We start from the raw sequence: 55,498 nt of genomic DNA on the forward strand, positions 1-55,498 counted from the left end.
CAGCTGCGCGCCATCCCGATCGTCAACGAGAACGACACGGTGGCCACCTCCGAGATGCGCTTCGGCGACAACGACCGACTCTCCGCGATCGTGGCCCACCTGACCAGCGCGGATGCCTTAGTGTTGCTGTCTGATGTGGACGGACTCTACGACCGGAACCCCTCCGAGCCCGACGCCCGCTTCGTGTCCGAGGTGCGCAGCGGCAAGGACCTCAAGGGCGTCATCGCCGGTGACGGTGGTCTGGTGGGCACCGGCGGCATGGCGTCGAAGGTGTCGGCCGCACGCCTGGCCTCCCGCGGTGGGGTGCCGGTGCTGTTGACGTCGGCTGACAACATTGGTCCCGCGCTTGACGACGCCTCCGTCGGCACCGTCTTCCATCCCCGTGAAGGTCGTCTGTCCGCCTGGAAGTTTTGGGCGCTGTATTCCGCGGATACCGGCGGCACCCTGCGTCTGGATGAAGGCGCCGTCAAGGCCGTCACCGCCGGCGGTACCTCGCTGCTCGCCGTGGGCATCACCGCGGTGGAAGGTGAATTCCACGCCGGTGAGATCGTCGACATCATCGGCCCCGATGGACAGGTCGTCGGCCGCGGTGAGGTCGCCTACGACTCCGAGCAGCTGGGCAGCATGCTGGGCAAGCACACGGACGAACTTCCGGAGGGCCAGCGACGTCCCGTGGTTCACGCCGATTACCTGTCGAATTTTGCGTCACGCCTGTAGCGTGGGCGCATGAAGTTCGCATTCCAACCGCAGGAATGGCCGGATGCCATCGCCGAGATCGAGGCCGCCGGTCACACGTTCGTCCAGGATGTCCACGATGCGGACTTCCTCGTGTTCAACGGGGGGCCCGATAAGTTCCCCTCGCCGTTGCCGCGCAACATCGGCTATGTGCAGTCCACGTTCGCCGGCATCGACGCTCTTCTCGAGGGCGGCCTCATCCGCCCCGGCGGAGTCCGGTGGGCATGTGCCTCGGGCCTGTACGACGACACCGTCGCGGAGTCCACGATTGCGATCCTGCTGGCGCAGATGCACATGCACAAGATGATCACTCTGGCTGGGGAGTGGTCGGTACGCCGCGAGGTGGATAAGCGCAAGCAGTGGTTGTTCGACAACAAGACGGTCGCGATCATCGGGGCGGGGCGCATCGCGGTGAAGCTCATCGAGATGCTGTCGGTGTTCGGGGTGCGCATCATCGCGGTCACCCGCTCGGGTCGCACGATCGCGGGGGCGGATGAGTCCTATTCCATTGCTGACGCCGAGAAGGTGTGGGGGCGGGCGGACATTTTCGTGGTGTTGGCCCCGCTGACCCCGGAGACCCGCCACCTGATCAACCGCGATGTGTTCGCACAGATGAAGTCGAGCGCGGTGGTGGTCAACGTGGCCCGCGGGCCTCTCGTGCATACCGATGATCTGGTGGAGGCGCTGCGTAGCGGCACCATCGCGGGTGCGGCCCTGGATGTCACGGACCCCGAGCCCCTTCCCGATGATCATCCGTTGTGGGATATCGAGACCTGCATGATCACTCCACACACCGCGAACACGTACACGATCATTCAGGAGCGTACGGGCCGCCTCGTGGTGGAGAACGCCGCCGCCTTCGAGGCGGGGGAGCGTATGCCGAATGAGGTGAACCTGGACACGGGTTACTGAGCCGCTGCGGTCTGGCGGGTCCGGATGCGGGCGCCGTTGGACCGCTGCTGTCCGTGGGTCTCGTTGAATTCGATGGGTTGACCGGGCCCGGCCCGGCGGCCGACCCGCCCGGTGGTGGGGCAGCGCACCATCCATCCACGTCCCCCGCGGCCGGTGCGGCTGTCATCGTTGTCGCCGTGGTGGGGTCGGCATATGCCGGTGAGGTTGATCATGTCGGTGGAGCCACCCTGGTCCCAGGGTCTGAGGTGGTGAATGTCGAGGTGGATGAACGCTGTCGTGCAGTCGGAGCAGGTGCACACCCCCTCGGCAGCGTAGAGGGCTATTCGCTGCCAGAAGGAGGCCAGCCGGTGCCCACGCCCCAGGGTGAGGGTCTGGCCGTTGCTGTCGTGGAGGGCCATGATGTCGTATTGGGCGGCGCCGAGGCGGAGCAGGTCGATCGGGGTGAGGGTGTCACCGGTGTTGGTGGCGAACTCCGAGGAGGCGGAGAGGGTGTCGATGTCTTCAGCGGTGAGGGACAGCAGAATAGAGCCGACTCCGTAGCGGGTGGCGCTCTGATCGATGGCGGCGGAGGCCTGCAGGGTCTTCACCAGCTGATCGAGGCGGCGCTGCGCCAGTGTGCGGGTCTCCGGGGTGTCGGGCGGCAGGTTGGCACCCGCCTGTTCACCCTTGGCCATGATGGCGGCGAAAAGGGCGGCGTCGGCGGCGGGTAGATAGCCGCTGAGACGGCGGCCGCCGTCAGAGTCGGGTTTTCCCAGGTGGATGTGGCGCTTGCGGTAGGCGGCGAGGGGGTCGCGCACCCCGGCCCGGTTCGCCTTGGTCACCTCATGGCGCAACCAATCCCGCAGGTCCTCCGGGGTGCGGGTCGCGGCCTCGGTGAGGGCGGCGCTGAAGAGTTCCTCACGGGAAGGGTCGGCTGTCTCGTTGAGGTTGGCCAGCTGCTGTTCGATGATGCGGAGGATCTCGGCGGAGCGTTCTGCGGCCTGGCGGCGGGCCTCCTCCTGAGCCCGGCGGCGCCTCTCCTGCTTCGCCTTCTCGCGGCGTTCCCGCTCGGCCGCTTCCTCCGGATCCTCCTTCGGTGGGGGAGGTGGGGGAGGGGCGGGTGGATCGAACAGGGAAGCCCCGGCGCGGAGCCGTGACAACGCCTCCTGCTTTGAGATGCCCAGCCGCTTGATCAGGTACTCGAAGGAGCGGGAGGAGCCCACCCGGCGACCGGCATCGGCTTTGTCGGCCACCCACGCGAAGGAGGCGTCGAGAGCGGCCTTGCCCGCCAGAACCGTTTCGAGTTCCTCGAAGGATTCCGCGACATCCTCAAAGAGCTCGCCGGAAGGAGACTCCATGATCTCCCGCAACGCGGCCATGCCCTCGCGGATCTGCGCGACGGCTGTGGCTGATTTTTCGCGTGTGGTCATTGGTGTTCACCCCCCTGCCCTGTTAGTAGCTTACATGTTCGAGATTAGTCCAACACATGCATGCTGTCAACCCCCGAAACGAACAAAGTTTCTAGATGTGAAGGGGGCGTCGATAAGCGAAGTTCGCTACACTCGGAACACATGACTGATACCCGCGCCATTGAACGTGAAGAAGTACTGACCAAGGCCCGGGCGGCCAAGGCTGTCGCCCCGGCTCTGGCGCAGTTGCCGACTGAGAAGAAAAACGAGATTCTCCTTGCGGCGGCAGATGCGCTGATCGCTAAGTCTGATGACATCATCGCCGCCAACCAGCAGGACATTGATTCTGGCCGCGCCGAAGGTCTGACCGAGGCTCTCATCGACCGGCTCTCCCTGGACGCCGCGCGCATTGAGGGCATCGCCGGCGGCCTGCGCCAGGTCGCGGGACTCAAGGACCCGGTGGGGGAGGTGCTCACCGGCGGTGTCATGCCGAACGGCATCCAGATGCGCCAGATCCGCGTCCCGCTGGGCGTGATGGGCATGGTCTACGAGGCCCGTCCGAACGTCACTGTCGATGCCTTCGGTCTGGCTCTGAAGTCCGGAAACGTGCCGCTGCTACGCGGTTCGCGTACGGCGAAGAACTCGAATGCCAAGCTCGTCGAGATCCTCCAGGATGTGCTCGCTGATTTCGATCTGCCCCGGGATGCTGTGCAGCTGTTGCCGTGTGCCACACACGACTCTGTCCAGGACCTCATCACCGCCCGCGGCCTGGTGGATGTGGTCATCCCCCGCGGCGGCGCCCGTCTCATCGAGACGGTGGTCACCAACGCCACTGTCCCCGCGATCGAGACCGGCACCGGCAACTGCCACTTCTACATCGACGCCGAGGGTGACCTTGAGCAGGGTATCGCCATGATGCTCAACGGCAAGATCCGTCGTTGTTCCGTGTGTAATGCCACCGAAACGGTGCTTATCGACGTCGCGCACGACGACGTCGCCAAACTCCGCATCGTCGAGGCCCTGCAGGAGGCGGGCGTCACCGTCCACGGTGACGTCTCCGAACTGGAGGCTTTTGGGGCGCAGGACATCGTCCAGGCCGACGATGCGGACTGGGGCGAGGAGTACCTCTCCATGGATATCGCCGCCAAGGTCGTCGATGGTGTCGAAGGCGCCATCGAGCACATCGCCCGCTGGACCACCGGCCACACCGAGGCCATTGCCACCTCCAACATCGCCACCGCCCAGAAGTTCGCCGACGAGGTCGACGCTGCGGCTGTCATGGTCAATGCCTCCACCGCATTCACCGATGGTGAGCAGTACGGCATGGGGGCGGAGATCGGTATCTCCACCCAGAAGCTTCACGCGCGCGGTCCCATGGCCCTGCCTGAGCTGACATCCACCAAGTGGATCCTGCAGGGAACGGGTCAGACGCGTCCCTGACCTGAGGTAAGCTCCCATGCCATGTGGAGTTTCAGGAGTTTGACAGCTGGTGCCCTGCTTGCCGGAAGCCTAGTGGCAGCCGTTCCAGCTCAGGCCGCACCCGGCGAGCAGGAGTGCCCGGCCGTGGCGGTCCTCGCAGCCCGGGGCAGTGGGCAGAGTGACTTCCTGGACTCTACTTCCTACTCGCCGGGATCGCGGTGGGTGTCCAACGGTTATGAGGAGGAGAACCTCCGCGCCTTCTTCCACTACGTTGAATCCCGCCACCCAGGCCTGTTCCACAACGTGCCTGTCGTCGCGCTCGATGATGCTGCTTACCCAGCTTCGAAACCGATTCCGGAGCTGGTCCCGCGCGGGGAGGAGGCAAGTGCTGCGCAGGTTGCGCAGCGGATGGGGGAGATCCTGTCCTCGACTCCGCCGCACGTCATTGCCGGGGATGCCGCTTTCGGTTTCTACAACGGCATGACCACGGGCATCCAGAAAGCTGTCCCCTTCCTCGACACCTGGGAGGAAGAGACCGGTTGTGCGCCCGGCTACCTGCTCGTGGGCTACTCGCAGGGAGCGGTGGTTCTTACTGCGCAGGAGCGGAAGCTGCAGGAGCGCGGGCAACTCGTGGGCTCGCTCTATCTGGGTAATCCGCTGGCCCAGGTGGGTGATAGTACGGTGGTCGGTGCACCAACCGGGGGCAATGGCATGCTGTCCGGTGTTCCGGTGTTGTCTTCGGAGTGGCGGGCGGCGTCGATAAGCAATCGCCTGAACTACTGCGCCAGCGGTGACTTCGCCTGCGACCTGTCCTGGCAATCGGTGACGACGTCGCTGAGTTCTGCCGGCGGTATCCACTCTGACTACTTCCTGGAGGCCAATCGGCACGACGCTGAGGTCGCAGACACCTTCGCAGAATGGGTCACCGGATATAATCCGAACCCATGACTGAGCGCATCGGTGTCATGGGTGGCACCTTCGATCCGATCCACCATGGGCACCTGGTCGCCGCGAGTGAGGTCGCGGACCGGTTCAGCCTGGACCGGGTGTTCTTCGTGCCCACCGGCCAGCCGTGGCAGAAGGCGGACAGGAAGGTCTCGCCGGCGGAGGATCGGTATCTCATGACGGTGATCGCCACGGCCGCGAATCCGCGTTTCCACGTTTCGCGGGTGGATATTGACCGCGGCGGGGATACCTACACCGTCGATACGCTCACTGACCTGCGGAAACAATATCCGGATGCGCACCTCTACTTCATCACGGGTGCGGATGCGCTGCAGTCGATCCTCACGTGGCGTGACTGGGACAAGATGTTTGATCTAGCGGAGTTCGTCGGCGTCACGCGCCCCGGGTACGAGCTCACAGAGGAGATGCTGCCTGAGGCGCATCAGGAGCGGGTGCATCTTATCGACGTCCCGGCCATGGCGATTTCCTCCACGGATTGCCGTCAGCGCGCGTCCGAGGGGCGTCCTGTCTGGTATCTGGTGCCGGATGGGGTGGTCCAGTACATCGCCAAGAATGACCTGTACTGACCTCGGTTGACTGCGGCTGCGCGTAAACTAGGAAAAGTGCCCACTTCGTGGGAAACTAATATTTGCTCTACGCCTATCTAATAAAGGATCTCTGTGACTGTTTCTGACGAATCCCGCCGCCTGGCCACCATTGCGGCTCTCGCCGCCGATGAGAAGCTGGCCAGCAACATCGCGGTCATCGACGTCTCCGATGTCATGGCCATCACCGATGTGTTTGTGGTGGCGTCGGCGGACAATGAGCGTCAGGTCGGCGCCATCGTCGAAGAAGTCGAGGATGAGCTCACGAAGGCGGGTGCGGAGCCGAAGCGCCGTGAGGGTAACCGTGAGAACCGCTGGGTGCTGCTCGATTACGGCGGGCTGGTGGTCCACGTCCAGCGAGATGCGGAGCGCGAGTTTTATGGCCTTGATCGCCTGTACCGTGACTGCCCGCTGATTGAGGTGGAGGGTCTGGAGCCGCCGGAGCGTCCGGGTTCCTGGACCGAGGATGACGTGGATACCCGCAATGTGGAGTCCATTGATGACATTCCGCTCGCCGCAGAAGCGCCGGGTGACATCGACGAGGAGTACTGACCTCATGACACGCCGCCTCATTCTGATCCGTCACGGTCAGACCGATTACAACGCGACCCGCCGTATGCAGGGTCAGCTGGACACGCACCTGTCCGATCTGGGCAGGGAGCAGGCGGCACGCGCCGGGCAGGCGCTTATCGACGAGCCCATCACCCGCATCATCTCCTCGGATCTGGCGCGGGCCTTCGACACGGCAACGATCATCGCGCAGAGTCTCGGCGTGGAGGTGGAGCGCGATGAGCGGCTGCGGGAGACACACCTGGGGCAGTGGCAGTCCCGCACCTCCGCTGAGGTGGATGAGGAGCTGCCGGGCGCGCGCGCCGCGTGGCGCCACGATGCGACGTGGGCGCCGCCGGGAGGTGAATCCCGCGTGGAGGTCGCCGGCCGTGCCCGCCCTGTCATTGATGAGCTGATGCAGGATTACGAGGACTGGGACGGCCACACCGTGCTCATCGTCGCCCACGGCGGCACCATTTCTGCTGTGACCTCCTCCTTGTTGGGCCTGGAGGTCGGTATGTACCCGATGCTCTCGGGCCTGAAGAACACGCGCCGTTCGCAGCTGACGGCACGCCCGCGTTTCCGCCCGGGGAGCCGCGATGCGCTGGACGATATCGCCCACGGTGCACCGACTTTCACCCCGGAGACCATCGCCGATGCCCAGTGGTACCTCGACGGATGGAACATGGGATAAATGCCGGTACGCATCGTCACTGACTCATCCGCGGGGCTGCCCGTCGATGTCGTCGAGGAACTCGGGATCACTGTCGTAGACCTGCATGTCATGTCCGATGGTGACGGTGCCTCCACGGCTGGCTTGTCCTCCCTGGAGCTGGTGGCTGCGTATGCCCGCCAGCTGGAGCGCGGTGGCGATGATGGTGTGCTGGCTCTGCATCTGGCGAAGGAGTTGTCGTCGACGTGGTCGGCGGCGGTGCAGGCCGCGGCGATTTTCCCGGATGAGCAGGTGCAGGTGATTGAGACCGGTTCCGTCGGTATGGCGGTCGGTGCGGCGGCGATGACGGCCGCGAAGCTCGCCTCCGAGGGAGCTGATCTGCAGACCTGCCACGACATTGCCGTGGACACTTTAGGGCGTTCGGCCACGTGGGTGTATCTGCACGGTATCGATGACATTCGCAAGTCCGGGCGCATTTCCACCGGTACGGCTTTGTCCGCGACGCTGTTGGCCACCAAGCCGATCATGTCGATCACCGACGGCAAGCTGGAGTTGGTTGGCAAGACCCGCACCCAAGAGAAGGCATTCACCCGTCTGGTGGAGTTGGTCATCGAGCGTGCCGAAGGTCGTCCCGTGTTTGTCGCTATTCAGCACAATGAAGCCGAGGAGTCCGCCGCACACCTGGAAAGCATGCTAGATGAGGTGCTTCCCGATGGCTCCAGCCTGATGACTTTGCCTATGGAGGCCACCCTTGCCGTGCACACGGGGCCGGGTGCCGTTGGGGTGTCGGCGGTGTTCATGGCACATCCGGAGCACCTTGTCCACAGATAGGTGACACGTCACCGCGGTTATCCACAGGTTTGCGGCGAGCGCCTGTCGTTTCTGAGCGCGGGACTTTAACGTCGGGGCCATGAGCCCGCTTGATCGTCTCAAGGATATGACTCGTCCCACCGGGGAGGAGTCGCTTCTCGACGTCGCCTACCCCTCCCCTCGATTCCAGGTCACCGTCCGGCATGCCGTTCTGGCGGCGCTCACCGTTGTTGTTCTGGTCGCTGCGGTGTTGTGGTTCCAGTCGCGTACTCCCGAGCCCGTCGCTTTCGACGTGCCCGCAGTGGAATCTGAGGCGGTGGTGGCGGAAGAGATCGTGGTCTCCATCGTCGGGGCGGTGGGGCAACCGGGGCTCAAGACCCTGGCGCCTGGTTCGCGCGTGCACGATGCGCTGCAGGTTGCGGAGCCACACCCTGATGCCGATCTCGTCGCCCTCAATCTCGCCCAAAAACTCACCGATGGCCAACAACTGGTGGTTCCCGTCATCGGTGAAAGTCCACCATCGGGGGATTCAAGTAGCGGAGTTTCCCTCAACTCGGCTTCAGCGGCAGAGCTCACCTCCCTGCCGGGGGTTGGTCCGGCTACCGCCGCCGCCATTGTCGCCCACCGGGACGCGAATGGTGCGTTCGGCGCGGTCGATGATCTTCTCCAGGTCAAAGGCATCGGGCCGGCCAAGCTCGAGGGGCTGCGTGATCAGGCCACGTTGTGAGCGAACTTCGCCTGGTTCCCGCTGCCCTCACCGTCTGGGCTGTCACCCTCGCCCTGCTTATTGACGCCCCCTTCCCCCTCCTTATCCTCATCCCCCTCCTGCTGGCGGTGCTGCGGCAGTACGGGCAGGCGCTGCTGACACTTACTCTGGGAGGCCTCGCGGGGATACTGACCGCCTGGCGACAACACCTCGCAGCCACCTGGCACCCACCGGAGCAGGCCGTAGGCACCGTAGTCACCGCCGGGCGGGCTCATATCCAGATCGCGCTGCCCGGGCACCTGACCCCGCTGACCGTCTTCAACGACTCGGACCCCAACCCGGGCGCCCACGTCCTCGTTCAGGCCGGCTGGGCAGAGTCGGACAGGCCTGGTGTGGGCACACTGGTCGGCACCGGGGAGGTCACGGTCGTGGCCGACCCCAGCGGCTTGCACCTGGTCGCGGCCTCAGTCCGTGATCATCTGCGCGCAGCCGTCGACGCCCACCTGGGGGAGTCCTCGCGCGGACTCGTACCGGGCATGGTGCTCGGCGATGTCGGCGCGCAATCGGAGCTGGAGCAGCAGCTCTACATCGACACCGGGCTGTCGCACCTTTCGGCGGTTTCCGGGGCGAATGTCGCGGTGATCACCACCGCGGCGGTTGTCGCCTGCCGCCTGCTCACCCTTGGGCCTCGCGTGCAGGTGGCCGCGGCGGTGCTGGCTCTGCTCGGTTTCGTCGGGCTGGTCGGCACCGAACCCTCCGTCCTGCGGGCATCGGTCACCGGGCTGGTTGGTCTGCTCGCCGTGCTGGGATCCACCCGGCTGGAACCCATCCATGGATTGTGTCTGGCGGTGATCGGGCTGATCTTGTGGGACTCGGGCATGGCCGTGTCTTATGGCTTCGCGCTTTCGGTCGCGGCGACCGCCGGGATTATCGCCCTTCACCCCCTGCTGGTACGGCCCCTGGCTCGCACCGGCTTACCGGAGATCGTCGTGCGCGCACTCGCCGTGGCGATCAGCGCGGACATCGTCACTTTGCCGATCATCGCGCTCATGGCCGGGGAGGTGTCTGTCGTTTCGGTTCTGGCGAACGTGCTCGTCGCCCCGGCGGTCGCCCCGGTCACCGTTCTCGGGCTTATCGCCGCGGGACTGTCACTGCTCCCTGGTCCGATAGCGTGGCTGCCGCTGAAGCTCCTCGAACCCTGCACGTGGTGGATCCACACCGTTGCCGAGTGGTGTGCCAGCCTGCCCGTATCCACCGTGCCCGCCGAGCCACTGTGGGTGCTCATCGCTTACGGATGGATCATCGCCGGCATCGTTGCAGGCCACCCCGCCAAGACTCTTATCCTCCTGTTGGTCTGGTGGATCTACGCCGCCGATTTCACGCGTACACCTCCAGAAATCCCCCTGGACACCCTGCAGGTTCACGTCGTCCGGGAGGTCGCGGACGTCGATACCGCCCCGCCGGGCACGCAGGTCATTATCGTCTCCGAATCCTCCGGCAGCCCGGCGGACCGACCCACCGTCACCCGTGATGGCATACCAGTGCTATTTCCGAACCGGGACGGCGAGGTCACCCTCCATGCCGATGGCACACAACACGCCCGCGACGGGAGGTTCTAGAGTGGTGGGCATGGAGAAATCACGGTGGTTCCAGGTGGCCATGCTCATCGCGGGTGCCATGGTGGCTGTCATCAGTGTCGGTTTTCTCTTCATCGGGGATGCGCCCTGGTGGGAGATCGCCCTGAGGGTCTACATGATCGCCTTAGGGATGTGGGCAGTAGTGCATTATGGCCGGAAGCTGAGGAGAACCGCATGACCGTCGCGCCCGTCCACCTCATCCTCGGGGAAGAGGATTTCCTCGGCGAACGCATCCGCCGCGCCATCCTCGATGAGTTGCGCGCCGAGGCCCCCGATCTGGAATTGACGATCATGCGGGCCAATGAAGTCACTGGTCCGGAGCTTATCGACGCCACCTCCCCTTCCCTTTTCGGCGAGGATCGGGCCGTGATCATCACCCACACTGAGGTGGCCGGCAAGGAACCCAATGAGTTGCTGTTGGCCACGTGCAAGGACGTGGCGCCGGGGATCACCATCATCATCCACCACACTGGTGGCGGCCGGCAGAAGGCGCTGGTGGCCAAGTATCGCAAGCTCGCCCAGGTCCACGAGGCGAATCCCTTGAGTCCCCGTGACCGTACGGGTTGGGTGAGCAATGAGTTTCGTTCCCACGGCGTACGTCCCACCCCGGATGTTATCCACGCCCTGCTGGAGGGGGTCGGCTCGGACTTGCGAGAGCTCGCCTCCGCGGTGTCGCAGTTGGTGGCGGACACGGACGGCGAGGTCACCGTGGAGACGGTCCGCGCCTACTACGAGGGGGTGGCTGAGGTCTCCGGCTTCGACATCGCCGACCTGGCCGTGACCGGACAGACGGCCCGCGCGGTGGCCAGTTGTCGCCGTGCTCTCCAGCTCGGAATGCATCCGGTGGCTCTGGCCACGGCATTGAGCATGAAGGTGGCGGGTATCGCCCGGTTGTATTCCACGCGCACATCCAACTACAAGCAGCTCGCCGGGCAGGTCGGCATGCCGCCGTGGTTGGCGGAGAAGACCGCGAAGGTGGCCCGGCGGTGGACCGGGGACAACGTGTCACGCGCGGTCATCCTCATGGCGGAACTGGATGCCGAAGTCAAGGGCCAGGGCGGTGACCCGGAGTTCGCCATTGAGGCAGCCGTGCGGCGTGTATCGGAGTTGGCGGGTTAGAGTCGGTACATGACCGAAATTCCTGACGACGTGCGCGACCTCGCCACGCGACTGTTCGACATGGCCCGCAACGGTGATGAGGCACTCATCGAGTATCTCGACAACGGTGTCAGCCCTGACCTGTCCAACCAGGACGGCAACTCCCTGCTCATGCTCGCCGCCTACGCCGGTCACGCCGCCATCGTGCGGGCGCTGCTGGAGCGGGGGGCGAGCGTCGATAAGCACAACAACCGCGGCCAGACCCCTTTGGCCGGGGCGGTGTTCAAGAAGTACGACGAGGTCGTCGACGTGCTTGTCGACGCCGGCGCAGACCCCCACGCCGGAGCACCCTCTGCGGTGGAGACCGCCCGGTTGTTCCAGATGCACGACGCACTGGCTCGCCTCGGCGCAGATAAGTGAGCCTCGCGCAGTGGGCTGCGCTGGTCGTCCTCAACATCGCCGGGGCCGCGTCCCCCGGGCCTGACATCCTGCTGATCACGCGCACGGCGATCCGCTCCCGGCGGCACGCGGTGGCCACCGTACTGGGCATCCAGGTTGGGGTGTTGTTCTGGTGCACCCTCACGGTGCTCGGCTTCGCGGCGCTGCTCAACGCCTTCCCCGCGATTCTCGGTTTCCTGCAGCTCATCGGCGGTGCCTGGCTCGTGTGGATGGGCTATGGCATGGTCTCGGGAGGTCTGCGGGAGCGTAAGAACCCACCCGCGGACCTGGAGGAGGCGGCCGCCCGACTCGGCAGGCTGCGTCACGCCTTCCTGCACGGGCTGACGACGAACCTGTCCAACCCCAAGATCGTCCTGTTCCTGTCCGCACTCATCGCTCCACTGCTGCCGCAGTCACCGTCGGCGGGGTTGGCGATCGGGGTGGTGGCGGCGCTCTCGATCTCCGCGATCATCCTGCAGCTGGGCATGGCGCTGCTGGTCTCCACCCCGGCGATGCGCCGCAAACTGCTGCGCGCCGGGCCGATGATCGATGTCGCCGCTGGCATCTTCTTCATCGTCGCAGGCCTAGTCCTGGTGTTCAACGGCGTGGAGGACCTGCAGGCATAGAAAAACCCGGCCTCCCACCAGGGGGAGACCGGGTTCATCTTTTAAGGAAGTGCCTTAGCCGAGCTTGTTGAAAGCCAGGGCCATGGAGGACTTCTTGTTGGCGGCGTTGTTGCGGTGGAACACGCCCTTGGTCACAGCCTTGTCCAGTGCTCGGGAAGCAACGCGCAGCTGGGTCTCGGCGGCAGCCTTGTCGCCGGACTCGATGGTCTCGCGGAACTTGCGGATCTCGGTGCGCACTGCGGAGCGGACAGCCTGGTTACGCAGGCGAGCCTTCTCGTTGGTCAGGTTGCGCTTCATCTGGGACTTGATGTTTGCCATGAAAATACCTCTTGGTCTGAAGAAGAAATGGTGTCGGAAACCCACCAGCGGACCTGTCCCGCAACCTGCAATGATTGCTCGGCGTCGGTGTTCGATGAACGGACCCAAGGTCCTGCCCGTCCCGACCAACGCGCCCGGAAGTGAATAACAGGCGGAATACTACCAGCCGGCCCGGCCAAAACCCAAAAGGCTATCCCCAGCGGTAGGTGCTGCGCAGACGGTTGGCGATGCGCTCGAAGCGGCGCTGCGGGAACAGTGCCCCCTGGCGCCGCACCCCTTGCTCGGAGACCTCGAGGACCCGGTCGAGGCGGATCCAGCACTGGCGGCCAGAGGCGTCCCATTCGCCGGCGCCGATGTCGAGCCACGCCTCCGCACCTTCGTGCTGCGGGTTGGGGGAGATGAGCAGGCCGAGGATGGTGTGGCGGTCGCGGCCGATGACCAGCATGGCGCGTTCGCGGGGAGGCATGTCAGGCCCGTCGGAGGGCGCCCAGATCCACACGACCTCGCCGGGTTCAGCTTGGCCGTCCATGTCTGGTGCGTAGTAGATGTTGCGGCTCATGCGCTCGGTGGCCTCGACGCGGATGGCGGAGGCGGCGGCGCGGACGGCTTCGGGGCGGAAGTCGGTGTGCAGGCCGAGGCGTTGGTTGATGCGGGTTAATCCGGTATCCAACGGGGAGGCGGTGGGGCCGATGAAAGCCTGGCGGAGCCGGTCAAGGAAGGAGAGTCGGGCAGCACCGGGCACCGCGGGGTGGTGTACTCCGTTGTTGGCCATCCGTTCTCCCATGCGCTTGTGTGTTGTCCCAGTGTAATGCCCTGCGCGGCCAGAAATCCAGGTTACTTAAGGTTTGGGGCCTGGTTCGGTAGAGTGGGGGAGTCATACCAGAAGGGAACCTCCAGCACACATGCCGAAGAACTTCGCGGAGCAGACTTTTACCGATCCCTCCCGGATCCGTAATTTCTGCATCATCGCGCACATCGACCACGGTAAGTCGACGCTTGCTGACCGTATTCTGCAGCTGTCCAACGTCGTCGAGGCCCGCGACATGCGTGACCAGTACCTCGACAACATGGACATTGAGCGCGAGCGTGGCATCACCATCAAGGCGCAGAACGTGCGTCTGCCGTGGGTTCCGCAGTCGGGTCCGCTGGCGGGGGAGGAGATCGTCATGCAGATGATCGACACCCCGGGCCACGTTGACTTCACGTATGAGGTTTCCCGCGCGCTGGAGGCGTGTGAGGGCGCGATTTTGCTTGTCGACGCCGCGCAGGGCATCGAGGCCCAGACCCTGGCCAACCTCTACATGGCGATGGAGAAGGACCTGGAGATCATCCCGGTCCTCAACAAGATCGACTTGCCGGCGGCGGACCCGGATAAGTACTCCCTCGAGGTGGCGAACATCATCGGTTGTGAGCCGGAGGATGTGCTGCGCGTGTCCGGTAAGACCGGGCAGGGTGTGCCGGAGCTGCTGGACAAGGTCGCTGAGCTCATCCCGGCGCCGACCTCCGCGCATGGTGCGGATGCCCCTGCCCGCGCCATGATCTTCGACTCCGTCTACGACACCTACCGTGGCGTGGTCACCTACATCCGCATGATGGACGGCAAGCTCACCCCACGGCAGCGCCTGAAGATGATGTCCACCGGCGCCAACCATGAGCTGCTGGAGATCGGCATCGTCTCACCCACGCCGAAGAAGTGCGCGGGCCTGGGCCCGGGCGAGGTCGGCTACCTCATCACCGGCGTGAAGGATGTGCGCCAGTCGAAGGTCGGTGACACGGTCACCTGGGCGGACAAGGGTGCGGAGGAGGCCCTTCAGGGCTACGCCGAGCCCAAGCCGATGGTCTACTCGGGCCTGTTCCCGATTTCCCAGGCCGATTTCCCCGCCCTGCGTGAGGCCCTGGAGAAGCTGCAGCTCAATGACGCTTCGCTGACCTGGGAGCCCGAGACCTCCGTGGCCCTGGGCTTCGGTTTCCGCTGTGGCTTCCTCGGTCTGCTGCACATGGAGATCACCCGCGACCGCCTGGAGCGCGAGTTCGACCTCGACCTCATCTCCACCTCCCCGTCGGTGGACTACCGCGTCATCGCCGAGGACGGCACCGAGCACCACGTGCACAACCCCTCCGACTGGCCGGGTGGAAAGCTGCAGGAGGTTTACGAGCCGATGGTCAATGTCACCATCATCGTGCCGAGCGAGTTCGTCGGTTCCACAATGGAGCTGTGCCAGTCCAAGCGCGGTGACATGAAGAACATGGACTACCTCTCCGAGGACCGCGTCGAGCTGCGCTACCGCATGCCGCTCGGTGAGATCATCTTCGACTTCTTCGACATGCTCAAGTCCCGCACCAAGGGTTACGCCTCCCTCAACTACGAGGAGGACGGTGAGCAGACCGCCGATCTGGTCAAGGTGGACATCCTCCTGCAGGGTGAGCCGGTCGACGCGTTCTCGGCGATCGTGCACCGGGACAACGCCCAGTGGTACGGCAACAAGATGACGGTCAAGCTCAAGGAGCTCATCCCTCGTCAGCAGTTCGAGGTGCCCGTTCAGGCCGCGATCGGTTCGAAGGTCATCGCGCGTGAGAACATCCGCGCCCTGCGCAAGGACGTCCTGGCCAAGTGTTACGGCGGCGACATCTCCCGTAAGCGCAAGCTTCTGGAGAAGCAGAAGGCCGGTAAGAAGCGCATGAAGAACATCGGTTCCGTCTCCGTGCCGCAGGAGGCTTTCGTCGCGGCCCTGTCCACGGACAGTGACTGAAAAGATGCTTATCGACGCCCCGCGGGGCGTCGATAAGCATCTTTTTCCTACTTGCCGTAGGCGTAGACGTCCGCTCCGGAGATCATGTCGGGGACGGTCCAGCCGTCGAGGTCGTACTCGGACATGAACTGCTCGGCGAAGCCGCGCATCTCGGCGGCCGAGCCGCGGTTGTTGGCCGCGAGCAGCAGCTCCCGCTTGACGTTCTCGTGGTTGCCGGAGTAGTTGCGTTCGTAGAGTTCGTGGCGGCCGCCGAACTCGGAGCCGATGGAGTCCCACAGGGCCTTCATCACCTTGACGCGATCGACGGCGGTGATGCCGTCGGAGCCGCAGACGTACTTGTCCAGGTAGGGGCGGATCTCGGGGGTCTGGAAGTCGACGGAGGAACTCGGCAGGTAGATGAGGCCGGAGGCGACGTCCTGCTCGATGATCTCCTTGATGCGCGGGTAGCCCTGGATCATGAACATGCGATAAGTCAGGCCGTACTCGAGCTTAGGCAGGAGGGTGCCGTTCTTCCACTCCTCGGGATCACGGGCCATGGATTCGGTCAGTGACCAGAAGAGGTTGCGCCAGCCTAAGACCTCACCGACGCGGGTCTCCACGCCGCGGAAGCCGCCGGAGCCGGTGGCGTCGAGGGCCTTCATGAGCAGGCCGGCGATGAAGTCGAGCTTGACGGCTAGGCGGGTGCAGCCCTGGAAGGTGAAGCGGGGGAGGAAGCCGGACTGGGGGAAGAAGGCGTTGATCTTCTCCACGTCGCCGTACATGAAGACGTTCTCCCAGGGGACGAGCACCTTGTCGAAGATGAAGATGGCGTCGTTCTCGTCCATGCGGCTCGACAGCGGGTAGTCGAAGGGCGTGCCGGTCACGGCGGCGTTCTGTGCGTAGGAGGCGCGGGAGATGAGCTTGATGCCGGGGGCGTCCATGGGGACGGTGCAGATGAGGGCGAACTGCTTCTTCTTGATGGGCAGCCCGTAGTGGGCGATGAAGTTGTAGTTCGTGATGGCGGAGCCGGTGGCTACCACCTTCGCGCCGGAGACGATGAGGCCGGCGTCGGTCTCTTTCTCCACCTTCATGTACACGTCGCCGACTTCGTCCGGCGGAAGCTGGCGGTCGACGGGTGGGTTGATGATGGCGTGGTTCCAGTAGAGGACCTTCTCCTGGGACTCGCGGTACCAGCGCTCGGCGTTGTCGCCGAAGGGCTCGTAGAGCTCGCGGTTGGCGTGCAGGGTGCCCAGGAAGGAGGCCTTGTAGTCGGGGCTGCGACCCATCCACCCGTAGGTGAGCTTCGCCCACGTGGCGATGGCGTCGCGCTCCTTGAGCATGTCATCCGCGCTGGTGGGGGCCTTGAAGAAGGGCATGGTGACACCGCCGTTGCCCGTGTCGGTGGGCACGGTGAGCTTGCCGACGTGCGGTCCGGTGTGCATCGCGTCGTAGAGACGGGCGACCATGCGGATGGAGTTGCGGAAGGCCGGGTGGGTGGTGACGTCCTTGACGCGGTCGCCGTGCAGCCACACCTCGCGGCCGTCGCGGAGGGACTCGATGTACTCGTCGCCTGTCATGGGGGCGGAGGCGTAGTTCTGCTTCTGGTTGGCGGGGTGGTCGGCGGCCGGGTTGGCGGTGCCGTCGAAGGTGCTCATGGTGTTGTCTCCTGATGCGTTAGTTGATGGGTCGCAGTTCGGCGTTGGCGCCGAACCAGCCGGTGAGGGGGTCGTCGCCGCTGTGGTTCCACAGGCCGTCATGGGACGTGGGACCGAGGGCGTGGAAGGTGGAGCGGAAGAAGAGCAGGGGATCGCGGGCCTCGTCGATCTCCGCGTCGACGATCTCGCCGAGGAAGATGATGTGGTCACCGCCGTCGAACTGGGCGAAGGGCCGACACCACAGGGTGGCGAGGTTGCCGCACAGCGAGGGGGCGATCTCGTGGTCACCCCACCTGATGGGCTCCTCGCGGGGGCGGCCCGCGAAGTGCAGGGCGATGTCGTCCTGGGTGGAGGCGAGGATGTTCACGGCGAAGGTGTTGTCCGAGAGGATGGCGCAGGCCTTGGAGGTGCGGGTGAGCGTTACCTGGCACAGGCGCGGCTCGAGGGAGATCGACGTGAAGGCGGTGACGGTGGCACCGTGCGGGGTGCCGTCGGCCGCGGTGGTGGTGACCACGGTGACGCCGCTGGCGAACTGGCCGAAAACATTGCGGAGTTTCCTGCCTTCGGAAACTGATTCGCTCATGGGGGTGTCCTTTCTGCGTTCACTGTGTTTATGATCGGGGTCACAAACCTGAGAGTAGGAAATCTCTCTCACAGTGGAAATCCACTGAGCGCACGATTGTCCGCTATACGAATCGATGCAGGTGAAAGAGGAGAAACTGATGGACTGCGACACGCGGCCGCGGTCGTTCCGGGAACTGTCCCGGGTGACAGAGGAGCACTATTTTCCACACACCGTGCGGATGGAATCCCAGGTGCTGCTGCGCGAATGCGGCCTCATCTGCCGCGATCTCGGCGAGGTGTCTTTGGTCAGGCTCAACTGGGGCGCGGCGGTGACTGTGGAGACCGAACATCCTGACGCCTTCGCAGTGAACATCCCGCTCCGCGGTCGGTTGGGTGTCCGCAGCACCCGCGGCCCGGGGCAGGCGGCGAGCGGCCAGGCGGTGGTGTGCCCGCCCGACACCCCGGTCTCCTTCCCCCAGTGGGGCGCGGAGGTCACCATGCTCGGTGTCCGGATGGGTGCCGACTACCTGCGCAATCAGCTGGAACTGGCGGGTGTGACTACCGCCAGCACGCCGACGGTCATCGACTTGAGCGGCGGGGCGGGGCGCGAGTGGCAGGACATCTGCCTAAGCGTCATCGCCGGGGAGGGCCATTTGGCGGGCAACCCCCTGTTCCGTCGCAACCTCGCCGCGGCGCTCGCCTCCGGGCTGGCGCTGGTCCTCGCCGAGCACGGTCCCACCGGGCCGCGCGCCACCCCCGCGCGGTTACGGCGGGCCGTCGACGCCCTCGAATCCGATCCCGCCCGCCCGTGGACGGTGGGGGAGATCGCGCAGGTGGCCGGCTGCGGTGTGCGCACGCTGCAGGGGGATTTCCGGGAGCAGTACGGCGTCGGGCCGGTCGAGTATCTGCGCGGTATCCGTCTGTCGGTCATCCACGATGAGCTGGTCGCCGCCGATGCCCGCTCCGGTGTCACCGTCACCGACATTGCCCTGACCTGGGGAGTCGCCCATCTCGGGCGTTTCTCCTCCGCTTATCGACGCCGCTTCGGGCAGGCCCCGAGCGAGACGCTCAAGGAGTCGCCGGAGTAGACCTAATCGAAGTGCCTCTCGTTGGGGATCCGCCCGATGGGTTCGACGCGCTCGCCGTCCCGCCAGAATGTGACGGGCACGTAGTGGTCGGCGCACGGATCGTAGTTGGATTCGCCGTGGTACTCCCAGATCTCACCCTCCATGGTGGGCGGTGGGATCCGGTGCAGTTGTCGGGCGTCGGTTCTGGCGTGGTGGACTGTGGGGCGGCTTGCGGGGCCCACCTGCAACAGAGGCAGTGCAATCGCGGGCACGATCCGTCGAGGCATCATGCTTCCAGGGGTGCGTTTCATCGCCGGGGAGGCGATGGGTCACCGTTCGATCCGGTCGTGATCGAGTGGTCGAGCCTGTGTCCGCCGCCGACGCTGCTCACGGGGATCTCGGCGCAACCGAGGGTCTCGAGAAAACCCGAGTGCTCCGGTGAGTCGGATCCGCGTTGGACCTGACCACGGCGCGTTCCAGAGCGCCGCCGCTCAGGCCCACCGCCAGGGTGGCGACGGTGATGCCGGTTATGAATCGGCGGACGTCAGCCCACAACGCTCAACGCCGGCTTGATGTGCTCCCAGGCGGGTGCCAGTTCCTGGTTGAACTGGATCCAGTTGTGGGCGCCGCCGTCTTTGTAGTTGACCTTGTGGTGGGTTATGCCGGCGCGCTTCATGGCGTCGTCGAGTTCCTGGGTGCAGGAGAGCACGCCGCGCTCGAGCAGGCCGCCGACGGCCATGCTGGTGATTTCGTAACTCTTGTAGAACTCCTGCTCTTCGGCGGTGACCCGGCCGTTGGCGGTGGAGAGGTACACGGCCTGGTGGCGCAGACCCTCGGGGTTGCGGGCGGTGTCATGGCGGATCCACTCGTCGGAGCCGTAGGGGCCCCACATGTTCTCCAGGGTGCCGCCGCGCGAGGTGACCACGAAGCTGGCCATCTGGCGGCCGACCGGGCTCATGGGGGAGTAGCAACCGGAGATGCCGAAGACGCCGTCGAAAAGTTCCGGGTTGTCGTTGGCCAGGTGGACGGCACCGTTGGCTCCCATGGAGAGGCCGCCGACGCCGCGTTTGCCGTTGAAGTTGAGGGATGCGTGGCTCTCGAGCAGCGGGTCGAGCTCCTTCGTGATGAAGGTCTCCCACTTATGCAGTCCGAGTGCCGGGTCCTCGTTGACCCAGTCGGAGTAGTTGGAGGCGATGGCCTGGGTGGGCATGACCAGGGTGACGTTCTCCTCGGCGAAAACTTCACGGGCGGTGCCGGAGCCCAGCCAGCCGCTGCTGCGTGGGGCATCGACGCCGTCGAGCATGTAGAGGAAAGGGGCGTCGACGCTGCGGTCGGCGGCGTGCCAGATCTGCACCTCGACGTTGCGCTTCATGGAGGGGGAGGCGACGATCCATCGTTCGAGACGCTGGCCTGCGTCCTGGATATCAACGAGGTCCACTTCGGTGATGGTCTCGTCGGTGGCTAGCGGGTAGCTGTCGTCGACATCGCGCCACATATCCGGCAGGTCCCACTCGGAGGAGCCGATAAGTGACAGGGAGCTCAGAGCCGCATCGAGGGAGGATCCGGAGGAGGCGGGGTTGTCGAAGGAGCTGACGACGGCGTCGCGCATGGAACCGTCCTGCGCGGGGGCGGCGGGGGCGAGCGTGACGGTGAGGGCGGTGGCGGCGCCGAGGGCGAGGAGTCGGCGACGGGCATTGCTAGTCATGACATAGAAACTAGCGGAGGCTTCCAGTTATGTCACCTGATTCTCACAGGGAACTTCTGTAACGAACTGGCCGGGTCAGTAGGGTTCGACGTTGACCTTCACCACGGAACCCACCGCATGGCGACGCTTCCACATTCGCCACAGCAGTGCTATCCCCGTGACCACCCACGTCAACACCGCCACCAGGTAGAGCGCGTTGATCTCGAACCACCGGTAGGCGATCGCCCCGGTGAAAGCGCCCGCGGTCAACCCCGCCCACATCTTCAGATGCCCCAGCCAGGCCGCGTGGGTGCCGCCGAAGAAGGCATCGACAAAGCGCTGACCCATCTTCACCAGCGTGCCGGTCATGTACGTCAGCGGAATAGACACCTCGCCCTCACGCTCGAAGATGGAGTTCATCGAGCCGATACCTAAGGAGGCGGCGATGATGGCGGCGCGGGGGGTGCCGATAAGCAATAAAAACGCGGCTACCGTGAACAACACGCATGTGTTGAGCATGACCACCTCACGCACCTGATCCGGGCGCACGCGGTGCTTTGCCAGGCGTCGAATGAGCGCGCCTTGCATGACGCCGAGCAGGAAGAACACCACGGCGGAGCCGGCGAGCCAGGCCAGATCGGGGTTGCCTTCGACAGCGGAGGTGGCGATGCGGGTGGTGTTGCCCGACATGAATGACATGAACACGCCGCCGAGAAAAATGAAGCCGATCGAATCGACGAATCCAGCGATGAACGCGAAGCTCACCGCCAGATTCTTCTCATTGGTGGTGTAACTGTGCACCACCACTCCTTACACTTTTATGTCTGTGCTCAACGACCTCCAGCATAGGCGGTGACGGGCATGGTGTCGCCACGCAGGAGGTCCTCGACCTGCTCCGCGGCACGCCACACGGCCGGCCAGCGGAACTCGTTCGGCATCGGCTCGCCCGCGGTGTAGCGGCGGAACCAGTCTGTCCGGCGGCTGCGCTGCGGCACCCACAGCCGCTCGAGTGCGATGTAGGCGGCGGCCTCGGACTCCGGCCCGCGTTGCGTGCCCGCCTGCTTATCGACGTACCCCAGCTGGATCTCCGCCACACACCGCGCAATCTCCACGATGACATCACGCCCGATGTCGGGGTTGATGCGGATGAGGTACCAGGCGTCGTGCTCCGTCATTTCCGGATGTGGGGATTCGCCCGGCAGCGGTTGCGCGCCGACGTGGCACCAGGACGTCTGGTCATCGCGTTCAGTTTCCCAGAGGGCGACCGCGCCGATCTTCCACAGGTTGCCGAGCATCTCCACCCGCCGCATCGGTACCTTCCGGTTGGCAATGGCGCTGGCAAAAGCCGCATACTCCAGCGAGGGAGGGGTCATGTATCCCAGCCGCTTGCGCCAGCCGCCGACACAGTCGCGGTAGTCCGGGAGGTGTACCCCTGGCGGGTGGGCGCGCCGGGTGTGCGTGGAAAGGTAGTGGTCCTCGAAGTGGATGCGCTGGTCGCGGCCCGGCTCGTGGGGGACTTCGAGGCGGATCGGCAGTGCGTCCTCGATCGGTTCGTAGCCGAAGAGTTCCCATTCGAAAGCGGGGCGCAGTTGCAGTCCGTTGACCAGGCCGACGAGCGCGCCGAAATCCTCGAAGCGGGGCAGTTCCATGGATTCCGAGAGTTGCATCGCGGCCGATACCGCCTGGCTCACCGTCAGATGGGGCATGGCGCGGACGAATTCGACGATGAACTGGTCGGTGCGTGCCCTTTGTTTGAGATCCATGACTGCACTCCTTCGCGGAATTGTTACATGGATCACATGTTAGGGCGTGTTTGCGAAGCTGTAAAGACTTGCGAAGCTGGTGTTACGACTTTGTGTCGGGGACTGCTCCCCGAAACCCGCCCGTCAAGCGACCGCCGCCTTAATCCGGGCTTATGGATACCGCTTATCGACGCCCTTTCGTCCCCGTTCTGCTCGCCTCCGCGGCGCTACTCACGGCATGCGGTGCCGAGGCTCCCGAAGGTGAACCGATGGTGGTGGTCACCGAGACGGTCACCACCGAATCGGAAGCTGCACCGGAACCCACCACTGTGGTGGAGACGACCGTGGCCGAACCTGAACCGGAGGGGGCCAGCTGCGAGCCCACCGCGTTCGCCGACGACATCCCCATCACGGTCATGTACTGCGACGGGGAGTGGGCGTACGTCGGGCGCAGCCAGTCAGATCATGTCTGGGTGACCCAGAGTGTTGGTGGCGAATGAGTGGGCTATAAGAGTCATGGATTGACCCTGGGCGTTTTCGCCTGCTACCTGCCGGACCGCATGGCGGCTGACGGGGTCCCGCAGGAACTCGCCGATCAACTCGTGCTCTGTGACTCAGATGCTGAAATCTACTGACATGGCGAGGTGAGCGTCCCCTAGTTGTCCTCGTTACTCCACCCGTCGGCCCATTCGCCGGTCTCGTAGTCGTAGTCGACGGGGTTTCCGTCTTCGTCGGTGCGCTGGTACCACTCGGTGACGTTCTCGGAGGTGGAGTCGAAATCTGATCCGGCGCCGCGTCCCTCAGGGGCGGGGTTGACGGCGAGTTCGAAGTCATCGCCGTGCTCCTCCAGTCCACGGACGACAGCGTTCTCGACGGCGGTGCGTGCGTAGGTGCGGCGAATAGCCAAGGGGTCGGTGCGCAGGTCCTTGACAAAGGAGACCATCATTGCCAGCAGTACCGCGGAGAACGGCAGGGCGATGAGGATGGTGAGGTTCTGGAGGGCGGTGAGGGTGGTCGCGCCACCGGCGAGCAGCATCACCACGGCGATGCCCATCATGCACAGGCCCCAGAACACGACGACGAGCTTGCTGGGGGAGGGGTTGCCGCGTGAGGACATAGTGCCCATGACGACGGAGGCGGAATCGGCGGAGGTGACGAAGAAAATCGCCAGCACAGCCATGAGGATGAACGGGGTGATCTGGGCCAGGGGCAGCTGCGCGAACATGTCGAAAAGCACCTGCTGGGGGCCCGAGGAACCATCGAAACCCGCGACTCCGTTCTGGCTCAGGCGCACGGCGGTGCCGCCGAAGATGGTGAAGGCCAAAATGAGGATGGCGGTGGGGGCGAGCATGGTGACTAACACGAACTCGCGCAGGGTACGCCCGCGGGAGATCTTGGCGATGAACATTCCGACGAACGGGGTCCAGGCAATCCACCACGCCCAGTAGAAGGCGGTCCACCAGCCCTGGAACTCCACGGTTTCCTCGCCCCAGGACAGCGACTTGGACACCATCGGCAGGAACTCATCGAGGTAGACGGCGATGCCGGAGGGGATGAGGTTGAAGAGGAAGAGGGTGGGGCCGAGCAGGAAAACGAAGGCGACGAGGCCGAGCGTCAGGGTGATGTTGATGTTCGACAGCCAGCGGATGCCTCGCGCCACACCCGACACGGCAGAAATGATGAAGCCGATCGACAGAATGCCGATGATGATGAGCAGCGCGTTATTGGTCAGAGGGCCCGCGCCGGAGACGATCTCCACGCCTTGGCCGATCTGCACGGCCGACAGTCCCAGGGTGGCGGCGGTACCGAAAAGGGTGGCGATGATCGCCATCATGTCGATGATCTTCCCCGCGATGCCGTCGGTGTTGCGGGATCCGAGCAGTGGCTTGAATACGGAGGAGATGAGGGGGACGCGGCCGCGTCGGTAAGAGGAGTAGGCGATCGCACCGCCGACCAGGGCGTACATCGCCCACGGTGACAACCCCCAATGGAAGTGGGCCTGCGCGACGGCCTGGTGGACCGCCTCAGAGGTGCCCGCCTCGACGGTGTGCGGCGGCGGGGACACGAAGTAGGCGAGTGGCTCGGAAGGGCCATAGAAGAAGATGCCCACGCCGATGCCGGCGCCGAACATCATGGCCACCCAGGAGAAACGCGAGAACTCGGGCTCGGAATCATCGGTGCCCAGCTTGATCCTCCCAAGCCGGGAGAACCCGATGTAGAGCATGACCACCAGACCCAGCGCCATGGTGACATTGAGGAGCCACCCGGCGTTGACGATAGCCCAGTCAAAAGCCGTGGCCGAGGCGTTTGACACCGATTCCGGGGCGATCACACCCCAGGCGATGAACGCCACCACGGCCACGGCGGTGACACTGAAGACGATGCGGTCGAGGCCGAAGCGGTTACGCTGCTCCTCGACATCAATGCCCCGGACCAGGCCGGGGTGCATGTCATGCGGGTACTGCGGGGACAGAGACGGGGTATGAGGTGGCACCGGCGTGCACCCTTCCGTGAGACATTAGGAACTATCAATTGTTCGCGGATCCCCGCCGGATCGCAACTTAAGTGTCTACAGGTTGAGTGTGTCCGAGCCGCCGGTGGGCTTCTCGCCGGTGACCTTCATCTTCGCGAACTCAACGAGCGCGCCGATCATGCCGCCCTGCTGGTTCCACAGCTGCGCGGTGTCGGTGGTGACGCGAATGACGCCGAGCTGCGGGTCGTTCTTGCCGGTGTAGAACGCCTCGGTGGCCTCGGACCAGTGCTCCTCGACCTTGCGGTTCTTCTCCTCGCCCTCCAGGAAGTCGACGGTGCCGGCGACCGAGAGCCAGGTGGAGTTGTCGGTGAAGGCGAGGTTGACCTGCGGATCGTGGCGGAGGTTGTCGGCATGGCCGGTGTCGAGCTTGATGAAGAAGTAGGCGTCGGCCGTGTCGGTGACCTCCAGCGGGGTCATGGGGTGGGAGTGCAGCTTGCCGGTGTCGGACTTGGAGGTCAGCATGACGAAGCGCTCATTGCGCATCTCCTTGACGATGTCTTCGCGGGTGACGGTGCTCATGATGCATTCCTTTCGGTTGATGTGTGCCCTCCACTGTACGTGCACCCCGTGCTTGAATGGGGGCCATGCGTATCGATATCTGGTCCGACTACATCTGTCCCTTCTGCACGGTGGGGGAGCGCCACCTGGCCCTCGCGCTGGCGGGCCGCGATGATGTCGAGATCGTGTGGCGCAGTTTCCAGCTCGACCCGGACGCGCCGCGGGAGTCAATCGGCAATGCGTTGGACTACCTCACCCGGGTCAAGGGTATGAGTGAGGAACAGGTCGTCGCCATGAATGACGGCCTGGCCGCCCGCGCGGCCGAGGTGGGCCTGGAGTTCAACTGGCGGGAAGCCCACATGGTCAACACCATGGACGCCCATCGGGTCGGGATCCTCGCCCGCCAGCAGGGCCAGGGCGTCGAGTGGGACAAGCTGGTCAAACGCGCCTACTTCACGGAAGGGCGCAACATCGCCGATCGTGATGAGCTCCGTGCGATTGCCGCCGAGATCGGTCTCGACGCGGATCCGGTGCTCGCCGACGACACCGTCAACGCTGAGGAGGTCGCCGCGGACATTGCACTGGCCCGCCAGATCGGGGTGCAGGGTGTGCCCTTCTTCGTCTTCGACGGAAAACTGGCGGTCTCCGGGGCGCAGCCGGTCGAGGTGTTCAAGAAAGCGTTGGAGCAGGTCTAATGAACATCTGGCTCACCTCCGACCTGCACTTAGGGCACCAGTTTGTGGCGCGGCTGCGGGGTTTCGACGACGTCGATAAGCATGACGACGCCGTCCTGGCAGGAATCCGCAACCTGCCGAAAGGGGACCGGCTGTGGATCCTGGGGGATCTCTCGCGCGGCTCCTCGGAGGAGGAGCGCCGCGCGCTGCAGCTGCTGAAGGTCCACGGCGCGCACCTGGAAATGCACCTCGTGCCTGGGAACCACGATTCGTGTCACCCCATCCACCGATCCTCGCACAAGACGCAGCGGATGTTCCTCGAGGTCTTCCACTCGGTGCAGGCGTACCAGAAGCTCAAGTGGGAGGGTCGTACCGTCTACCTCAACCACTTCCCGCGGCCGGGCATGGATCATCCGGGGATGCCGTCGCGGCACGATGAGGTGCGTTTGCGCGCCGAGTATCTCGTGCACGGCCATCTGCACTCCGCCGACCCGGACACCGGGCCCGGGCTGGTCGACGTCGGGCAGGACGCGTGGGGGATGCGCCCCGTCCGCCAGGGGGACGTACAGAAGGTCCTGTTCAGCTGATCCTCTCCGCCACGGCCCGGATGTCGCCGACGGGCACCGGTGTGTCGGGCGCGGCGTTGCAACGGTCGAGCAACGCGTAGCCCGTGGCCTGCAGCACCAGGTGTTCCTCCCAGCGGGCGGTTGCGATGTCCGGGTGGTTGCCGGCCAGTGACTGCGCGGCATGGCGTTCGCTCAGCAGCTCGTACTGCAGGTCACGCCGCTGCGCCAGGGCCTGGTCCGGGGTGGCGGCCAGCAGCGCGCCCAGCAGGGTGGTCACCGACTCGCGGCAGCGCTGCATGAGCAGCGCGTGGTGGGCGGGCTCGTTGCGTCCCTGCCACAGCAGGGCGAGGGCGAAGATGACGGAGAGCGACACCTCGGCGGTACGCGAGACGACCGTCTCCCCGAGCGGCAGCGCCAGGGAGTTACCCATCATGAGCGCGAGCGGAGTGGTGAAGATGACGCATAGCACGTAGTTGCGCACGACGAAGACCTCGGCGAAGAACTGGCACACGGCCAGGGCCAAGAGCAGTCCCCACAGGTTGAGGTCGAGCAGGTGGAGCGCCGCGAACAGCCCGATGCCCAGCAAGGAGCCCAGCAAGCGGTGCAGTCCACGGATGGTGCCGGGCAGGCGGTCGGGCCCCCACTGCAGGATGAGCAGGGCGGAGACGACGGCCCAGTCCGGACGGTCGAACCCGACTGCGATGCCGAGCACGCCCGCCGCCAGACAGGCGCCGAACACCTTGGCGGCGGTCATGGTCGCGTGGCTGTGGCGGTGCAGCGAGCGGTAGAGGCGGTAGCTTATCGACGGCCGCGTGTGCGGGATCGCCGTCCGGTTCAGATCGACGTAATTCGGCGTATCCGTGAGTTCCTCGGCGGCGTGACCCGGCGTGTTGAGGGCGGCCAGTCGTCGGTGCGCCTTGAGCGTGCGGGTGACCAGGTCGGCGCGGGAGGTGTCGACGACGCGTCCGGCGCGGATGACGCCGGCGTCGGCAAGCATGTTCCACGCATTCGACAGGGCGGTGCGGGCCTGGTGCAGTCTGGCTACGCTCGGGTCCCCGGCGGCGAAGTCCGCGACGGCCTTCTCCAGGGTGTCCACCGCCCCGCGCTCGGGGGCACGCCCCGGCAGCATGCCCAGGGCGAGGCCGCTGGCCGCGCCGACGCAGGCCCACGCACCCACCTCGAAAGGGTTGAGCCCCAGGCGCGCGACCATGGTGGCACCGCCGGTGACCATGACGATGAAGAAACTGCCCGGCGGCTGCAGACGCAGCGCGTTCTGCACGAAGGCACCGACGGTGGCCACGCTCGCCGTGAACAGCGCCGACAGCAGCAGCCACCAGTGCCCGCCCTGGTCCCACACCACCGAACCGACGAAGGCACCCGCCACCGAACCGGTGACCAGCAGCAGCGCGGCGATGCTCATGACTCGCCACCGGGTGCGGAGGGGATGGCCCTCGCCGTAGATGACGGTGAAGCCGCCGGCCGCTATGAGCAGCATCTCGACGTCGTAGCCCAGAAGCAGGGCGACAGAACCGGGCAACGCCAGCACGAAGGCGGCCCGCAACGCACCCGGCCAGCGGCGGCCGGGGGAGTGGACCGCGGTGAACAGGTCCCAGAACCCGGGGCGGGGCGGCAGTGGTTCACGCATGGTCGATCCGCTCCGCGACGGACTGGATGTCGCCGAACGGCAGGCGGGCGTCACCGTGGGCCTCGCAGTAGTCGAGAAGCGCGTAGCCGGTGCGTTGCAGGTGCAGGTGCTCCTCCCAGCGGGACTCCGCGATGTCGGGGTTGTTGCGGGCCAGGGACCGGGCCGCGCGGCGTTCGCTGAGCAGCTCGTACTGCAGGTCACGCCGCTGTTCCAGGGCGTCGTCGGGGGCGCTGGTGAGCAGGGCGCCGAGGAGGGACTCCATGGCGCGGCGGCAGCGGCGTTGCAGTCGCAGGTGATGGGCGGGTTCGGCATCCGCGCGGTAGAGCCACAACAGGGCGAGGGCGAAAACGACGGAGAAGGCGATCTCGATGACGCGCTCACTCATGGTCACGTCCAGCGGTTCGGTAAGTGCCCCACCGAGCATGAGCGCGACGGGGGTGGTGAAGATGACGGTCAGCGCGTAGTTGCGGGTGACGAAGAGTTCAGAAAAGAACAGGCACATCGACAGGGCGAGCATGAGGGTCCAGGCGTGGACGTCGAGAAGATGGAGTAGACCGAACAGTCCGACGCCGAGGACGGAGCCCAGGAAGCGGTGGGCGCCGCGGATCGTGCCGGGGATCTTGTCCGGCCCCCATTGCAGGATGAGCAGGGTGGACACGATCGCCCAGTCGGGCCGGTCGAATCCGAGAACGACGCTGGTCACGCCCGCGCCGAGGCAGGCGAGTAGGACGCGGGTGGCGGTCATCATGGCGTGACTGTCGCGGTGGAGGGAGCGGTAAAGGCGGTAGCTTATCGACGGCCGCCGGTGCGGCACCTTCACCCGGTCCACGTCCAGGTAGTTGCGGTTGTCGGAGATCTCGTCGACAGCCCGGCTGCCGGTGCCCACCAGTTTTGACTGGGCGTTAAGCGTGCGTGCGGCCAGCGGGGAGGTGCGGGCGCGGGCGTCGGCTAGCGTGAACCAGGCGTGGGTGACGGCGGTGTGGGCCTGATGGAGCTTCTCGACGCTGACCTCACCGTCAATGTCCGCCACCGTCTCCTCCAGGACCCGCACCGCATCTTCCTCCGGGCCGCGGGGGTTGAGCAGGGCGGGGGCCATTCCGACGAGCAGGGAACTGAGCACGCCGACACTCGCCCACGCCCCGACCTCCACCGGGTTGAGTCCGAGCCGGTAGGACATGGTGGAGGCGCCGGTGACCAGCAGGATGAACCACGGACCGGGTGGTGGCAGGCGCAACGCGTTGGCGATGAACACGCCGGTCCCGGCGATGGAGGAGGTGAAGGCGACGGTGAGCAGCAACCACCACCCGCCGCCTTGTCCCCACACCACGGTGCCCACGAAGGCGCCTGCGACTGAACCGGTGATAAACAGCGCCCCCGCGATGAGAAGCACCTTCCAGCGGGCGCGGTAGGCGTAACCCTCCCCGTGGATGACGGTGAAAGAGCCGGCCGCGATGAGCAAGAGCTCCGCTTCCAGTCCGAGGAGAATGGCGATCGTGCCTGGTAGGCCCATGGCCAGGCCGGCGCGCAGCGCGCCGGGCCAGCGGCGGCCGGGGGAGTGGAAGGCGGTGAACAGCTGCCAGGGGCTGGGGCGCGGCGGCAGGGTGTCGTGCATGCCGTTCACTCTAGCGCCTGAATGAAATATACCGGTTTGTCTATCTCTGTAGTACCTTTCTGTCTGCACCGATTAATATCACCTGAAAGGCGTCATCCATGATCCTCACCGGACTGGCCGTGGGAGCACTCCTCGGTATCGTCATGCAGCGCGGGCGTTTCTGCGTCACCGGCATGCTCCGTGACATCTTCCTGCAGAAGACGTGGCGCACCACCGTCGCCTTGTTCATCGTCATCGCCGTCCACGCCGTCGGCATCGCGGCGCTGACCAGCTTCGGCATCATCACCCCGCGGGAAACCGCGTTCGCCCCGATCGCCGTCATTGTCGGTGGCTTCGTCTTCGGTCTGGGCATCATCCTGGCCGGTGGTTGCGCCTCTGGCACGTGGTTCCGCTCCGCGGAAGGGCTCATCGGCTCGTGGTTCGCCCTCGTCTTCTACGGACTGTCCGCCGCCGCCATGAACACCGGCGCACTGAGCTGGCTGAACAACGGGCTGTCCAGCTACGAGACCTCCCTGACCACGCTGCCCACCAGCTTCGGGGTCTCTGCCTGGTTCTTCGCCATCCCGCTGGCCATCGGCACCGCCCTGGCCGCCCGCCATTACCTGGCCACCGAGAAGCAGCCCGCAAAGCTCAGCGTGCCGTTCTGGAAGCGCCCGCTGCACCTGTACACCGCAGGTGCCCTCGTCGGCCTCATCGGTGTCATCGCCTGGCCGCTGTCCGCCGCCGCCGGCCGTAACTCCGGCCTCGGCATCACCACCCCGTCCGCCAACCTCATGAACTTCTTCACCACCGGCGACGTCGAGCGCATCGACTGGGGAGTCATGCTGGTTCTCGGCCTGTTCATCGGCGCCTTCGCCGCGGCCAAGGCCACCGGCGAGTTCCGTCTCCGCGTCCCGGACGCCACCACCGCCACCCGCGCCGTCGTCGGCGGCACCATGATGGGTGTCGGCGCCGCCCTGGCCGGTGGCTGCACCGTCGGCAATGGCATGGTCCAGACCGCCCTGTTCAGCTATCAGGGATGGATCGCCCTGCTGTTCATCGCCCTCGGCGTCGGCGCTGGTGCCAAGATCTGGCTGAAGCCGGCTGCGGCACCCACCACGGAAGAGACCTACTCCACAGAGGAATCCATCGAGTCCCCCTCCTCCGCCGAGGACCACGTGCTGGCCACTAGCCCCTCGTTCCAGGTCGCCACCGGCGCCGTTGCCCTCAAGACCGCCCCGCGCGTGAAGAAGGCCCGCCCGATCGCCGAGGGCCGTTACGCCCTGGACCAGATGGGTGCCGTGTGCCCCTTCCCTCTGATCGAGACCAAGGATGTGCTCAACACGCTCGAATCCGGTGAGGAGCTGGTCATCGACTTCGACTGCACCCAGGGCACCGAGACCATCCCGCAGTGGGCCGCGAACAACGGCCATGACGTCACCGATTTCCACGCCACCGGCGACGCCTCCTGGCAGATCACGATCAAGAAGGGCTGACGCTCACCGTCATCGCCAACCGCAACTGCTCATCCGGAGCCAGCTCGACGCCCGCGCAATCCTCCCCGAGGAGCGCGGGCTCGACGCATAGAAACCGCGTCCAATCATCGACATCGGAGGGGGCGTCCTCGCCCGGGTTCCACACCACGATGGAATCCGCCTCCTCCGGGGTTACCGTAATCACCCGCTGCTTATCGACAATCCGCACCTCCCCGGCCTCCCGGAAAATCCGGTCCACGGGGGCGTCGATAAGCAGTGTTTCTGCGAGCCCCTCCACACGCACCTCGCGGACATCCTCCACCAGGAAATAGGGGTGGAAACCCATCTGCACGCGGCGGGTGTCGCGGGATTCATTGCGCATGTGCAGCTCCAGGCGGACCCCGTCGGTACGCTCCTTCACGCTGAGGGTGAGGTGGAGGCCGTCGTTGACCAGCTGCGCATCGAAACCCATGCCGTCGGTGGTCACCCGCCAGTCGGCGGTGCGGGCAAAGCCGTGGCGCGGTTGCCCGTCGAGAAGTTCCGCGACGGCGGGGGCGATGATAGGGATGCCGCCCCGGATCGGGAAACCACTTGTCGAGGAAAGGTAGAACAGTTCTCCAAGGTCGGTGTCGGTGCTGGTCACGTGGGCTCCGGCGGGGCTCATCCGCATCCGGCCGGCGGCTAGAAGATCATCCATACCCTCTAAAGTAGGTGCAATGATCGTCCGCGACCACACCCTGACCACCTCCTGGTACCCCGGTGAGGACATCGAGATCTTCTGCCGCGAGCTATCTACCGACGACTCCCTGCCCCCACTGCTCTACCTCCAGGGCGGTCCCGGCTACCCCGCCCGCGTGCCCCTGGACGGGTGGCTGGGCGAAGCGGTGAAATACCACCGCGTGTTCCTGCTCGATCAACGCGGCACCGGCCGCTCCACCCGCCTCGACCGCTTCGCGGACCCCGCGCTTCTAGACGCCACCCACCTCGCCCATCTCCGCGCCACCGACATTGTCGCCGACGCCGAAGCCTTCCGTGAGCACCTCGGGATCGAGCGCTGGGACGTACTCGGCCAGTCCTTCGGTGGCTTCTGCATCACCACCTACCTCTCGCAGTACCCTGATGCGATCCGCTATGCCTACCTCACCGGCGGGCTGCCCGGCATGGTGCCCGCGGAAGTCACCTACCGCGCCACATACGCCACACTCGACGCCCGCCAGCGTGCCTTCTTCGCGGACGTCAGCTTCGCCGAGGACCGCATCCGCGAGATCTGCCACCACCTCGAAAACTCCGACGAACGCCTGCCCACCGGCGAGCGTCTGTCGGCACGCCGTTTCTGCACCATCGGCATCGAACTCGGACGCGGTGCCGGCTTCGAGACTCTCGCCATGCTTCTCGACGCCCCCTTCCACCACATCCGCGGCGAGAAACGGTTGCGGGGCGACACCCTCGCCGAGCTGTCCAGCATGCTGTCATTTGAGGCGGCTCCGCTGTACGCGGTCATCCACGAGACCATCTACGCCGGGACGCCGAACTGGGCCGCCCACCGCATCTGCGAAGAGTTCGCGGGACCTCTCACCGGTGAACATATCTTTCCCTGGCAGTTCGAGGAGGACCCCGCCCTCCGCCCCTTCCGGGAGGTCGCCCGGGATCTAGCGCAACGCGAGTGGGACCCCGGCTACAACCCGGCCGCCTTGGGGGAGGCGACCGCCGTGTGTGCGGCAGCTGTCTACCGCGACGACATCTTCGTTCCCCGCGAACTCTCCCTCGACACCGCCGCCTGTTTCCGGGACCTCCGCGTCTGGGAAACCGCCGACTACCAACACAACGGCCTGCGCGTCGACGGCGCCCGCATTCTCCGCCACCTCATGGAAATGGTGCGCTCATAAGGGTTCTATAGTTATCTCACCGCGCATCTACCCCTCGGGCACGGGATCCACCAGCCGACGGCACGAGGTCGTCACCATCTCATTCCGGAGAACTCATGTCTGCCATCTTCTCTTCCCGGGAGGACCGCTCCGCCGCGATCGCGGTGACCGCTTTCCCCCTGTTTATCCTCGTCGGCACCGCCATCGCCTTCTTCTTCCCCGCGCCCTTCCAGCCCTGGTCGCAGTACATCACGTACTTCCTCATGATCATCATGTTCGGCATGGGCTTGACCCTGACCATCCCTGACTTCCAGGAGATCGCCCGCCGCCCCTGGGCCATCCTCCTCGGCGTCATCGCCCAGTTCGTCATCATGCCGCTGGCCGCCATTGCCGTGGCCCGCATGCTCGGGCTCAACGAAGCCCTGGCCGTCGGCCTGCTCATGCTGGGATCTGTGCCGGGTGGTACCTCGTCGAACGTGATTACCTTCTTGTCCAAGGGCGACGTCGCCCTGTCCGTCGCGATGACCTCTGTGTCCACGCTGCTCTCACCGATCGTCACGCCCATGCTCATGCTGGCCCTGGCCAACCAGCGCACCGAGGTGGATGGCGCGGGCATGGCACTCACCCTCGTCCAGACCGTCCTCCTGCCCGTCATCGGTGGACTCGTCCTGCGCTACTTCCTGGACAAGTGGATCGGCCTCATCGCCCCGGTCCTGCCCTGGATCTCCATCCTCGGCATCGGTGGCGTCGTCTTCCCGACCGTCGCCAACAACACCGAACGCCTCGCCGCCGTCGGCATGATCGTCTTCGCTGCCGTTCTGCTCCACAATGTCTTCGGCTACGCCCTCGGCTACCTCACCGGCAAGATCTTCCGCCTGCCCGAGTCCAATAACCGCACCATGGCCGTCGAGGTGGGCACCCAGTCCGCAGGCCTGGCCTCCGGCATGTCCGCCAAGTTCTTCAGCCCCGAAGCCGCCCTGCCGGGTGCCGTCGCCGCCGTCCTGCACAACATCACCGGCGCCATCTACGCCGCCATCGCCCGCCGCTTCCCCCTGGCTGAGGAACAAAAAACCGCCGTCACTGTTGAAGATAAGGTGGCCGCCTCCTAGACGGGCTACAGTATGGCGTATCAGGTCGACCGGAAGGTGGGTATGCACAACAACCGCGAGAACGTGGCACTGTCCACGACAGAGTCCTCCGAATTCGACCGCCTGGCCACCGAACTGGGCGTCTTCGAGGTCCCCGAGGAGCGGGTGCTCCACCCCGGGATCCTCACCCAGGTGTACGGGGGTTAACCGGTTCCTAGAACGGCACCCCGCTGTGGAGGATGACGTTCGCGTACGGGGTGGTCTCGCCGGTCCGGACGACGAACGCTGCCTCGGCCACCTGTTTCTTCAACTCCTCGTGGCTCACTTCGGTCTGCGGTACGTCGGGAAGCAGTGAGCGCACTGCATCCGGTGTCTCCGCTGCGAGCGTCACCTTTTCGACGACGACCTCGGCCAGGTAGGCGTCGAGCACGTCGGCGAAGCGGGGGATGCCGAACGCCAGCGCCAGATCCACCACCGGCACTCCGGTGGGCACGGGCAGTCCGCAGTCGGCGATGACTACCGTGTCGGTGTGCCCCAGGCGGTTGATGCGAGCGGCCAGCTCGGCGTGCAGTATCCCTGACCTACGCATCACCCACCTCCGACAGCCCGGGGTAGGAGGTTTGCGCGCCCTCGCTGAGGGTGGCGAACGCCCCGACCCGCGCGGCGTGCTCCGCGGCGGCGATAAGATCATCCCCCGCGACGAGCCGCGCGACCAGCGCCCCGGCGAAGGCGTCCCCGGCGCCGACGGTGTCCACGGGGGTCACGCGCGGCGTCGGGATCGGGGTGCACCCGTCTCCGATCCCCACTATCGCCCCACGGGCGCCGAGGGTGAGGACGACGGAGGGGAAGCCGGCGTCGATAAGCGCGGACACGAGATCCTCCGGCTCCGCGGAGCTTATCGACGCCCCCAGCATGTCGAGGATGAGCCCCGCCTCATGCTCGTTGGCCAGCAGTGGATCGGCGCGGAGGAGCTTATCGACGTCGACCTCGATCACCGGAGCCAGATTCACAACGACCCGCCCGCGGGCCAGGTTGATGGCGGCGGCGAAACCGTCTGCCGGGATCTCACCCTGCAGGAGGACGATCCGCGCGGATTCGATGAGCGGGGCGCGTTCGGTGACGAAGACGGGGTCGACAAGCGCGTTCGCGCCGGGCACGACGACGATGGTGTTCTCACCACCCTCGTCGACGGTGATGACGGCCAGCCCCGTGGTGCCGGGGACCGTGGCCACCGCCGAGAGGTCCACACCGGAGGAACGCAGGATCGCCGTGGCAGGAGCGGCATAAGGGTCACTGCCGACCGCGCCGACCATGGACACCGACGCGCCCTGCAGCGCGGCGGCGACCGCCTGGTTGGCGCCTTTGCCGCCGGGGCTCACCACCCCACCCGAGCCGAGGAGGGTTTCCCCGGGCAGTGGGTGGCGGGCGACACGAACGCTCAGGTCGGCGTTAATGGAACCGACGACGACCACATCGATGGGGTCACTCACTCGAAGTCACCGACGTTCTCGCGGGTGACGGTAACGACGTCGACCGGGACCTCCTCGTCGGGGGTCTGATCGTCGAGGATCTTCTTCGCCTGCTCAACGGCCTGGGCGCCGAGCTCACCCGGCTGCTGCGCGATGGTGGCGACCATGCGGCCGTCCTTCACCGCGGCCAGGCCGTCAGCGGTGCCGTCGAAACCGACAACCATGACATCCTCACCGGCGCGGGCACCGAGGGCCTCGAGGGCGCCGAGAGCCATCTCGTCGTTCTCCGCGAAAATGGCCTTGACGTTGGGGTGGGCCTGCAGCAGGTTGGAGGCGACGTCGAGGCCGCGGGTGCGGTCGAAACCGGCGGTCTGGGTAGCCACGATGTTGATGTTCGGGTACGCGGCGATGCCCTCGGTGAAGCCCTGCCCGCGGTCACGGGAGGCGGAGGAACCGGCGATACCCTGCAGGACGATGACCTCGCCCTCCTCACCGATGGCCTCCGCCAGGGCGTCCGCCGCCTGCCGGCCGCCGGCGACATTGTCCGAGGCGATGAAGGAGGCGATCTCACCACCGTTGGAGGAACGGTCGACGGCGACGACGGGGATGTCGGCGTTGTTGAGGGCCTCGACGGCGGGGACGACGGCGTCGGAATCCGTCGGGTTGACGATGACGACGTCCGCGCCCGAGCTGGCCGCATTATTGAGCTGGTTGATCTGGGTGGAGGCGTCGTCGGACGCATCCTGGATGTTGAGGTTGATGCCCAGCTCATCGGCCTTGGCCTGCGCGCCGTCGCGCAGCTGGACGAAGAACGGGTTGGTCTGGGTCGACAGTGCCAGGGTGACGGAGCCGTCACCGGCGGAGTCACGGTTACAGGCGGCCAGCCCCATGGCGAGGGAGACGGAGGCGACGATGGCGAGGGACTTGCGTGCGAGGGACATGAGGGGTCCTTTCAGGGGTGTGTTTAGGTGGTGGTCTTCTTGCGCAGCACGTCGAAGCCGACGGCCAGGGCGATGACGAGGCCGATGACAATCTGCTGCCAGAAGGAGGAGACGTTGAGAAGGTTGAGGCCGTTACGGATGACGGCCAGCAGGATGGCTCCGATAAGTGTGCCGGTCGCCTTGCCGGTACCACCCGCCAGGGAGGCACCGCCGATGACGACGGCCGCGATGGCGTCCAGCTCATAACCGACGCCGGCCTGCGGCTGCGCCGAGGAGAGGCGACCGGCCATGACCAGGCCGGCGAGCCCGGCGAACAGGCCCGACAGGGCGTAGACGGTGACCAGGATCTTCTTCACCGGCAGGCCGGAGAGGCGGGCGGCCTCCACGTTGCCGCCGATGGCGTACATCGACCGGCCCAGCACCGTGCGGGAGAGGATGAACCAGCACACGAAACCGGCGATGACCATCATGACGATGGGGATCGGGATGCCCGCGACCGTGCGGCCCAGCCAGTTGACGGTCGGGGCGGTGGCCATGGGGGAGCCCTGCGAGATGACTAGGGTGGCGCCGCGGGCGATGGACATCATCGCCAGGGTGGCGATGAACGCCGGCAGCTTGCCGTAGGCCGTGGCGATGCCGCTGATGGCACCGGCCAGCAGGCCCGTGAGCAGGCCGGCGATGAGGGTGAGCCAACCCGGCAACCCGGCGTCCACCCAGAACCAGGCGGACACCATCGCGCCGAGCGCGGCGACCGCGCCGACCGACAGGTCGATGCCGGCGGTGACGATGACGAAGGTCATGCCGAACGCCAGGATCGCCACGGTCGCGGCCTGGATGCCGATGTTGAGGACATTATTGACGGTGAGGAAGTGCGGGGTGGCGATGAACAGGGCGATGCACAGGACGACGAGGCCCACCAGGGCGCCGTTGTTCATCACCCAGTTGAGCACCTTCTGCCCGGAGGAAGTGGCGGTGGTCATCGGTTCTCCTTCTCAAGGTGGTCGAGTGCCTCGGAGGTGAGGGCGTCGTCGATCTGCGAGACCGCGAGCGCCATCACCTCGTCCTGGGTGGCGGTGTTGGGTAGTTCGCCGGCGAGACGTCCGCCGGACATGACGAGCACGCGGTCGGACATACCGAGTACCTCGGGAAGCTCGCTGGAGACCATGAGGACGGCTCCGCCGGCGGCGGTGAGCTCATTGATGATGTTGTAGATCTCCACCTTGGCGCCGACATCGACGCCGCGGGTGGGCTCGTCGAGAAGCAGCACCCGGGAGCCGGCCAGTACCCAGCGGCCGAAGACGGCCTTTTGCTGGTTGCCGCCGGAGAGGTTGCGGATCTCCTGGTCCAGGCCCGCCATCCGGATGCGCAGCTTCTCGGCCACCTCGGCGGAGCGACGCTTCTGGCCGCTGCGGTCCGCGAGGCCGAACTTCGCGGTGGAGCGGAGGGTGGCGAGGCCGAGGTTCTCCTCGACGCTGGCCCCGAGGACCAGGCCCTGGGCCTTGCGGTCCTCGGGCACGTGGCCGACGCCGCGGCGGATGGCCTCGGCGATGTCGTTGTGGCGCAGGTCCTTGCCCTCGATGCGGACGGTGCCGGAGTCGATGGGGTCGGCGCCCGCGATGGCACGGACCACCTCGGTGCGTCCGGCACCGACCAGCCCGGCGACACCGACGACCTCACCGGCGCGGACCTGGAAGGAGACATCCTGGAAGCGGCCGGCGGCGGTGAGGGAATCGACGTCGAGAAGCACGTCCCCGATATCGGGGACCACGCGGGGAAACTGATCGTCGATGTCGCGGCCGACCATGAGGCGGACGAGCTCTTCCTCGGGGGTATCGGCGGGGACCTCGGCGACGAACTCGCCGTCGCGCAAGACCGAGACGGTGTCGGCGATGCGCGCGATCTCGTCGAGGTGGTGGGAGATGAAGACCATGCCCACACCCTTGTCCTTGAGATCGTCGACGACGCTGAAGAGCTGATCGATCTCGTGTCCGGTCAGCGCCGCGGTGGGCTCGTCGAGGATGAGCATGCGGGCGTCCATGGACAGCGCCTTCGCGATCTCCACGAGCTGCTGCCGCGCGATGCCGAGCTCCCCGACGGGGGTGTCCAGGTCGACGTTGACGCCGATGATGTCGAGCGCGGCCTGTGCGCGACGTCGCAGCTCCCGGTAGTTGACCAGGCCGAACTTCTCGGGGGTGCGACCGAGCATGACGTTCTCGGCGACGGACATGGTGGGCACCAGGTTGAGTTCCTGGTGGATGGTGGCGATGCCGAGGGCCTCGGCGGCCTTAGTGGTGGGCAGGGTCGTGGGCTGGCCGTCGATGATGATCGTGCCGGAGTCTGGTTGGTAGACGCCCGACATCATCTTGATCAGCGTGGACTTGCCCGCGCCGTTCTCGCCGAGCAGGGCAGTGACCTGGCCCGGGCGTATGGAGATGCTGACCTGGTCGATGACGTTGACGGGGCCGAAGGACTTGGAGACCTTGTCCAGTGTCAGCAGTGCTTGAGTCACTTGTGTTGCCTCCTTCGGGTGAAATCGCTGGATGGGCGGATGATGAGGGTGGTGGGGGTGGCCGTGGTAGGTGGTGGTGAAGTCCCGGACATGAGGTCGATGAGCAGACGCAGTGCCCGGGTGCCCAGGTCGGCGACGTTCTGGTCGATGACCGTGACGGGGGAGGACTGCAGGCGCATGGTGGAGTTGTCGTCGAAACCGATGAGCGCTAGGTCGTCGCCGATGTCGATCTGCCGTGCGTGGCAGGCCTCCAGGGCGCCGACCGACATCATGGAATCGCCGGCGATGATCGCCTCGACTCCGCGGTCGAGGAGGTCGAGGGTGCCCTGGTGTCCTTCCGCCCGGTCGAATCCGCCGTGGTAGATCTCCCGCTTATCGACGCCCCGCCTCCCGCACGCCTCCTCGAAAGCAGCGAGTCGGCCCACGCCCGTGGATGTGGTCATGGGCCCGGAGAGGTAGCCGATGTAGTGGTGGCCGCGCTCCAGGAGGTGGGCGACGGCGGCGTCGATCCCCGGGCGGGGATCGGAGGCGACGGTGGGCAGGCCGGTGTCGGGAAGCTCGCGGTCGACGAGGACGACCGGCATGGTGAGGCGGGTGAAGGCCGCGTCGGATCCGGTGTAGGGGACCGCGAGAATGCCGTCGACCTGCTGTGCTGCCAGGGTGCCCAGGGAGGTGGCGAGCTGTGCGGGGTCCTCCGCAGTGGAGGAGATGATGGTGGACAGCCCGTGGCGGGAGGCCTCCTGCTGGATGACGTGGGCCATCGAGGCGAAGAAGGGGTTGACCAGGCTGGGGACGGTCAGGCCGATGATGTTGGTGCGGGAGCTGCGCAGGGCGCGGGCCTGGGCGTTCGGCTGATAGTTGAGGTCGGCGGCGCAAGTGCGGACGCGGTCCCGGGTGGCCTGGGTGATGGCGGGATTATCGGCCAGGGCGCGGGAGGCGGTGGACACGGAGACTCCCGCGGCAGCGGCGACATCCTTCAGCGTGACACGTGCCATCGGTGACTCCTTCCTGCGTGCAATCGTTTGCATTACCTTTTCCCATGACACTAATGCGCCATGGGTGGGGCCGTCAAGTGGTTCAGGTCACAGAGTGATTTCGGTTGTGTCGGGGTACACGCGGGTCGACATGCTGCTTGGGGCTCGCGCCGGTACCGTCGAGGGCATGCTCATCGCTGAATGGATCGCCGCGGAGATCGACGCTGGCCGCACCGCCCTGCAGCCCATGCTCGATTCCACGCCTTTCGACCGGGCCGCCGTCCGCACCGTCGCCGCTTCCGGGGATTTCCAGATCATCGACGGCCACGTCCGCCGCTCCTCCGTGCCCAGCCCAGGCACCTGGTTCCCCGACCGCGAACCCACCCTGGTCCGGTCCTGGTCCCTGCCCGTGGTGGTCACCGAAGACATGCTTGCCGACGCCGCCGTCCCCCTCCCCCTCGCCATCGGCTCACTCGTCCAGGTGTACCGACACGGGCACCGCTCCTTCGATTCCCGTCTCGGCCCGCAGGCCATCATGATGGATGACACGGAACTGCGTACTGGTTCCATTGCCCGCTTCCTCCGCGAGCTTGACGCCGCCCCCGGCGATACTGTCCACCTCCGCTTCGACACGAACGGGAGCTTCGACGTCTCCCTCTAAACAATGAAACGACTCTTCTCCGCACTGCTCATCTCGCCCGCGGCCCGCGAGCACCTGATCCGGGCCCTGCGCCCCATCCGGGAAGCTCATCCCCGCATCCGCTGGACCGACCCGGACAACTGGCACATCACGCTGTCCTTCTATGGGCAGATGCCTAACGACCACTCCGACCTACTCGATCATCTCGCTCAGGCGGCAGCAGCCTCTGGCCCGTTATCGCTGCGACTCCACGGCGCAGGGTCCTTTGGCCACCGCGTCCTCTGGATGGGTGTAGGCGGTGATGTCCGCCCATTGAAAGCTCTCATGGCAGATACGACAATCGAGGATGAGGTCCTCCCACAGAAACCGCACCTGACGATCGCGCGCTCGCAGGAACGTTGGATCATCGGGGACCTGGTGCATGCGCTGCTGGTGTATGACGGGCCAATGTTTGTGTGCGACGAGCTTGCCCTCATGGAATCAACCCTGGGTGAGGGACGTTCGGGAGGCCCCAGGTACGAGATCCTGGAGCGGGTGCGCCTGGGCTAGAAGGGTGGGGGTGGATCGTCTTCCGGTGGGGAGGCAATGTGGTCCACCCGATCCTCGAACTGCCGCCGCTCCTGAGACTTCTCCCTGGCGTGGGACTTGTGGTTGGTCATGCGCTGGCCCACTGTCTGCAACCACCGCCGCTGCTTGTGGGCAAGCGGGCCGCTTGGTTCGGAGAGAACCCAGTGGCCATCCTCGTAGAGGAGATACTTCTCCCTGGTAACCGGGTCGATGATGTAGATCATCCGACCATCTGACTTCACATTGTGATGTGTCTGGTCGAAGGCCGCGAGGTTTGCGGCCGTGGTCGGCCCACCCTGGTCGTGGGGGATGCGGTGCTCCATCTGAGTGCGGTGGCCGGGGGTGTCACACCCGGCTTCGCAGCAGGTGCCGTCCCATCCGATGACCACGGCGCGGATATCATCCGGCGTGGCGTAGCCGGCGTGCATCTTGTCGTAGAGCTCGTCCATGTCCTGGATCTTGCTGGCACGCCTCACAAGGTCATCGGTCATGGAGGGGTTGATGTAGCCCACGCCGGACATCCACCCCGGCGCATTCGGGATGTCGTACGCCCGGTAGATGTTCAAGGTGATGTTGGTGGCTCCCTCGCCGCGGATCAGCGCCTTCAATGCTTCCACCTGGCTCACGTTGTGGGCGGCGGCGTACTTGCGCACCCGCTCATCGATTTCCAGGCCAGAGACCCCGTCCACCTCCAGGTTGAGGTAAGCGCGGTCCCCGTCGAAGCCGACCTCCAGGTGATCCTTCGGGTCGGGGAGCGGATCATCTTCCGTTGAGACCGAGGTGTCGAAGGTCTGGATGATGGCGTTGAGGTGCTTGGAGATCTGGTGGGCGGTGGGCAGGTTCTGGTTGGCCTTGGTGGGGGTGAGGAAGGTGGTGATCTCCTCGTCGATGATCTCCATGTGCTCGACAACGGAATCATCGATCTTGTTCAGGACCCCATCGATAGCCTTAAGGCGGTTGAGATCGAGGTGGAAATGATGCTCCTGGACAGCCATCAACTTAGGCAGCTGCCGTAGGCGCCGATGCGCGAAGATCGCGGAGGTGATGGCGCCATCGCCGAGTCCGGTGGCCTTGCGCATGCGGGCGAGGACGAGGCGGAAGTCAGCGTCATCCTCCGGCAGCTCCTCCTGCCACATGGAGTAGTCCTCCCGCCGTGCACGGGTACCGCGCACAGCCACCGGATCCTGTCGGTTGGACACGGAGTAGTAGGCCTTGGGGTGTAACAGATTCTCCAGCTCGCCCTGCAGCGTCTTCTCCAGTGTTGATGGAACCGTTAGCGTGAACATGACCTACCCTCCCTTCGACTGTGTGTTCGACCCCAGAATAGAACACATAGTCGATCCCGTCAACCCCCAATAATTCTACAGCTGCGGAATAGCCCCCAACAGGGACTTTGTGTACTCGTGCTGAGGGTTGGCCCAGATCTCCTCCGTCGGGCCGTGCTCTACAATGCGCCCATCGCACATGACAGCGACCGTCGAACAAACTTCCCGCACCACTGAAAGATCGTGGGAGATGAACACCAGGGTGAGGCCATACTCGTCGACCAGCTCGTCGAGAAGCTCAAGAACCTGGGCGCGGACGGAGACGTCAAGGGCGGAGACGGGCTCGTCGGCAAGCAGGATCTCGGGCTTGCCGGCGACGGCGCGTGCGATGGAGATGCGCTGCCGCTGACCACCGGAGAACTGGTGCGGATACCGGTCGGCGGCGTCCGCGGGCAAGCCCACCTCGGACAGGACCTCCTGGACGCGCTCCGGGGAACCGCCGCCTTCGGCGATGGAACGGCCCACTCGGAGGCGGGGATTGAGGGAACTGCGGGGATCCTGGAAGACGACCTGGACGCCGGCGTCGATAAGCACGGAACCGGAATCGGGGACATCCAGTCCCGCGATCTGCCGCAATAGCGTCGTCTTTCCGGAACCGGAACCACCGACGACGCCGAGGCGCTCACCACGACGGACGAGCAGTGAGACGTCGTCAAGTGCAGTCGTCGTGCCGTACCGTCGCGTGACGTTGCGCAATGTGATCACGGGCTCGCCCAGTGGGCGGGCCTGAGCTGGCTCACCGGGCAGTGAGGCCGCGACGAGGCGCTGCGTGTACGGGTGCTCCGGCGCGCGCAGGATCTGCTCTGTCTCCCCAGTTTCGACGATCTCGCCCTGCGACATGACCAGCACGCGATTGCACATCCGGTTGATCACCCCAAGGTCGTGGGTGATAAACAATAGAGAAACCCCCAGCTCATCGACGAGATGATCGAGCAGGTCCAGCACCTGATCCTGCACGGTGACATCGAGGGCGGTGGTGGGCTCATCGCAAATGAGTAGGTCCGGGTCCTGGGAGATGGCCATCGCGATGAGCACTCGCTGCCGCTGGCCGCCGGAGAGCTCGTGCGGGTAGGCCTTCATGCGGGCGGGGTCGAGTGAGACGCGTTCGAAAAGGTCGGTGACATCGGAACGACCGGCCGCCTCTGCCACCTGCCTACCCACGGTCATCAGCGGGTCCAGCGCCGTCATCGGCTCCTGGAACACCATCGACACGACCTTCCCCCGTAGTGGCCGCATCCGCCGGTCAGACAGTCCGATGAGCTCACGGCCGTCCAGCGCGATAGAACCGGACGCGCTCAGCCCGCGCGGTAGAAGACCTATGATGGACAGGGCGGTCAGCGACTTGCCGGAGCCGGATTCGCCGATGAGTCCGACGCGTTCGCCGCGGCCGACGTTGAAGGAGATGCCGTCGAGAAGCTTGTCTCCGACGCGGAGATCAGTGACGTTCAGGATGCTCATCGTCGGCTCCTCGAGGGGTCGAGGACGTCGCGTAGTCCGTCGCCCAGCAGGTTAAAGCCCAGCACAGTCAGCGCGATCGCCAGCCCCGGCCACAGCGCCAGCTGCGGCGCGGACCCCAGCGAAGCCTGCGCCGACTGCAACATCCGCCCCCACGAGGGGTCCGGCGGGGAGGTGCCTAAGCCGAGGAAACTCAGCGCCGCCTCCGCGAGGATGGCCAACGCGAACGCCACCGAAGCCTGCACGATGATCATGCCCGCGATGTTCGGCAACACGTGCCTTCCTGCAATAACCACTTCCGGCACGCGGGAGACGCGGGCGGAGGCGATGAAGTCCTGCGTCATCACCTGCAGTGTCCCGGCACGGGCCACGCGGGAAAAACCGGGGATGCCCGCGATGCCGATCGCCACCATGGCTGTCAGCGTCGAGGCCCCGAAAGCAGCGCCCGCCACGATGGCCAGCAGCAGCGCCGGGAACGCCAGCATGAGGTCCATGCCACGCATGATCAACGCCTCCGCCCAACTGCGCCGCATGCCGGCGAGAATGCCCAATGGAACGCCCAGGAGTGCAGAAATTCCCACCGCCACCAGGCCGACGAATAACGTGATCTGGGCGCCGGCCATGATGCGGGAGAACACATCACGCCCATAACGGTCCGTGCCCATCAGATGGTCCGCAGAAGAACCCAGCAGGCGCTGGGCCGGCATGGCATGGACTGGGTCGTAAGGGGTCCACACCAGCGAGACCAGCGCAAGCAGCACCGTCACGGCCACGATGAACGCCCCGATCCACCCGGATACCGGCAGCCTTGTCATGCGCTCCTCCTGATCCGCGGGTCGATGAGACGGTAGGCGACATCGACGATGAGGTTGACGGTGAGCGTGAACACGACCAGCAGCATGACGATCGTCTGCACCGCCGGCAGATCACGCCGCGCCACCGAGTCCAGCAGCATCGAACCCAGCCCCGGGATGAGAAACACGCGCTCGATGACCACCGCGCCCACGATGAGCGAGGTCAGTTGCAGCCCCGCGACGGTCAGCACGGGCAGGGCCGCATTGCGCAGGCCATGTCTGAGCAACGCCTCGCTTATCGACGCCCCCGTACTCCGCGCCGTCCGCATAAACTCACGGTCCATCACCTCGAGGACCGCGGAACGCACGTAGCGGGTGAGGATCGCGGCCTGCACGAGTGTCAGGGCGATAACCGGCAGGATGATGCGCTGGAGGAAGCCGAGGAAATCGGTGCCGGGTGGGATCCACCCGTTGGCTGGCACCCACCCCAGATGCACCGAAAAGACGGTGACCAGGAGGATGCCGGTGAGGAAGGAGGGGATGGCGATACCGATCTGAGCGAGTGTGGGCAGCACTCGGTTGGAGGTCCACATGCCCAGCGGGAGGGCGATGAGCAGGGACAGCACCATCGCTAGGCCGCAGAGGATGAGGGAGACCTGCGCGCGGTCCACGATGAGCGGGGTGATGTCCTGTCGTGAGGCTAACGACATCCCGAAATCACCCGTGAGCAGCCCGCCCACCCAGTCGAAATACTGGACGATGAGAGGCCGGTCGGTGCCCAGTTGCTTTGCCAGCGCCGCCACCGCCTCGTCGGTGGCGGTCACCCCCAGGGCGACGCGCGCCGGATCACCAGGAATCAGGCGCAGTAGCGCGAAGATGAGCACGGAGGCCAACGAAAGCGAGAGGAGGAAGCGGATGAGGACGCGGACAATCACTGCTTCTCCATTCCGGCCAAGGCCAGGGCGTCGGTGACCACGGTCGGTGTGACACCGCTGACCCCGGGGGCAGTGACCACGATATTGGGCAGGTTGAACACGGTCAGGGCCCCGGCGTCAGCCATGATCGTCGACACCGCCGACTCCATGAAGTCGACCTGCTCTTCGCCGGTGACGGCGGTGTCGGCGGCGAGCAGATCCGCGCGGACCTGATCATTGTCGTAGCCGAGGTAGTAGTTCGGATTGCCGAATAGGGCGGGGATGTCGCGAGCCTCGACGTGCGCGATGATCGACATGTCGTAGTTCTTGGCTGTCATCACCTCCGCCAGCCATACGGCCGGGAACTCAACTGTTTCCAGGCGGACCTGGAACCCCACGTCGCGAAGCTGCGAATACAGCAGCTCAGAGATGTTCTGGGCGTAGGGGAGGGAGGGCAGGGAGATGGTGATCTCGGGTTCGCGGCCGTCGAGAAGCTCTCGCGCCCGGTCGGGATCGAAGGGGGCGTGGTCCTCGCCGGTGAACCATGGGTCCGTCGGTGGGACGGGGGCGCCACCGGTATCGGTGGCCAGGCCCTCCCACACGACCTGATTCACGGCAGCACGGTCGACGGCGTGGACAACGGCCTGCCGAACGCTGGGATCATCGAAGGGCGCGCGCTGGTTATTCATGGAGACCAGCACCTCGCCGTTGGTGGTGCCCACCTCGACCTCGTATGACTCCGGCAACGTATCTAGCAACTCGGGGGCTTGCATCGCCCACACCAGGTCGATGTCCCCGGAGCGGAGCGCATTGACCGCGGAGGTGGCGTCAGCGAAATAACGGATCGCGGCATGTCGCTGCGCTGGCTCCCCCCAATAGTCATCGCGCCGGGTGAAGGTGATCGACTCGCCCACCGCGAAACGTCCCAGCGTATAAGGCCCGGTGCCTACGGGATGGGTCGCCAGCCTATCGACGCCCGTCGGCGACATCATCGCCCCCGTCAGCGTGCCCATCGACCACAGCCAGCGCTGCGAGGGGCGCTCCAGGGTGACCTGCAGGGTGTGATCGTCGAGGGCCTCCACCCCGGAGACCACATCCATCTCGGATTTCAACCCGTTGGTCCAGGAATCCTGCACGTACTCGATGGAGAAGGCCGCCGATTCGGCGTTAAAGGGGGAACCGTCGGAGAAGGTGACACCCTCGCGCAGGTGGAAAGTATAGACAGTGGCGTCATCCGAGACGTCCCACGAGGTGGCGAGGAGGGGAGTGATCTCGCCGGTGTCGTCGATAAGCACCAGACCCTCATAGATGTTGGCCATGAGGGCCTGCGGAATCGCGGCACCACCAGTGGTGGTGAAGTCGAGGGAGGCGGGAGCGCCGGTGGTGCCCAGCACGAGGGACTCCTGGCCGGCGACACGACCGACCTGTGTGGCGGTGGAACCCGCGGAACAGGCCGTGGTCACTAATCCGGCGAGAAGCACGGCGAGCACACGACGAAATGTCATGCCTGCGACGTTAGTCGATAAGGCAGATGAAACTACTCCACGGGAGTCAGGCACGCAGGGGATGGGGTGCCCCGCACGGTATTGAGGCTGAGCGTGAGGTTCTCAGCGGGGAAGAAATGGTCGCCGTAGGAGATGATCCGGCCGTACTGGTCGGCGGTGGACATGCGCACGCGCAGCAGCGGGTCGCCCTGTGCGATCTGTAGAAGCTGCGCCTGCTCGGCATCGGCGATGGTGGCGGTGATGCAGCGGGAGATGTTGTCGACGACGATGTCATGCTCCCCGAGGTGTGCGTAGATCGATTGGGCGTCGGTGTCGAGTTCGAGGATATGACGTCCGATCTCTACCGGGAAATATAAAGTCTCAATCGCCACGGGGCGCCCATCCGCCGAACGCAGGCGGCGCAGCGTGATGAGGTGGGTGCCGGGTTCGAGCCGCAGGTAGCCGGCGATCTCCTCGCAGGCGGGCTGGCGGGCCATCAGCAGGGTCTGCTGCCCGGGGATGTGGTTGTGGGCTTCGAGCCAGGAGGTGATGGACACCGCCGAGTCGAAGGACTTATGTGAGGAACGGGCCAGGACCGTTGAGCGGCGGCCGCGACCGGTGGAGATCATGCCTTCAGTGCGCAGCAGCATCATTGCCTGGCGGACGGGGCCGCGGGAGGAGCCGAATTGCTCGCAGAGCTCCGCCTCGGAGGGCAGTTCATCGCCCGGGGCGAGGTTTCCGGTGTTGATCGCATCACGGATGTGATCGGCGATCTTCTGGTAATGCTGCGACGCCATGCTGATGGTGGTCCTTGTGTGCTCGACGATTGGTGCGTTCCGATTCAACCAAATACAGATATAGCCTGACAATAGCCTAAGTCGCCTCTGGCGCAAGATAGCAGGTCTGGACGGTTAGCATGGGTGCTTGTGGTTGACGTGCTCAGTGGCTTCGGTGTGGTGGTGCTCGTCATTGCTGTCGGCTACTTCTATGGTCGTGTCCAGCCTACGTCCGGACGGGCTTTGGCGTCGTTGGTCTATTTTGTGGCCACCCCGGCGCTGATTATCGACATTCTGCTGCGTACGGACCCGCGGGAGATATTCTCGGCATCCTTTGTCGTCGTGGCGGCATCGGCTCTGCTGACCGGCGCGTTGGCGTTTTTCCTCTTCCGCTTGCGGGGGCGCAGTGCCCCGGACTCCATCATCGGGATGCTGGCGTCCTCGTACGCGAACGGGGGTAACCTCGGCATCCCGCTGGCCGTGTACCTGCTTGACGACGCCGCCATCGTCATCCCCGTCATCTTGTTCCAGGTCGCTTTCTACGCCCCTGTCGCGCTGACGTTGCTCGACATGGATGTCTCCCGCAACCTCACCGTGGTGCTGAAGAACCCGTTGCTCATCGCGGCGGTCGTCGGCCTGGTTATCCCCGTCCCGCCACTTATGGCGGAGGCCGTGGGGATCCTCGCCGGGGCGGCCGTGCCCGTGGCGCTGCTGGTGTTCGGGATGTCCCTGGTGGGCACGCGGGTGCGTATCGACGCCGACGTACTCCTCGCCGTCACCTGCAAAAACTTCCTCCATCCGGTGCTCGCGGGGCTGCTGGCATATGCCCTCGGTGCGCCGTTGTACGCGCTGGTCGTGCTGGGTGCTCTGCCGACAGCCCAGAATGTGCTTACCTATGCCGTGCGTTTCCGGACGAATGAGGTCTTGGCCCGGGACGCCGGTGTCGTCTCCACGCTCGTGTCCTTTCCCGTCCTGGTCGTGGTGACCCTCCTGCTTGGGTAGGATCACCGCCATCATGGACACCATCCGACTGCGCACCACTCCCGGGCACCTGGCCACCAGCCGGGTCGTGCGGGTTTTCCTGGGATTTCTGGTGGTGTTGGTCCCCCTGCTGATGGGCCTGCTCCTGGCCGCCGGGTCCTCCCCCTGGCCGGAGGTGTTCTACGTCGCGGCCTCCGCGCCGGCCGTCGGCCTGGTGCTGGCCCTGGTCATGCTGGTGGGCAGGTTGTGGCGGCGTTCGCGTCCCGTTTTGCTTATCGACGATCACGTCACCCTCCCCGCCACCGGCATCCAGTTTCCCCTCGTCCGGCTCACCCACCTACAGCTGTATACCCGGGGCGGGATCCCACACCTGGTGCTCCTGCCGGAGCACGTCACCGAGCGTGTGCCCTCGCGGGCCGTCGCCCCGTACACGGTGACCTTCCCCGCCGGCGCCAACTACCTGCCCTATGAACTCCTTGAACTTCTCGGGCGGAGGGTGCGGGGAGTGGGCGTCGATAAGCTGGGAACTATATAGGTCCTGTCATTATAGATACATGACATCAAGAAAATTCCGACTCGAATCGGATCCTTTCGTGCTGCTCGGCGCCGTCGGCTTCATCGTCGCGTTCGTTATCGGCACCATCGCCCTCGGCGAGACAGCTCAGCTGGCGTTCGCGGACGTCGCCGACGGGCTCATGGCCAACCTCGGCTGGTTCTACATCGGCGGCGTGTCAATGGTGTTCATTTTCCTCATCCTCGTGTTCGTCTCCCGCTTCGGACGGGTGAAACTCGGTGACGACGAAGCCGACGCCGAATACCCGCTGCCCGTATGGTTCGCCATGCTCTTTGCCGGCGGCATGGGCGCCACCCTCATGTTCTGGGGCGTGGCAGAGGCCATCAACCACGCCTGGAATGTGCCCATGGCCAACGCGGAACGCATGAGCGACGCCGCCATCCACCAGGCATTCGCCTTCACCTACTACCACTTTGGTATCCACATGTGGGTCATCATGACCTTGCCTGGCCTGGCGTTGGGATACTTCATCTACAAGCGCAAACTCCCGCCCCGCCTGTCGAGTGTGTTCGCCCCGCTGCTCGGCGGCCGCATCTACGACTGGCCCGGCAAGATCATCGACATCGTGGCCATCATCGGCACCATCTTCGGTATCGCCGTCTCCGTCGGCCTTGGTGTCCTGCAGATCAACGCCGGCATGAACATGCTGTGGGGCGTGCCCCTGGTGAGTTGGGTGGAGATGGCCATCATCGCGTTCATCACACTGGTCGCCTGCATCTCCGTGGCCTCCGGACTCGACCGCGGCATCAAGATCCTCTCCAACCTCAACATGGGCCTCGCCGTGCTGCTCATGCTCTTCATCCTCGTCACCGGGCCGACGTTGACACTGCTGAAGTTCATTATCGAGTCCTTCGGCATCTACGCCTCGACCATGCCGGAGATCATGTTCTGGGTGGATTCTTTCAGCCACAACCCCGGCTGGCAGGGCAACTGGACCGTCTTCTACTGGGCGTGGTCCATCTGCTGGTCGCCCTATGTCGGAATGTTCATCGCGCGTATCTCGCGCGGGCGCACGGTCCGCGAGTTCATCGGTGGCGTCCTGCTGCTGCCGACGCTGTTTGTCACCATCTGGTTCGCCATCTTCGGCCGCGCGGGCATCGAGGTCGAACTGGACAACCCGGGCTACCTCACCGGGCCCGTCGTCGAGGAGGGCAACGTCCCCTTTGCCCTGTTCGGCCTGCTGGAGGCCTACCCGCTCACTGCTGTGACGGCGGTGCTGGCCATGGTCGTGATCGTGCTCTTTTTCATTACCTCCATCGACTCCGCGGCGCTGGTCGTCGACATGTTCGCCACCGGCGAGGAGGAGCAGACCCCCACCTGGTACCGCGTCGGCTGGGCTCTGTCCATCGGCGCGGTCACCGGCTCCCTGCTGCTCATCTCCCCCGAAACGGGCATCGCGACCCTGCAGGAGGTGGTCATCATCGTGGCACTGCCGTTCTTCGTCATCCAGATGATCATGATGTACTCCCTGTTCAAGGGTATGCTCGACGATTCGGCCGCCCCCGAGCAGCTGCGCACCCGCCACTGGGAGAAGACCGACACCGCCGAGAAGCTGGTGGCCAGTGAGGCACGGCCCTCCCCGGGCTTCGACGCCGAGGGCAACCCCCTGCCCGTCCCGGTCCTCGAGCACGACGACGAGGGCAACATCGTCATCCCAGGCAACGTTGTGATCGGAGGCGACCTCATCACCGACGAGGACGAGGAAGACGGCTTCCGCATCATCGAGCAGACGCGCCCGAACTAGAGCCCCCAGGCCTGCGCGAGGATCTCCATGCCGCGGGTGGTCTCGGCCTCGGAGGTGCCCTGCAGCGAGATCATGAGCTCGTCGGCCTGCGCGGTCTTCGTGAAACCCTCGAGATAGTCGCGGACCTGATCGCCGGTACCGACGGCCGTGTAGCGCAGCATGTCGATGATCTGGCGGCCGTGGTGGGAAACGATGATCTGGTCGAGTTGCTCCTCGGTGAGATGGCGTCCGCGCCCGGCCATGGCCTTCACCCGCTGGCGGTAGACGCCTTCCAGCTGGCGGGCGGCATCGGTCTCCGAGTCGGAGGCCACCACGTTGACTGCTGCGATGACATAAGGCTCCGCCAGCTTCTCGGAGGGCTGGAAATTCTCCCGGTAGGTCGAGACCGCGTGTTCCAGGTGGGTCGGCGCGAAGTGTGAGGCGAAGGAGTAGGGAAGGCCCAGCTGGGCGGCCAGCGTCGCCCCGTAGAGGGAGGAGCCGAGGATATAGAGCGGCACGTTGGTGCCCGCACCGGGGACCGCCTGCACACCCGGGATGCGGGAGTTGCCGGAGAAGTAGCCCTCCAGCTCCATGATGTCCTGGGGGAAGTGCTCGGCGGCGTTCGCGTCGCGACGCAGCGCCCGGCCCAGGGTATTCATATCCGTGCCGGGGGCGCGGCCGAGGCCGAGGTCGATGCGGTCGGGGTAGAGCTCGGCCAGGGTGCCGAACTGTTCGGCCACCACGTAAGGGGCGTGGTTGGGCAGCATGACGCCGCCGGAGCCCAGGCGGATGGACTCCGTGTGCGCGCCGACATGGGCGATGAGCACCGCCGGCGCGGAGGACGCGATGGTCGGCATGTTGTGGTGCTCCGCGTACCAGATGCGCTTGAAGCCCAGGCGCTCCGCCCGCTGCGCCATATCGACGGAACGCCGCATGGAATCGCGCGCAGTTTCACCGGGGTAGATATGGCAGAAATCAATGAGGGAAAGAGAAGTAGACATATCATCAGTCTACTGATCGGTTGAGCACCCGTGTGACCTCGCTTACCTTAGGTGCATGAACACACTTCGCCGTCTCCCGATTCCGAAGGGGCCGGTCAATATCGCCCGGCAGCTTTTCCTGCGGGCCGCTATCTCGGGTCTGTCTGCCGTCTACGCTGCCTACCGCGTCCACCCGGCGGTGTGGCGCTTCACCGCGCGCCACTATCACCCCAGGCTAGAGGACTTCGCCCGCCTCAACGCCTGGATGATGTGCCAGCACGGCTTCCTCGATGTCCCCGCCTACCAGGACCACCTCGCCGACCACGGCTGGACTTTCAGGTGGTGGGATCTGGAGAACTACCCGGAGACGACCAAGGACAACTACGTCCGTAAATACACCGAACAGCAGCGCAGCTGGAAGGGGAAGCTGCGGACCATCGGAACCGTCGTCGACGAATCCTCCGGCTCTTCCGGACAGCCGAGTAACTGGATGCGCTCCAAAGCGGAGCTGTACACCATCCACAAAAACCTCGCCGGGTTCACCACCATGCTGCACGGCTCAGAGAACCTGTTCTGTATCAATGCGTTCTCTATGGGAGCGTGGGCCACCGGTACCAACACCGGCCTGGCGATGGCACAGGTGGCCACAGTGAAGAACACGGGGCCGGACCTGCACAAGATCCTCGACACCCTGGAACATTTTGGTCCCGGATTCAATTACCTCATCACCGCCTACCCGCCTTTTCTCAAGCACGTCGTTGATGAGATGGACAAGGATCCGGACAGGTGGGCCAAGTTCCACATCAACGCCTTCGTCGGCGGCGAGGCCATGACCGAAGGCCTGCGCACCTACCTGGAGCGTCGGCTCGGGCGTGTCTACTCCGGCTACGGGGCCTCGGATCTGACCATCGGGCTCGGCGGGGAGACCGATCTGTCGGTAGCTATCCGCAAGGCATGCGTGGACAACCCCGAATTCCGCTCCCTGCTGCTGGACGACGATGAGCCGCGCACCCCCATGATCTTTCAGTACAACCCGCTGGAGACATACCTGGAGACGACCGCCGACGATGAGCTGGTGGTCACCCTCAACACCACCGCGGTGATGAACCCCAAGCTGCGCTACAACATCGGCGACGAGGCGCGCCTGATCTCCTTCCCCGACATGATGGACCTGCTGCGCGAGCACCCCAAGGTGTGGGCCGATTGCCGCCGCGCCTTCCGTCAGCAACGGATGAAGCTGCCTTTCCTGCTGCTCTACGGACGTAAAGACTCCACGATCTCCTACATGGGGGCCAACATCTACCCCCTCGACGTCGAGAACGGCCTCTACGCCGATGAAACGTGGGCCCCGTACATCGAGGCCTTCCGCACCGAGCTCATCGAAACCAATGACCTGGAGTCCCGCCCCGTCATCCATATCGAGCTGCGCGAGGGCGCACAGGTCGATATAGAGGCGATGGCGGGGGACTTGGTGGGCGGCATCGTGAAGCATCTGTCCACCGTGTCCCGCGATTTCCGGGAGTCACTGGAGGAGGACGCCAGCGCCGGGGACATCCAGGTGCGGGTGCACGCTCACCGCACCGGCCCCTTCGCAGGTGATGACACCAACCGAATCAAAAACGTCTACCTCATGTAAGGACAACTGATGCGCACCACCGACTTCAGCCACGCCCCGCCGCAGGGTCGCGCCGGCAGCTTCTTCCTGGGTTGCAACCTCTATCACTCACCCGTGGGCATGATCCGGCAGGTCATCCGCTGGCCACGCATCCTCAAGGCACTTAACGACAGTCCCGGCTACCTGTGGCACCGTTCCTACTACCACTTTCCTTTCGGCATCGGCCTCATGGTCGGCTTCGAGTCGACCGAGGACCTCAAACTGTTCGCCCGCACACCGGAGCACCACGAAATCATGCACTGGCTGGTAGATTCCGGCACGGTCAAGGGTGGTTTCATCCGTATCCTCACGCCGCACGAACACGGCTACGCCAACGGTTCCTGCTCGCCGGAGGGGCAGACCACGCTCATCGACACCTTCGCCCCACTGGAGGGTGAGATTGAACCGGTGTCCACGGCCGGGAGGGATACCGGGGCGCATTTCTTCTCCAGCATCCGTGCTCTCCTGCGGCGGGGGCGGCTGTGATCACTGTTGAGAACGTTGCCTCGCGTCGGCAGTTCCGCGAGTTCGCCGCCATAAAAAGTGATCCGCCGCTCATGCGCCATGAGATGCGCGGATGGTACACCGGCCACCACTGGTTGAGCGGCATCACCTTATGGCTGGCCCGCGACGGCCAGGGGCAGGCGTGTGGGCGGATGATCACCCATCACTCGTCCGCGCTGAGTGCCAAGCTCGGCCTGGACGCCGGGCTCTTCGGCGCTTTTGAGGCCCGTGATGCCGAGGTAGCCCGCGCCCTGCTCACCCACGCGCAGGAGGTCACCCACCACGCCTATCTCTTCGGCCCGGTCACGCCGCTGCCGAATGTCACCGGCGGGGTGATCCGTGCCGGGTTTGAGCACCCCGCGTTTTTCGACTCGGCCTGGAATCCGGAGTTTGTGCCCCGCGTCCTGGAGGAGGAGGGCTTCAGTACCTGGGGTATCGCCGACACGTGGGAGATTAACGTCGCCGACATGCCCGATGATCCGCCCACGGACGCGGAATGGCAGGAGCGCGGGCTGCGGCTGGTCACGGCCCGGCGCTTCCGCACCCCGGACATCCGCGAGGCTCTCAACGCCTCCTTTGCGCAGTTGCCCTATTTCACGCAGATCAGCCGGGCCCAGTGGCGGGCACAGACCGCTGGCCTGGGACTGATCATGGATCCCAAGCTGGTGTTGCAGGCCCACGATGAGGCAGGGGAGACGCAGGGTTTTGTCCTTGTCATCCCCGACCCCATCGACTGGTTGCGGGGGAAGATCTGGCGGCGGCGTCGGGATGCTGTGCTCATCGTCCAGGGCACCCGCCCTGAGATGCAGGGACGCGGCGTTCTCGGTCTGCTTACCCGCCAGCTGTATGCGGCGCTGCGCGCCGGTGCTTATCGACGCCTCCGTGTCACCTTCATCGGCCGCGATAACCCGGCATCTGCCCGCGTATTTGCGAAGATCGGCGGCCGCCCGCTGCACGAACTCAGCTTCTACCTCAAGGACCTACGATGATCCTCCGTGG

Annotated in this window: 59 protein-coding genes (1 of these 59 cut by a window edge); 32 read left to right on the top strand and 27 right to left on the bottom strand. The window is 65.4% G+C overall.

Annotation, left to right across the window (positions count from 1 at the left end; translation table 11 throughout):
• Together proB and Q4G50_RS01610 are read left to right on the top strand one after the other, a co-directional pair.
• Positions 1–717, top strand: a 717-nt coding sequence (gene proB / locus Q4G50_RS01605; RefSeq protein ID WP_303375890.1) for a glutamate 5-kinase, incomplete at its 5' end; no start/stop codon positions are given.
• Between the two features lie 9 nt (positions 718–726).
• A complete protein-coding gene (locus Q4G50_RS01610; protein WP_303375891.1) occupies positions 727–1,647 on the top strand; it encodes a D-isomer specific 2-hydroxyacid dehydrogenase family protein in 921 nt (306 codons plus the stop codon).
• On the opposite strand, the gene Q4G50_RS01615 is transcribed toward Q4G50_RS01610, so the two are convergent.
• Positions 1,641–3,056, bottom strand: a complete 1,416-nt coding sequence (locus Q4G50_RS01615; protein ID WP_303375892.1) for an HNH endonuclease signature motif containing protein — start codon at positions 3,054–3,056, stop codon at positions 1,641–1,643. The two genes, Q4G50_RS01610 and Q4G50_RS01615, sit on opposite strands and share 7 nt — an antisense overlap.
• A gap of 60 nt (positions 3,057–3,116) precedes the next feature.
• Here Q4G50_RS01615 and Q4G50_RS01620 point away from each other — a divergent pair, with 60 nt between their 5' ends.
• The 12 genes from Q4G50_RS01620 to Q4G50_RS01675 all read left to right on the top strand — a co-directional run bounded on the left by Q4G50_RS01620 (position 3,117) and on the right by Q4G50_RS01675 (position 12,541).
• On the top strand, positions 3,117–4,475 hold the full coding sequence (locus Q4G50_RS01620; RefSeq protein ID WP_303375893.1) for a glutamate-5-semialdehyde dehydrogenase: 1,359 nt from the start codon (positions 3,117–3,119) through the stop codon (positions 4,473–4,475).
• 72 nt (positions 4,476–4,547) lie between these two features.
• On the top strand, positions 4,548–5,402 hold the full coding sequence (locus Q4G50_RS01625) for a hypothetical protein (RefSeq protein ID WP_303375894.1): 855 nt from the start codon (positions 4,548–4,550) through the stop codon (positions 5,400–5,402).
• On the top strand, positions 5,399–5,986 hold the full coding sequence (gene nadD, locus Q4G50_RS01630) for a nicotinate-nucleotide adenylyltransferase (protein ID WP_303375895.1): 588 nt from the start codon (positions 5,399–5,401) through the stop codon (positions 5,984–5,986). The genes Q4G50_RS01625 and nadD overlap by 4 nt, the downstream gene beginning before the upstream one ends.
• A gap of 93 nt (positions 5,987–6,079) precedes the next feature.
• Entirely contained in the window at positions 6,080–6,556 is a 477-nt protein-coding gene (rsfS, locus tag Q4G50_RS01635; protein ID WP_303375896.1) for a ribosome silencing factor, read from the top strand.
• A gap of 4 nt (positions 6,557–6,560) precedes the next feature.
• The gene (locus tag Q4G50_RS01640) at positions 6,561–7,247 is read left to right on the top strand and encodes a histidine phosphatase family protein (protein WP_303375897.1); all 687 of its coding nucleotides are present in this window, start codon (positions 6,561–6,563) and stop codon (positions 7,245–7,247) included.
• Positions 7,248–8,057 (top strand): DegV family protein, encoded by an 810-nt coding sequence (locus tag Q4G50_RS01645; protein WP_303375898.1) that lies wholly within the window; start codon positions 7,248–7,250, stop codon positions 8,055–8,057.
• A 79-nt stretch (positions 8,058–8,136) separates the two neighbouring features.
• The gene (locus Q4G50_RS01650) at positions 8,137–8,763 is read left to right on the top strand and encodes a ComEA family DNA-binding protein (protein ID WP_303375899.1); all 627 of its coding nucleotides are present in this window, start codon (positions 8,137–8,139) and stop codon (positions 8,761–8,763) included.
• Entirely contained in the window at positions 8,760–10,361 is a 1,602-nt protein-coding gene (locus tag Q4G50_RS01655) for a ComEC/Rec2 family competence protein (protein ID WP_303375900.1), read from the top strand. Before Q4G50_RS01650 ends, Q4G50_RS01655 begins: the two co-directional genes overlap by 4 nt.
• Before the next feature lie 10 nt (positions 10,362–10,371).
• Positions 10,372–10,557, top strand: coding sequence for a hypothetical protein (locus tag Q4G50_RS01660; RefSeq protein WP_303375901.1), 186 nt, complete (start codon positions 10,372–10,374; stop codon positions 10,555–10,557).
• Positions 10,554–11,498 carry a DNA polymerase III subunit delta gene (gene holA / locus Q4G50_RS01665; RefSeq protein WP_303375902.1) on the top strand — a complete coding sequence of 315 codons (945 nt, stop codon included), beginning with the start codon at positions 10,554–10,556 and terminating at the stop codon, positions 11,496–11,498. Before Q4G50_RS01660 ends, holA begins: the two co-directional genes overlap by 4 nt.
• Before the next feature lie 9 nt (positions 11,499–11,507).
• Complete coding sequence (locus Q4G50_RS01670; protein WP_303375903.1) at positions 11,508–11,897, top strand: ankyrin repeat domain-containing protein; 390 nt, start codon at positions 11,508–11,510, stop codon at positions 11,895–11,897.
• On the top strand, positions 11,894–12,541 hold the full coding sequence (locus tag Q4G50_RS01675; protein ID WP_303375904.1) for a LysE family translocator: 648 nt from the start codon (positions 11,894–11,896) through the stop codon (positions 12,539–12,541). Before Q4G50_RS01670 ends, Q4G50_RS01675 begins: the two co-directional genes overlap by 4 nt.
• A 54-nt stretch (positions 12,542–12,595) precedes the next feature.
• On the opposite strand, the gene rpsT is transcribed toward Q4G50_RS01675, so the two are convergent.
• Both rpsT and Q4G50_RS01685 read right to left on the bottom strand, forming a co-directional pair.
• Positions 12,596–12,859 (bottom strand): 30S ribosomal protein S20, encoded by a 264-nt coding sequence (gene rpsT, locus Q4G50_RS01680; protein WP_303375905.1) that lies wholly within the window; start codon positions 12,857–12,859, stop codon positions 12,596–12,598.
• 190 nt (positions 12,860–13,049) lie between these two features.
• Positions 13,050–13,631 (bottom strand): type II toxin-antitoxin system PemK/MazF family toxin, encoded by a 582-nt coding sequence (locus Q4G50_RS01685; protein ID WP_303375906.1) that lies wholly within the window; start codon positions 13,629–13,631, stop codon positions 13,050–13,052.
• 130 nt (positions 13,632–13,761) lie between these two features.
• Here Q4G50_RS01685 and lepA point away from each other — a divergent pair, with 130 nt between their 5' ends.
• On the top strand, positions 13,762–15,609 hold the full coding sequence (gene lepA / locus Q4G50_RS01690; RefSeq protein ID WP_303375907.1) for a translation elongation factor 4: 1,848 nt from the start codon (positions 13,762–13,764) through the stop codon (positions 15,607–15,609).
• A 47-nt stretch (positions 15,610–15,656) separates the two neighbouring features.
• On the opposite strand, the gene Q4G50_RS01695 is transcribed toward lepA, so the two are convergent.
• Together Q4G50_RS01695 and Q4G50_RS01700 are read right to left on the bottom strand one after the other, a co-directional pair.
• On the bottom strand, positions 15,657–17,243 hold the full coding sequence (locus tag Q4G50_RS01695) for a 4-hydroxyphenylacetate 3-hydroxylase family protein (RefSeq protein WP_303375908.1): 1,587 nt from the start codon (positions 17,241–17,243) through the stop codon (positions 15,657–15,659).
• Between the two features lie 19 nt (positions 17,244–17,262).
• The gene (locus Q4G50_RS01700; RefSeq protein ID WP_303375909.1) at positions 17,263–17,826 is read right to left on the bottom strand and encodes a flavin reductase family protein; all 564 of its coding nucleotides are present in this window, start codon (positions 17,824–17,826) and stop codon (positions 17,263–17,265) included.
• 139 nt (positions 17,827–17,965) lie between these two features.
• Between Q4G50_RS01700 and Q4G50_RS01705 the strand changes: the two genes are divergently transcribed.
• Entirely contained in the window at positions 17,966–18,895 is a 930-nt protein-coding gene (locus Q4G50_RS01705) for an AraC family transcriptional regulator (protein ID WP_303375910.1), read from the top strand.
• A gap of 2 nt (positions 18,896–18,897) precedes the next feature.
• On the opposite strand, the gene Q4G50_RS01710 is transcribed toward Q4G50_RS01705, so the two are convergent.
• The 4 genes from Q4G50_RS01710 to Q4G50_RS01725 form a co-directional block, all read right to left on the bottom strand.
• Entirely contained in the window at positions 18,898–19,164 is a 267-nt protein-coding gene (locus Q4G50_RS01710) for a hypothetical protein (protein WP_303375911.1), read from the bottom strand.
• 254 nt (positions 19,165–19,418) lie between these two features.
• On the bottom strand, positions 19,419–20,579 hold the full coding sequence (locus tag Q4G50_RS01715) for an alpha/beta hydrolase family protein (RefSeq protein ID WP_303375912.1): 1,161 nt from the start codon (positions 20,577–20,579) through the stop codon (positions 19,419–19,421).
• 75 nt (positions 20,580–20,654) lie between these two features.
• Complete coding sequence (locus tag Q4G50_RS01720; protein WP_303375913.1) at positions 20,655–21,359, bottom strand: YoaK family protein; 705 nt, start codon at positions 21,357–21,359, stop codon at positions 20,655–20,657.
• 29 nt (positions 21,360–21,388) lie between these two features.
• Complete coding sequence (locus Q4G50_RS01725; RefSeq protein ID WP_303375914.1) at positions 21,389–22,321, bottom strand: hypothetical protein; 933 nt, start codon at positions 22,319–22,321, stop codon at positions 21,389–21,391.
• A gap of 152 nt (positions 22,322–22,473) precedes the next feature.
• On the opposite strand from Q4G50_RS01725, the gene Q4G50_RS01730 reads away from it, so the two are divergent.
• A complete protein-coding gene (locus Q4G50_RS01730) occupies positions 22,474–22,800 on the top strand; it encodes a hypothetical protein (protein ID WP_303375915.1) in 327 nt (108 codons plus the stop codon).
• A 155-nt stretch (positions 22,801–22,955) separates the two neighbouring features.
• Here Q4G50_RS01730 and Q4G50_RS01735 read toward each other — a convergent pair whose 3' ends face one another.
• Complete coding sequence (locus Q4G50_RS01735; RefSeq protein ID WP_303376007.1) at positions 22,956–24,749, bottom strand: BCCT family transporter; 1,794 nt, start codon at positions 24,747–24,749, stop codon at positions 22,956–22,958.
• A gap of 120 nt (positions 24,750–24,869) precedes the next feature.
• A complete protein-coding gene (locus Q4G50_RS01740) occupies positions 24,870–25,352 on the bottom strand; it encodes a pyridoxamine 5'-phosphate oxidase family protein (RefSeq protein WP_303375916.1) in 483 nt (160 codons plus the stop codon).
• A gap of 65 nt (positions 25,353–25,417) precedes the next feature.
• Here Q4G50_RS01740 and Q4G50_RS01745 point away from each other — a divergent pair, with 65 nt between their 5' ends.
• On the top strand, positions 25,418–26,026 hold the full coding sequence (locus Q4G50_RS01745; protein ID WP_303375917.1) for a DsbA family protein: 609 nt from the start codon (positions 25,418–25,420) through the stop codon (positions 26,024–26,026).
• Entirely contained in the window at positions 26,026–26,592 is a 567-nt protein-coding gene (locus Q4G50_RS01750) for a metallophosphoesterase family protein (protein WP_303375918.1), read from the top strand. The genes Q4G50_RS01745 and Q4G50_RS01750 overlap by 1 nt, the downstream gene beginning before the upstream one ends.
• Here the strand turns inward: Q4G50_RS01750 and Q4G50_RS01755 are convergent.
• Both Q4G50_RS01755 and Q4G50_RS01760 read right to left on the bottom strand, forming a co-directional pair.
• Positions 26,585–28,216 (bottom strand): FUSC family protein, encoded by a 1,632-nt coding sequence (locus Q4G50_RS01755; RefSeq protein WP_303375919.1) that lies wholly within the window; start codon positions 28,214–28,216, stop codon positions 26,585–26,587. The genes Q4G50_RS01750 and Q4G50_RS01755 overlap by 8 nt on opposite strands.
• Positions 28,209–29,828 (bottom strand): FUSC family protein, encoded by a 1,620-nt coding sequence (locus Q4G50_RS01760; RefSeq protein WP_303375920.1) that lies wholly within the window; start codon positions 29,826–29,828, stop codon positions 28,209–28,211. The genes Q4G50_RS01755 and Q4G50_RS01760 overlap by 8 nt, the downstream gene beginning before the upstream one ends.
• 98 nt (positions 29,829–29,926) lie before the next feature.
• Between Q4G50_RS01760 and Q4G50_RS01765 the strand changes: the two genes are divergently transcribed.
• Complete coding sequence (locus Q4G50_RS01765; RefSeq protein WP_303375921.1) at positions 29,927–31,303, top strand: YeeE/YedE thiosulfate transporter family protein; 1,377 nt, start codon at positions 29,927–29,929, stop codon at positions 31,301–31,303.
• Here Q4G50_RS01765 and Q4G50_RS01770 read toward each other — a convergent pair.
• Positions 31,290–31,979, bottom strand: coding sequence for a D-hexose-6-phosphate mutarotase (locus Q4G50_RS01770; RefSeq protein WP_303375922.1), 690 nt, complete (start codon positions 31,977–31,979; stop codon positions 31,290–31,292). The genes Q4G50_RS01765 and Q4G50_RS01770 overlap by 14 nt on opposite strands.
• Positions 31,980–31,998: 19 nt before the next feature.
• Here Q4G50_RS01770 and Q4G50_RS01775 point away from each other — a divergent pair, with 19 nt between their 5' ends.
• From Q4G50_RS01775 to Q4G50_RS01785, 3 genes are all read left to right on the top strand, one after another.
• Positions 31,999–33,168 (top strand): alpha/beta fold hydrolase, encoded by a 1,170-nt coding sequence (locus Q4G50_RS01775; protein ID WP_303375923.1) that lies wholly within the window; start codon positions 31,999–32,001, stop codon positions 33,166–33,168.
• A gap of 95 nt (positions 33,169–33,263) precedes the next feature.
• On the top strand, positions 33,264–34,256 hold the full coding sequence (locus tag Q4G50_RS01780; protein WP_303375924.1) for a bile acid:sodium symporter family protein: 993 nt from the start codon (positions 33,264–33,266) through the stop codon (positions 34,254–34,256).
• Between the two features lie 12 nt (positions 34,257–34,268).
• A complete protein-coding gene (locus tag Q4G50_RS01785) occupies positions 34,269–34,442 on the top strand; it encodes a hypothetical protein (RefSeq protein ID WP_303375925.1) in 174 nt (57 codons plus the stop codon).
• A gap of 7 nt (positions 34,443–34,449) precedes the next feature.
• Here Q4G50_RS01785 and rbsD read toward each other — a convergent pair whose 3' ends face one another.
• The 6 genes from rbsD to Q4G50_RS01815 are packed head-to-tail and all read right to left on the bottom strand — an operon-like array spanning position 34,450 to position 40,149.
• Positions 34,450–34,824, bottom strand: coding sequence for a D-ribose pyranase (gene rbsD / locus Q4G50_RS01790; RefSeq protein WP_303375926.1), 375 nt, complete (start codon positions 34,822–34,824; stop codon positions 34,450–34,452).
• Positions 34,817–35,725, bottom strand: a complete 909-nt coding sequence (locus tag Q4G50_RS01795; protein ID WP_303375927.1) for a ribokinase — start codon at positions 35,723–35,725, stop codon at positions 34,817–34,819. The genes rbsD and Q4G50_RS01795 overlap by 8 nt, the downstream gene beginning before the upstream one ends.
• Positions 35,722–36,645 carry a D-ribose ABC transporter substrate-binding protein gene (locus Q4G50_RS01800; RefSeq protein WP_303375928.1) on the bottom strand — a complete coding sequence of 308 codons (924 nt, stop codon included), beginning with the start codon at positions 36,643–36,645 and terminating at the stop codon, positions 35,722–35,724. Before Q4G50_RS01800 ends, Q4G50_RS01795 begins: the two co-directional genes overlap by 4 nt.
• A gap of 23 nt (positions 36,646–36,668) precedes the next feature.
• Complete coding sequence (locus Q4G50_RS01805; RefSeq protein ID WP_303375929.1) at positions 36,669–37,625, bottom strand: ABC transporter permease; 957 nt, start codon at positions 37,623–37,625, stop codon at positions 36,669–36,671.
• On the bottom strand, positions 37,622–39,154 hold the full coding sequence (locus Q4G50_RS01810; RefSeq protein WP_303375930.1) for a sugar ABC transporter ATP-binding protein: 1,533 nt from the start codon (positions 39,152–39,154) through the stop codon (positions 37,622–37,624). Before Q4G50_RS01810 ends, Q4G50_RS01805 begins: the two co-directional genes overlap by 4 nt.
• Positions 39,151–40,149, bottom strand: a complete 999-nt coding sequence (locus tag Q4G50_RS01815) for a LacI family DNA-binding transcriptional regulator (RefSeq protein ID WP_303375931.1) — start codon at positions 40,147–40,149, stop codon at positions 39,151–39,153. Before Q4G50_RS01815 ends, Q4G50_RS01810 begins: the two co-directional genes overlap by 4 nt.
• A gap of 130 nt (positions 40,150–40,279) precedes the next feature.
• Between Q4G50_RS01815 and Q4G50_RS01820 the strand changes: the two genes are divergently transcribed.
• Positions 40,280–40,789 (top strand): hypothetical protein, encoded by a 510-nt coding sequence (locus tag Q4G50_RS01820; protein WP_303375932.1) that lies wholly within the window; start codon positions 40,280–40,282, stop codon positions 40,787–40,789.
• Between the two features lie 3 nt (positions 40,790–40,792).
• A complete protein-coding gene (thpR, locus tag Q4G50_RS01825) occupies positions 40,793–41,317 on the top strand; it encodes an RNA 2',3'-cyclic phosphodiesterase (protein ID WP_303375933.1) in 525 nt (174 codons plus the stop codon).
• On the opposite strand, the gene Q4G50_RS01830 is transcribed toward thpR, so the two are convergent.
• The 6 genes from Q4G50_RS01830 to Q4G50_RS01855 form a co-directional block, all read right to left on the bottom strand.
• Positions 41,314–42,621 carry an HNH endonuclease signature motif containing protein gene (locus Q4G50_RS01830; protein WP_303375934.1) on the bottom strand — a complete coding sequence of 436 codons (1,308 nt, stop codon included), beginning with the start codon at positions 42,619–42,621 and terminating at the stop codon, positions 41,314–41,316. The genes thpR and Q4G50_RS01830 overlap by 4 nt on opposite strands.
• A gap of 75 nt (positions 42,622–42,696) precedes the next feature.
• Positions 42,697–44,112 (bottom strand): ABC transporter ATP-binding protein, encoded by a 1,416-nt coding sequence (locus Q4G50_RS01835; RefSeq protein WP_303376008.1) that lies wholly within the window; start codon positions 44,110–44,112, stop codon positions 42,697–42,699.
• A 2-nt stretch (positions 44,113–44,114) separates the two neighbouring features.
• Entirely contained in the window at positions 44,115–44,930 is an 816-nt protein-coding gene (locus Q4G50_RS01840) for an ABC transporter permease (protein ID WP_303375935.1), read from the bottom strand.
• The gene (locus tag Q4G50_RS01845; protein ID WP_303375936.1) at positions 44,927–45,844 is read right to left on the bottom strand and encodes an ABC transporter permease; all 918 of its coding nucleotides are present in this window, start codon (positions 45,842–45,844) and stop codon (positions 44,927–44,929) included. The genes Q4G50_RS01840 and Q4G50_RS01845 overlap by 4 nt, the downstream gene beginning before the upstream one ends.
• Positions 45,841–47,328 (bottom strand): ABC transporter substrate-binding protein, encoded by a 1,488-nt coding sequence (locus tag Q4G50_RS01850; protein ID WP_303375937.1) that lies wholly within the window; start codon positions 47,326–47,328, stop codon positions 45,841–45,843. The genes Q4G50_RS01845 and Q4G50_RS01850 overlap by 4 nt, the downstream gene beginning before the upstream one ends.
• A gap of 32 nt (positions 47,329–47,360) precedes the next feature.
• On the bottom strand, positions 47,361–48,104 hold the full coding sequence (locus Q4G50_RS01855) for a GntR family transcriptional regulator (RefSeq protein WP_303375938.1): 744 nt from the start codon (positions 48,102–48,104) through the stop codon (positions 47,361–47,363).
• A gap of 129 nt (positions 48,105–48,233) precedes the next feature.
• On the opposite strand from Q4G50_RS01855, the gene Q4G50_RS01860 reads away from it, so the two are divergent.
• The 3 genes from Q4G50_RS01860 to Q4G50_RS01870 are packed head-to-tail and all read left to right on the top strand — an operon-like array spanning position 48,234 to position 51,382.
• Entirely contained in the window at positions 48,234–49,085 is an 852-nt protein-coding gene (locus Q4G50_RS01860) for an AEC family transporter (protein ID WP_303375939.1), read from the top strand.
• A gap of 13 nt (positions 49,086–49,098) precedes the next feature.
• Positions 49,099–49,599, top strand: a complete 501-nt coding sequence (locus Q4G50_RS01865) for a hypothetical protein (RefSeq protein WP_303375940.1) — start codon at positions 49,099–49,101, stop codon at positions 49,597–49,599.
• Between the two features lie 19 nt (positions 49,600–49,618).
• A complete protein-coding gene (locus Q4G50_RS01870; RefSeq protein ID WP_303375941.1) occupies positions 49,619–51,382 on the top strand; it encodes a BCCT family transporter in 1,764 nt (587 codons plus the stop codon).
• Here Q4G50_RS01870 and Q4G50_RS01875 read toward each other — a convergent pair.
• Complete coding sequence (locus Q4G50_RS01875; RefSeq protein ID WP_303375942.1) at positions 51,379–52,362, bottom strand: LLM class flavin-dependent oxidoreductase; 984 nt, start codon at positions 52,360–52,362, stop codon at positions 51,379–51,381. The two genes, Q4G50_RS01870 and Q4G50_RS01875, sit on opposite strands and share 4 nt — an antisense overlap.
• Positions 52,363–52,417: 55 nt before the next feature.
• Between Q4G50_RS01875 and Q4G50_RS01880 the strand changes: the two genes are divergently transcribed.
• The 4 genes in view from Q4G50_RS01880 to Q4G50_RS01895 are tightly spaced (at most 9 nt apart) and all read left to right on the top strand, a layout consistent with a single transcriptional unit that may run on beyond the window.
• A complete protein-coding gene (locus Q4G50_RS01880; protein WP_303375943.1) occupies positions 52,418–53,977 on the top strand; it encodes a phenylacetate--CoA ligase family protein in 1,560 nt (519 codons plus the stop codon).
• Positions 53,978–53,986: 9 nt separating this feature from the next.
• A complete protein-coding gene (locus Q4G50_RS01885) occupies positions 53,987–54,481 on the top strand; it encodes a hypothetical protein (protein WP_303375944.1) in 495 nt (164 codons plus the stop codon).
• Complete coding sequence (locus Q4G50_RS01890) at positions 54,478–55,488, top strand: hypothetical protein (RefSeq protein ID WP_303375945.1); 1,011 nt, start codon at positions 54,478–54,480, stop codon at positions 55,486–55,488. The genes Q4G50_RS01885 and Q4G50_RS01890 overlap by 4 nt, the downstream gene beginning before the upstream one ends.
• Positions 55,485–55,498, top strand: partial view of a hypothetical protein gene (locus Q4G50_RS01895; protein WP_303375946.1) — the beginning only. Its footprint extends 844 nt past the window's final position; the window shows 14 of its 858 coding nt (coding positions 1–14); the start codon lies at positions 55,485–55,487; its stop codon lies beyond the right edge, outside the window. Before Q4G50_RS01890 ends, Q4G50_RS01895 begins: the two co-directional genes overlap by 4 nt.

The organism is Corynebacterium sp., from assembly GCF_030538285.1.
In the GTDB taxonomy this organism is placed as follows: Bacteria; Actinomycetota; Actinomycetes; order Mycobacteriales; family Mycobacteriaceae; genus Corynebacterium.

Coding starts and splice junctions, on each gene's coding strand:
- Q4G50_RS01610 (WP_303375891.1), top strand. CDS start 727: ATGAAGTTCGCATTCCAACCGCAGGAATGGCCGGATGCCATCGCCGAG.
- Q4G50_RS01615 (WP_303375892.1), bottom strand. CDS start 3,056: ATGACCACACGCGAAAAATCAGCCACAGCCGTCGCGCAGATCCGCGAG.
- Q4G50_RS01620 (WP_303375893.1), top strand. CDS start 3,117: ATGCTGTCAACCCCCGAAACGAACAAAGTTTCTAGATGTGAAGGGGGC.
- nadD (WP_303375895.1), top strand. CDS start 5,399: ATGACTGAGCGCATCGGTGTCATGGGTGGCACCTTCGATCCGATCCAC.
- Q4G50_RS01640 (WP_303375897.1), top strand. CDS start 6,561: ATGACACGCCGCCTCATTCTGATCCGTCACGGTCAGACCGATTACAAC.
- Q4G50_RS01645 (WP_303375898.1), top strand. CDS start 7,248: ATGCCGGTACGCATCGTCACTGACTCATCCGCGGGGCTGCCCGTCGAT.
- Q4G50_RS01650 (WP_303375899.1), top strand. CDS start 8,137: ATGAGCCCGCTTGATCGTCTCAAGGATATGACTCGTCCCACCGGGGAG.
- Q4G50_RS01660 (WP_303375901.1), top strand. CDS start 10,372: ATGGAGAAATCACGGTGGTTCCAGGTGGCCATGCTCATCGCGGGTGCC.
- holA (WP_303375902.1), top strand. CDS start 10,554: ATGACCGTCGCGCCCGTCCACCTCATCCTCGGGGAAGAGGATTTCCTC.
- Q4G50_RS01670 (WP_303375903.1), top strand. CDS start 11,508: ATGACCGAAATTCCTGACGACGTGCGCGACCTCGCCACGCGACTGTTC.
- rpsT (WP_303375905.1), bottom strand. CDS start 12,859: ATGGCAAACATCAAGTCCCAGATGAAGCGCAACCTGACCAACGAGAAG.
- Q4G50_RS01685 (WP_303375906.1), bottom strand. CDS start 13,631: ATGGCCAACAACGGAGTACACCACCCCGCGGTGCCCGGTGCTGCCCGA.
- lepA (WP_303375907.1), top strand. CDS start 13,762: ATGCCGAAGAACTTCGCGGAGCAGACTTTTACCGATCCCTCCCGGATC.
- Q4G50_RS01695 (WP_303375908.1), bottom strand. CDS start 17,243: ATGAGCACCTTCGACGGCACCGCCAACCCGGCCGCCGACCACCCCGCC.
- Q4G50_RS01700 (WP_303375909.1), bottom strand. CDS start 17,826: ATGAGCGAATCAGTTTCCGAAGGCAGGAAACTCCGCAATGTTTTCGGC.
- Q4G50_RS01705 (WP_303375910.1), top strand. CDS start 17,966: ATGGACTGCGACACGCGGCCGCGGTCGTTCCGGGAACTGTCCCGGGTG.
- Q4G50_RS01710 (WP_303375911.1), bottom strand. CDS start 19,164: ATGATGCCTCGACGGATCGTGCCCGCGATTGCACTGCCTCTGTTGCAG.
- Q4G50_RS01715 (WP_303375912.1), bottom strand. CDS start 20,579: ATGACTAGCAATGCCCGTCGCCGACTCCTCGCCCTCGGCGCCGCCACC.
- Q4G50_RS01725 (WP_303375914.1), bottom strand. CDS start 22,321: ATGGATCTCAAACAAAGGGCACGCACCGACCAGTTCATCGTCGAATTC.
- Q4G50_RS01730 (WP_303375915.1), top strand. CDS start 22,474: ATGGATACCGCTTATCGACGCCCTTTCGTCCCCGTTCTGCTCGCCTCC.
- Q4G50_RS01735 (WP_303376007.1), bottom strand. CDS start 24,749: ATGCACCCCGGCCTGGTCCGGGGCATTGATGTCGAGGAGCAGCGTAAC.
- Q4G50_RS01740 (WP_303375916.1), bottom strand. CDS start 25,352: ATGAGCACCGTCACCCGCGAAGACATCGTCAAGGAGATGCGCAATGAG.
- Q4G50_RS01745 (WP_303375917.1), top strand. CDS start 25,418: ATGCGTATCGATATCTGGTCCGACTACATCTGTCCCTTCTGCACGGTG.
- Q4G50_RS01750 (WP_303375918.1), top strand. CDS start 26,026: ATGAACATCTGGCTCACCTCCGACCTGCACTTAGGGCACCAGTTTGTG.
- Q4G50_RS01755 (WP_303375919.1), bottom strand. CDS start 28,216: ATGCGTGAACCACTGCCGCCCCGCCCCGGGTTCTGGGACCTGTTCACC.
- Q4G50_RS01760 (WP_303375920.1), bottom strand. CDS start 29,828: ATGCACGACACCCTGCCGCCGCGCCCCAGCCCCTGGCAGCTGTTCACC.
- Q4G50_RS01765 (WP_303375921.1), top strand. CDS start 29,927: ATGATCCTCACCGGACTGGCCGTGGGAGCACTCCTCGGTATCGTCATG.
- Q4G50_RS01770 (WP_303375922.1), bottom strand. CDS start 31,979: ATGGATGATCTTCTAGCCGCCGGCCGGATGCGGATGAGCCCCGCCGGA.
- Q4G50_RS01775 (WP_303375923.1), top strand. CDS start 31,999: ATGATCGTCCGCGACCACACCCTGACCACCTCCTGGTACCCCGGTGAG.
- Q4G50_RS01780 (WP_303375924.1), top strand. CDS start 33,264: ATGTCTGCCATCTTCTCTTCCCGGGAGGACCGCTCCGCCGCGATCGCG.
- Q4G50_RS01785 (WP_303375925.1), top strand. CDS start 34,269: ATGGCGTATCAGGTCGACCGGAAGGTGGGTATGCACAACAACCGCGAG.
- rbsD (WP_303375926.1), bottom strand. CDS start 34,824: ATGCGTAGGTCAGGGATACTGCACGCCGAGCTGGCCGCTCGCATCAAC.
- Q4G50_RS01800 (WP_303375928.1), bottom strand. CDS start 36,645: ATGTCCCTCGCACGCAAGTCCCTCGCCATCGTCGCCTCCGTCTCCCTC.
- Q4G50_RS01805 (WP_303375929.1), bottom strand. CDS start 37,625: ATGACCACCGCCACTTCCTCCGGGCAGAAGGTGCTCAACTGGGTGATG.
- Q4G50_RS01815 (WP_303375931.1), bottom strand. CDS start 40,149: ATGGCACGTGTCACGCTGAAGGATGTCGCCGCTGCCGCGGGAGTCTCC.
- Q4G50_RS01820 (WP_303375932.1), top strand. CDS start 40,280: ATGCTGCTTGGGGCTCGCGCCGGTACCGTCGAGGGCATGCTCATCGCT.
- thpR (WP_303375933.1), top strand. CDS start 40,793: ATGAAACGACTCTTCTCCGCACTGCTCATCTCGCCCGCGGCCCGCGAG.
- Q4G50_RS01830 (WP_303375934.1), bottom strand. CDS start 42,621: ATGTTCACGCTAACGGTTCCATCAACACTGGAGAAGACGCTGCAGGGC.
- Q4G50_RS01840 (WP_303375935.1), bottom strand. CDS start 44,930: ATGACAAGGCTGCCGGTATCCGGGTGGATCGGGGCGTTCATCGTGGCC.
- Q4G50_RS01850 (WP_303375937.1), bottom strand. CDS start 47,328: ATGACATTTCGTCGTGTGCTCGCCGTGCTTCTCGCCGGATTAGTGACC.
- Q4G50_RS01855 (WP_303375938.1), bottom strand. CDS start 48,104: ATGGCGTCGCAGCATTACCAGAAGATCGCCGATCACATCCGTGATGCG.
- Q4G50_RS01865 (WP_303375940.1), top strand. CDS start 49,099: ATGGACACCATCCGACTGCGCACCACTCCCGGGCACCTGGCCACCAGC.
- Q4G50_RS01870 (WP_303375941.1), top strand. CDS start 49,619: ATGACATCAAGAAAATTCCGACTCGAATCGGATCCTTTCGTGCTGCTC.
- Q4G50_RS01875 (WP_303375942.1), bottom strand. CDS start 52,362: ATGTCTACTTCTCTTTCCCTCATTGATTTCTGCCATATCTACCCCGGT.
- Q4G50_RS01880 (WP_303375943.1), top strand. CDS start 52,418: ATGAACACACTTCGCCGTCTCCCGATTCCGAAGGGGCCGGTCAATATC.
- Q4G50_RS01885 (WP_303375944.1), top strand. CDS start 53,987: ATGCGCACCACCGACTTCAGCCACGCCCCGCCGCAGGGTCGCGCCGGC.